This window comes from Flavobacterium chilense (genome assembly GCF_001602525.1).
In the GTDB taxonomy this organism is placed as follows: domain Bacteria; phylum Bacteroidota; class Bacteroidia; order Flavobacteriales; family Flavobacteriaceae; genus Flavobacterium; species Flavobacterium chilense.
Genome location: NZ_LSYT01000010.1, coordinates 230,685 through 273,328 on the forward strand (window position 1 = coordinate 230,685; position 42,644 = coordinate 273,328).

Annotated in this window: 55 protein-coding genes (1 of these 55 only partly in view); 13 read left to right on the plus strand and 42 right to left on the minus strand. The window is 32.3% G+C overall.

The features are described from left to right. Window positions 1-17: the 3' portion of a tRNA1(Val) (adenine(37)-N6)-methyltransferase gene (locus tag A4F88_RS21585; RefSeq protein ID WP_068844836.1), read on the plus strand. It extends 691 nt beyond the left edge of the window; 17 of the gene's 708 nt are visible here — the last part of the coding sequence; its start codon lies off the left edge, out of view; its stop codon occupies window positions 15-17. A 137-nt stretch (window positions 18-154) separates the two neighbouring features. Here the strand turns inward: A4F88_RS21585 and A4F88_RS21590 are convergent, their stop codons facing one another. From A4F88_RS21590 to A4F88_RS21600, 3 genes are read right to left on the minus strand one after another with little or no spacing between them, the layout of a single operon-like run. Continuing rightward, window positions 155-985 (minus strand): DUF6625 family protein, encoded by an 831-nt coding sequence (locus A4F88_RS21590; protein ID WP_068844837.1) that lies wholly within the window; start codon window positions 983-985, stop codon window positions 155-157. Between the two features lie 23 nt (window positions 986-1,008). Further along, entirely contained in the window at window positions 1,009-2,301 is a 1,293-nt protein-coding gene (locus A4F88_RS21595; RefSeq protein ID WP_068844838.1) for an HlyD family secretion protein, read from the minus strand. 3 nt (window positions 2,302-2,304) lie between these two features. After that, window positions 2,305-4,497 carry a peptidase domain-containing ABC transporter gene (locus tag A4F88_RS21600; protein WP_068844893.1) on the minus strand — a complete coding sequence of 731 codons (2,193 nt, stop codon included), beginning with the start codon at window positions 4,495-4,497 and terminating at the stop codon, window positions 2,305-2,307. A gap of 569 nt (window positions 4,498-5,066) precedes the next feature. On the opposite strand from A4F88_RS21600, the gene A4F88_RS21605 reads away from it, so the two are divergent. From A4F88_RS21605 to A4F88_RS21635, 5 genes are all read left to right on the plus strand, one after another. Further along, window positions 5,067-6,239 carry a tyrosine-type recombinase/integrase gene (locus A4F88_RS21605; RefSeq protein ID WP_068844839.1) on the plus strand — a complete coding sequence of 391 codons (1,173 nt, stop codon included), beginning with the start codon at window positions 5,067-5,069 and terminating at the stop codon, window positions 6,237-6,239. Between the two features lie 185 nt (window positions 6,240-6,424). Continuing rightward, complete coding sequence (locus tag A4F88_RS21610) at window positions 6,425-6,604, plus strand: hypothetical protein (protein ID WP_068844840.1); 180 nt, start codon at window positions 6,425-6,427, stop codon at window positions 6,602-6,604. 470 nt (window positions 6,605-7,074) lie between these two features. After that, window positions 7,075-8,109 (plus strand): hypothetical protein, encoded by a 1,035-nt coding sequence (locus A4F88_RS21615; protein ID WP_143155075.1) that lies wholly within the window; start codon window positions 7,075-7,077, stop codon window positions 8,107-8,109. A gap of 82 nt (window positions 8,110-8,191) precedes the next feature. Next, entirely contained in the window at window positions 8,192-8,749 is a 558-nt protein-coding gene (locus tag A4F88_RS21620) for a DUF5683 domain-containing protein (protein WP_068844842.1), read from the plus strand. 677 nt (window positions 8,750-9,426) lie between these two features. Beyond that, entirely contained in the window at window positions 9,427-9,789 is a 363-nt protein-coding gene (locus A4F88_RS21635; RefSeq protein ID WP_068844845.1) for a hypothetical protein, read from the plus strand. Between the two features lie 85 nt (window positions 9,790-9,874). On the opposite strand, the gene A4F88_RS21640 is transcribed toward A4F88_RS21635, so the two are convergent. The 28 genes from A4F88_RS21640 to A4F88_RS21775 form a co-directional block, all read right to left on the minus strand. Further along, on the minus strand, window positions 9,875-10,969 hold the full coding sequence (locus tag A4F88_RS21640) for a hypothetical protein (RefSeq protein ID WP_143155076.1): 1,095 nt from the start codon (window positions 10,967-10,969) through the stop codon (window positions 9,875-9,877). Between the two features lie 3 nt (window positions 10,970-10,972). Continuing rightward, window positions 10,973-11,164 carry a hypothetical protein gene (locus A4F88_RS21645; RefSeq protein ID WP_068844847.1) on the minus strand — a complete coding sequence of 64 codons (192 nt, stop codon included), beginning with the start codon at window positions 11,162-11,164 and terminating at the stop codon, window positions 10,973-10,975. Window positions 11,165-11,271: 107 nt separating this feature from the next. After that, the gene (locus A4F88_RS21650; RefSeq protein ID WP_068844848.1) at window positions 11,272-12,399 is read right to left on the minus strand and encodes a P-loop NTPase family protein; all 1,128 of its coding nucleotides are present in this window, start codon (window positions 12,397-12,399) and stop codon (window positions 11,272-11,274) included. Window position 12,400: 1 nt separating this feature from the next. Next, a complete protein-coding gene (locus tag A4F88_RS21655; protein WP_068844849.1) occupies window positions 12,401-12,883 on the minus strand; it encodes a hypothetical protein in 483 nt (160 codons plus the stop codon). Between the two features lie 12 nt (window positions 12,884-12,895). Further along, on the minus strand, window positions 12,896-13,450 hold the full coding sequence (locus A4F88_RS21660) for a hypothetical protein (protein ID WP_068844850.1): 555 nt from the start codon (window positions 13,448-13,450) through the stop codon (window positions 12,896-12,898). Between the two features lie 3 nt (window positions 13,451-13,453). Continuing rightward, the gene (locus A4F88_RS21665) at window positions 13,454-13,792 is read right to left on the minus strand and encodes a hypothetical protein (protein ID WP_068844851.1); all 339 of its coding nucleotides are present in this window, start codon (window positions 13,790-13,792) and stop codon (window positions 13,454-13,456) included. Next, the gene (locus tag A4F88_RS21670; RefSeq protein WP_068844852.1) at window positions 13,789-14,484 is read right to left on the minus strand and encodes a glycoside hydrolase family 19 protein; all 696 of its coding nucleotides are present in this window, start codon (window positions 14,482-14,484) and stop codon (window positions 13,789-13,791) included. The genes A4F88_RS21665 and A4F88_RS21670 overlap by 4 nt, the downstream gene beginning before the upstream one ends. A 102-nt stretch (window positions 14,485-14,586) precedes the next feature. Continuing rightward, on the minus strand, window positions 14,587-15,219 hold the full coding sequence (locus A4F88_RS21675; protein ID WP_068844853.1) for a peptidoglycan-binding domain-containing protein: 633 nt from the start codon (window positions 15,217-15,219) through the stop codon (window positions 14,587-14,589). Window positions 15,220-15,330: 111 nt separating this feature from the next. Next, entirely contained in the window at window positions 15,331-15,759 is a 429-nt protein-coding gene (locus A4F88_RS21680) for a hypothetical protein (protein ID WP_143155077.1), read from the minus strand. Continuing rightward, on the minus strand, window positions 15,759-16,238 hold the full coding sequence (locus A4F88_RS21685) for a hypothetical protein (RefSeq protein ID WP_068844855.1): 480 nt from the start codon (window positions 16,236-16,238) through the stop codon (window positions 15,759-15,761). Before A4F88_RS21685 ends, A4F88_RS21680 begins: the two co-directional genes overlap by 1 nt. 12 nt (window positions 16,239-16,250) lie before the next feature. Continuing rightward, entirely contained in the window at window positions 16,251-16,454 is a 204-nt protein-coding gene (locus A4F88_RS21690) for a hypothetical protein (protein WP_068844856.1), read from the minus strand. Next, window positions 16,442-17,212: a hypothetical protein gene (locus tag A4F88_RS21695; protein WP_068844857.1), complete on the minus strand. Its 771-nt coding sequence runs from the start codon at window positions 17,210-17,212 to the stop codon at window positions 16,442-16,444. The genes A4F88_RS21690 and A4F88_RS21695 overlap by 13 nt, the downstream gene beginning before the upstream one ends. Further along, window positions 17,200-17,517, minus strand: a complete 318-nt coding sequence (locus A4F88_RS21700) for a hypothetical protein (RefSeq protein ID WP_068844858.1) — start codon at window positions 17,515-17,517, stop codon at window positions 17,200-17,202. The genes A4F88_RS21695 and A4F88_RS21700 overlap by 13 nt, the downstream gene beginning before the upstream one ends. Before the next feature lie 11 nt (window positions 17,518-17,528). Next, window positions 17,529-17,894 carry a hypothetical protein gene (locus A4F88_RS21705; RefSeq protein WP_068844859.1) on the minus strand — a complete coding sequence of 122 codons (366 nt, stop codon included), beginning with the start codon at window positions 17,892-17,894 and terminating at the stop codon, window positions 17,529-17,531. A gap of 72 nt (window positions 17,895-17,966) precedes the next feature. After that, complete coding sequence (locus A4F88_RS21710) at window positions 17,967-18,530, minus strand: hypothetical protein (protein ID WP_068844860.1); 564 nt, start codon at window positions 18,528-18,530, stop codon at window positions 17,967-17,969. A 76-nt stretch (window positions 18,531-18,606) separates the two neighbouring features. Beyond that, window positions 18,607-19,176, minus strand: a complete 570-nt coding sequence (locus tag A4F88_RS21715) for a hypothetical protein (RefSeq protein ID WP_068844861.1) — start codon at window positions 19,174-19,176, stop codon at window positions 18,607-18,609. A 19-nt stretch (window positions 19,177-19,195) separates the two neighbouring features. Continuing rightward, window positions 19,196-19,840, minus strand: a complete 645-nt coding sequence (locus A4F88_RS21720; protein ID WP_068844862.1) for a hypothetical protein — start codon at window positions 19,838-19,840, stop codon at window positions 19,196-19,198. A gap of 10 nt (window positions 19,841-19,850) precedes the next feature. After that, window positions 19,851-20,576, minus strand: a complete 726-nt coding sequence (locus A4F88_RS21725) for a transglutaminase-like domain-containing protein (RefSeq protein WP_068844863.1) — start codon at window positions 20,574-20,576, stop codon at window positions 19,851-19,853. 333 nt (window positions 20,577-20,909) lie between these two features. Then, window positions 20,910-21,191: a hypothetical protein gene (locus tag A4F88_RS21730; RefSeq protein ID WP_068844864.1), complete on the minus strand. Its 282-nt coding sequence runs from the start codon at window positions 21,189-21,191 to the stop codon at window positions 20,910-20,912. 5 nt (window positions 21,192-21,196) lie between these two features. Then, a complete protein-coding gene (locus A4F88_RS21735; protein ID WP_068844865.1) occupies window positions 21,197-21,484 on the minus strand; it encodes a hypothetical protein in 288 nt (95 codons plus the stop codon). A gap of 45 nt (window positions 21,485-21,529) precedes the next feature. Further along, window positions 21,530-21,775: a hypothetical protein gene (locus A4F88_RS21740; protein ID WP_068844866.1), complete on the minus strand. Its 246-nt coding sequence runs from the start codon at window positions 21,773-21,775 to the stop codon at window positions 21,530-21,532. 4 nt (window positions 21,776-21,779) lie between these two features. Further along, window positions 21,780-22,079, minus strand: coding sequence for a hypothetical protein (locus tag A4F88_RS21745; RefSeq protein WP_068844867.1), 300 nt, complete (start codon window positions 22,077-22,079; stop codon window positions 21,780-21,782). Window positions 22,080-22,145: 66 nt separating this feature from the next. Continuing rightward, entirely contained in the window at window positions 22,146-22,424 is a 279-nt protein-coding gene (locus A4F88_RS21750; protein WP_068844868.1) for a hypothetical protein, read from the minus strand. Between the two features lie 97 nt (window positions 22,425-22,521). Next, window positions 22,522-22,761: a hypothetical protein gene (locus tag A4F88_RS21755; RefSeq protein ID WP_068844869.1), complete on the minus strand. Its 240-nt coding sequence runs from the start codon at window positions 22,759-22,761 to the stop codon at window positions 22,522-22,524. A 14-nt stretch (window positions 22,762-22,775) separates the two neighbouring features. Then, window positions 22,776-23,030, minus strand: coding sequence for a hypothetical protein (locus A4F88_RS21760; protein ID WP_068844870.1), 255 nt, complete (start codon window positions 23,028-23,030; stop codon window positions 22,776-22,778). Window positions 23,031-23,041: 11 nt separating this feature from the next. Beyond that, the gene (locus A4F88_RS21765; protein WP_068844871.1) at window positions 23,042-25,885 is read right to left on the minus strand and encodes a primase-helicase family protein; all 2,844 of its coding nucleotides are present in this window, start codon (window positions 25,883-25,885) and stop codon (window positions 23,042-23,044) included. 12 nt (window positions 25,886-25,897) lie between these two features. Next, window positions 25,898-26,092: a hypothetical protein gene (locus tag A4F88_RS21770; RefSeq protein WP_068844872.1), complete on the minus strand. Its 195-nt coding sequence runs from the start codon at window positions 26,090-26,092 to the stop codon at window positions 25,898-25,900. After that, window positions 26,092-26,346, minus strand: coding sequence for a hypothetical protein (locus A4F88_RS21775; protein ID WP_068844873.1), 255 nt, complete (start codon window positions 26,344-26,346; stop codon window positions 26,092-26,094). Before A4F88_RS21775 ends, A4F88_RS21770 begins: the two co-directional genes overlap by 1 nt. A gap of 312 nt (window positions 26,347-26,658) precedes the next feature. On the opposite strand from A4F88_RS21775, the gene A4F88_RS25515 reads away from it, so the two are divergent. From A4F88_RS25515 to A4F88_RS25690, 3 genes are all read left to right on the plus strand, one after another. Then, on the plus strand, window positions 26,659-26,832 hold the full coding sequence (locus A4F88_RS25515) for a hypothetical protein (RefSeq protein ID WP_162268807.1): 174 nt from the start codon (window positions 26,659-26,661) through the stop codon (window positions 26,830-26,832). A gap of 116 nt (window positions 26,833-26,948) precedes the next feature. Next, complete coding sequence (locus A4F88_RS25520) at window positions 26,949-27,092, plus strand: hypothetical protein (protein ID WP_156062674.1); 144 nt, start codon at window positions 26,949-26,951, stop codon at window positions 27,090-27,092. A 265-nt stretch (window positions 27,093-27,357) separates the two neighbouring features. Continuing rightward, window positions 27,358-27,744: a hypothetical protein gene (locus tag A4F88_RS25690; RefSeq protein WP_068844874.1), complete on the plus strand. Its 387-nt coding sequence runs from the start codon at window positions 27,358-27,360 to the stop codon at window positions 27,742-27,744. A 930-nt stretch (window positions 27,745-28,674) separates the two neighbouring features. Here A4F88_RS25690 and A4F88_RS21785 read toward each other — a convergent pair. Then, window positions 28,675-29,835, minus strand: coding sequence for a sensor histidine kinase (locus tag A4F88_RS21785; RefSeq protein WP_082815828.1), 1,161 nt, complete (start codon window positions 29,833-29,835; stop codon window positions 28,675-28,677). A gap of 325 nt (window positions 29,836-30,160) precedes the next feature. On the opposite strand from A4F88_RS21785, the gene A4F88_RS21790 reads away from it, so the two are divergent. Then, the gene (locus A4F88_RS21790) at window positions 30,161-31,654 is read left to right on the plus strand and encodes a serine hydrolase (RefSeq protein ID WP_082815829.1); all 1,494 of its coding nucleotides are present in this window, start codon (window positions 30,161-30,163) and stop codon (window positions 31,652-31,654) included. Window positions 31,655-31,723: 69 nt separating this feature from the next. Here A4F88_RS21790 and A4F88_RS21795 read toward each other — a convergent pair whose 3' ends face one another. From A4F88_RS21795 to A4F88_RS21820, 6 genes are all read right to left on the minus strand, one after another. Beyond that, entirely contained in the window at window positions 31,724-32,230 is a 507-nt protein-coding gene (locus A4F88_RS21795; RefSeq protein ID WP_068844875.1) for a GNAT family N-acetyltransferase, read from the minus strand. A gap of 78 nt (window positions 32,231-32,308) precedes the next feature. Next, window positions 32,309-33,268 (minus strand): nitrilase family protein, encoded by a 960-nt coding sequence (locus tag A4F88_RS21800; protein ID WP_068844876.1) that lies wholly within the window; start codon window positions 33,266-33,268, stop codon window positions 32,309-32,311. A gap of 69 nt (window positions 33,269-33,337) precedes the next feature. Then, the gene (locus A4F88_RS21805) at window positions 33,338-34,159 is read right to left on the minus strand and encodes an AraC family transcriptional regulator (RefSeq protein WP_068844877.1); all 822 of its coding nucleotides are present in this window, start codon (window positions 34,157-34,159) and stop codon (window positions 33,338-33,340) included. Window positions 34,160-34,325: 166 nt separating this feature from the next. Next, window positions 34,326-35,075, minus strand: coding sequence for an SGNH/GDSL hydrolase family protein (locus tag A4F88_RS21810; RefSeq protein WP_068844878.1), 750 nt, complete (start codon window positions 35,073-35,075; stop codon window positions 34,326-34,328). A gap of 66 nt (window positions 35,076-35,141) precedes the next feature. Beyond that, entirely contained in the window at window positions 35,142-35,924 is a 783-nt protein-coding gene (locus tag A4F88_RS21815; RefSeq protein ID WP_068844879.1) for a DUF3050 domain-containing protein, read from the minus strand. Between the two features lie 84 nt (window positions 35,925-36,008). Next, window positions 36,009-37,190: an acyl-CoA dehydrogenase family protein gene (locus A4F88_RS21820; protein WP_068844880.1), complete on the minus strand. Its 1,182-nt coding sequence runs from the start codon at window positions 37,188-37,190 to the stop codon at window positions 36,009-36,011. 167 nt (window positions 37,191-37,357) lie between these two features. Here A4F88_RS21820 and A4F88_RS21825 point away from each other — a divergent pair, with 167 nt between their 5' ends. Next, the gene (locus A4F88_RS21825) at window positions 37,358-39,103 is read left to right on the plus strand and encodes a helix-turn-helix domain-containing protein (protein ID WP_068844881.1); all 1,746 of its coding nucleotides are present in this window, start codon (window positions 37,358-37,360) and stop codon (window positions 39,101-39,103) included. A gap of 32 nt (window positions 39,104-39,135) precedes the next feature. Here the strand turns inward: A4F88_RS21825 and A4F88_RS25525 are convergent, their stop codons facing one another. The 3 genes from A4F88_RS25525 to A4F88_RS25535 form a co-directional block, all read right to left on the minus strand. Further along, a complete protein-coding gene (locus A4F88_RS25525; RefSeq protein WP_143155096.1) occupies window positions 39,136-39,261 on the minus strand; it encodes an rSAM-modified peptide in 126 nt (41 codons plus the stop codon). A 19-nt stretch (window positions 39,262-39,280) separates the two neighbouring features. Beyond that, entirely contained in the window at window positions 39,281-39,448 is a 168-nt protein-coding gene (locus tag A4F88_RS25530; protein WP_156062675.1) for a hypothetical protein, read from the minus strand. 160 nt (window positions 39,449-39,608) lie between these two features. Next, the gene (locus tag A4F88_RS25535; protein WP_143155097.1) at window positions 39,609-39,740 is read right to left on the minus strand and encodes an rSAM-modified peptide; all 132 of its coding nucleotides are present in this window, start codon (window positions 39,738-39,740) and stop codon (window positions 39,609-39,611) included. 414 nt (window positions 39,741-40,154) lie between these two features. On the opposite strand from A4F88_RS25535, the gene A4F88_RS21830 reads away from it, so the two are divergent. Together A4F88_RS21830 and A4F88_RS25855 are read left to right on the plus strand one after the other, a co-directional pair. Next, window positions 40,155-41,714: a vitamin K epoxide reductase family protein gene (locus A4F88_RS21830; protein ID WP_068844882.1), complete on the plus strand. Its 1,560-nt coding sequence runs from the start codon at window positions 40,155-40,157 to the stop codon at window positions 41,712-41,714. Window positions 41,715-41,790: 76 nt separating this feature from the next. After that, complete coding sequence (locus A4F88_RS25855) at window positions 41,791-41,919, plus strand: hypothetical protein (protein ID WP_262494460.1); 129 nt, start codon at window positions 41,791-41,793, stop codon at window positions 41,917-41,919. A 245-nt stretch (window positions 41,920-42,164) separates the two neighbouring features. Here A4F88_RS25855 and A4F88_RS21835 read toward each other — a convergent pair. Continuing rightward, on the minus strand, window positions 42,165-42,644 hold a 480-nt coding region (locus A4F88_RS21835; protein WP_245179192.1), incomplete at its 5' end, for a DUF7507 domain-containing protein.

The following is a 42,644-nucleotide window of genomic DNA, read 5'->3' on the forward strand; positions in this document are numbered from 1 at the left end:
TTTACTTAAAAATGTAAAACTATATCCATCAAAGTTTATTTTACCATAAAACACTGATTTTAAATCGCTTTAAAATCATGAAACAACTTGATATGTTTCCCCCCTTTGATCTTTACTTTTTTCCATTTTCCAATTAGTTTTTAAATAAGATCGTTTACTTTATCCCCTTTATATTAAAATAAAAAACATCCGGAATTGGATAAGTCACTTTTTTATTTTCGCATTTTACTTTATACTCAATCATATCATAAAACATGCACTCAAATTGATTCTTGAATATGATTAATCCATTATCCCATTTTATTTTATTAGATACACCTTGTGCTATTATATGATCAAAGAACACTCTAAAATCACCATCTCTCTGTCCTTTTACTGCCAAATACGTCATACTTTGAATATTATCGGGATAATCCAGGATGGAACTACCTAAAGCTATTTCGTTAAAAAGAAAATTACACTCATCAAAAGAAAGATACTCTTCATTTGTAAAAACATATTTATAATCTCTGCTCAGCATAAAAAGCGTATTCATTTTCTCTATATTTCTATACAAACAAAATGTCCCTGTTATAAAATCTACCCGACTACTTAAGATATCAAAATTTTCTAATAATTCATTAGTCATAAATCCCCTGATATCTCCGTAAACCATATCAATATCCCCATGTCCCCAAAAATCATAAGAACTAATAATATCCGAAAATAAAAACCCATAAGCAGGTTTAAGATCACATAATTTATAGGGCTTATTTATAACAACTTCAAAACCTAATTTTTCAGACGCCTCAATTTTAAAATCTTCAAGTGTTTTATACAGCACTTTAATATTATCCGGTTTTTCGGGTATTACATTTGTATTATCTGTAACAATAATAAAATCAATTGAAGGGTTGTATTTACAAGATTTTACAAAATAAGGAAAATACCATGGATAATCTCCATACCAACAAGTTATTATTGCAATAGAAGGTGAATTTTTCATTTATAAAATATTTATTTGATATTTTAAACCTGTTCGAAAATACTTTTAAACTGATACAAAATACGTTCGATTAATCGTAAATCTTCGGTCACAATTTCTGCACTTCCTTTCATTTCCTGCTGAAATAAAATTTTCTTTTTATATGAAGTCATTAAACCGTTTGGCAGTTCAACATCCAGGAGCAGATTTCCATCTTTATCAGGAACAAGTGATATGTTCTTTATCTTCCCTTTTAGCACACCAAATTCTCTATCCGGAAAATTAGCCAATCTAATGTTTACAGTTTGTCCAACCTTTATTTTTCCTGAATTTAAAGCCGGTGCTTTTACTTTACCCACGAAACCATTTTTGGTATTGGGAATAATCGAAAAAACATTATCACCAACATTTATAGTCTGATTCTCTGTCCAGACCTGCAAAAATGTAACAACACCGCTTACAGATGATTTTAAAGTATAAGCCAGCTCCCAATCCTTAATCACTTTTTTCAACTGATAGAATGATTGCGCCATATTTCGCCCTAAAGTAACCTCTTCCTTGGTTCCGCTTATTTGAGAATTCTGACTTAATTTTGAATTGTCTATTAAAGAGGATTTCAGTTGAGAAATTGACGACAAAAGACCTCTGTAACTTTTTTGTGCCTGCAGGTAACTCAGTTTTTTAGCCTCCATTTCCTGTGCCGATATAATTCCTTTATTGAATAAAGTTTCAAAACGGGCAATTTCATTCTTTTGAAGCTGTAATTCACTTTCGTTAATTACTTTTTGCTGTTGCAGAATATCTAATCGCTCTTTAATCTGGACTTTTTCAGAAATTTGCGCCTTAGTTTCCACCTCAAAAGGCTGTAGCTTTTGATTTAATTGTTCTGCCTGATAGTCTTTTTGAAAAACTGCAAAGGCACTTTCTATTTCGCCCAATTGTGTGTTTTTGAGCAAAGCAAAAGGAAATGCTTTTTTAGGATCATTGATATTATATTGATCTACTATTTTTTTCAGTAAAAACACATCTTTATAACTGGCTGTATTTTCAATAATAGCCAGTGTACTATTTTTTGAGACAATTGATTTGTCTTTGACCAGAATCGCTTCAATACGTCCAGAAGATTTTGAAACTACTTTCTCAGGAGGAATATTAGTTGTAATGATAATTTGGGTATTTACAACATCCGGATATTTGATAAACCAGGAAACAAAAAAGAGCATAAAAATAATAGCAAATATCAAAACTGTCCCCCAACGTATCATCCAATGCGGTACTTTAGTGAGAATGTCCTGAACTTCTTCACTTCTTAATTCAAATGTAGTATCTTCAGCCATGATTTAATTTCCTAATTGCAATTGATTTTTAACCAGTTCAAAATAATTCCCTTTCAGCGCTACTAAAGCAGCATGATTTCCTATTTCGATAATTCTTCCCTTATCCAAAACGACAATCTGATCTGCATTCATCACTGTGCTTAATCTATGCGCAATAACCACAACTGTTTTATCTTTAAAGAAGATATCCAGTTTTTGCATAATTTCTTTTTCATTATTGGCATCTAAAGCCGATGTTGCTTCATCAAAAAATAAAATCTCAGGATTTTTATATACTGCCCTTGCGATTAATAAACGTTGTTTTTGCCCGGTACTCATTCCAACTCCTTCAGATCCAATTTTTGTATTGTAACCAAGCGGAAGTTCACTAACATATTCTTTAATATTGGCAACATCAGCCGCATAAACCAAACGTTCTTTATCTACCTTATCTACACCAATAGCGATATTATTCGCAATGGTATCACTAAAAATAAATCCTTCCTGCATTACAGCACCAATGTTGGATCGCCAGGCTTTTTGAGATATATTCTTCAATTGAGAATTGCCTATAGTAATTTCACCTTTTTCGGGTTCATAAAACTTAAGCAGCAATTTCATTAAGGTTGTTTTTCCGCTTCCGCTGACTCCTACTATTGCTGTTATTTTATTGGCCGGGATTTTTAGCGTTAAATTATCTAAAACCGGAAGATCAGAACCAAGATAACGATACGTCAGATCTTTTATATCAATGTCCGAATCATAAGGAACATCATTACTTTGATTGTTTTCCTGCTGAATTTCATCTTCTTTTTCGTGAATTTCAGACAATCTTGCCAAAGAGATTTTAGCATCCTGAAGTTCACGAACAAACTGAATAAGCTGTACGATTGGTCCGTTTAAGCTTCCTACAATTGAGTTAATCGCCAACATCATCCCTAATGTAATGGAACCATCAATTACTAACTTAGCAGAAAGAAATGTAATAAAAATATTTTTTAATTCATTGATTACAGAAGACCCTGTCGATTGTGTCTGCTCCAAAATCAATCCTTTTATCGAAACCCTGAATAATCTTGCCTGAACATACTCCCAACTCCAGCGCTTTTGTTTTTCGGCATTGTGAAGCTTTATTTCCTGCATTCCGTTAATAAGCTCCATTACTTTACTTTGTTCCTGAGAAACCTCTGCAAAACGCTTGTAATCGAGCACTTCTCTTCGTTTTAAAAACAAAGTAATCCATCCAAAATAAAGAATACTTCCGGCAAAAAAAACAAAAAATATCTGCAGGTTAAAGTAAGCCAAAACGCCTCCCAAAACAAACATATTGATCACAGAGAACAAAACATTTAGCGATGATGTGGTCAGTATTTTTTCGATCCTGTGATGGTCATTAATACGCTGCATAATATCGCCGGTCATGCGGACATCAAAAAACGAAATAGGCAGGTTCATTAATTTAATGAAGAAATCTGAGATAAGCGAAATATTAATTCGGGTCGAAAGATGAAGCAATATCCAGCTTCTGATGAGTTCCAGTCCTGTTCTTCCTGCAAAAAGAAATAGTTGAGCAAAAAGTATTAAATAAATAAAATGAATGTTCTGGTTTTGTATCCCAACATCTACAATACTTTGGGTTAGGAACGGAAAAATAAGCTGCAATAAACTCCCTGCTAATAAGCCAATGCTAAGTTGTATCAAAAACGACTTGTATCGTATTACATATTGTGACAGCAAACTAAACCCTAATCCTTTATTGTCTTCTTTATCAAATTCAGATTGAAAAAATTTGGGTGTGGCTTCAATCAATAATGCAATTCCTTCCTGAGTAGAGTCATCTGCATTGTTACCAATCCAGAATTTTAGAAAATCCTGCTTGTTGTATTCTATTAAACCAAAAGCGGGATCTGAGATATAATAAGTATCTTTTTTTATTTTATAAAGTACTACATAATGATTTTTGTTCCAATGTAAAATACAAGGTAATGGCGCTTCTTCTAATCGTTCTAAACTTAATTTTACACCAAGAGTTCTAAATCCAATTTTTTCTGCCGCATCACTTAAAAAAAGCAAATTACTTCCTTCACGAGTGGTTTCACTTGCGTCGCGTAACTCCTGGATGTTAATTGTTTTACCGTAATGTTTTGCAATAATCTTTAAACATGTAGGTCCGCAGTCTTTATGATCTGCCTGTTTATAATTGGTGAACTTTTTCAATTTATTATGTTTAATCCTGTGCAATTTAATATTATAAATCTGATATCGCTACAAAAAAAATAGAGAGGAAATAATTTTCCTCTCTATTAAGTATTTAAAAACTTTATTATTAGAAATACAATTTCTGTAGGACATGGCACTGGTTAACCCTAACCAAATAAAATTAACTCAGTGACCAATTTTCCTAAGAATCCCAACACCAATCATCAATGTGGGGAAATTGCTCAATGTTCCACGATCGAGCGCCTACAAATTAAAAAAAACATGACTAAATTCTAAAAAAGGCTGTATTGTATTACTTATAATAAGATTAAAAATTAGCAGCAAAGACGGCTTGTTTCACATATTCCGGACATTGTATTTACCGGACAAGTACCACCTACAGGGATTAAAATACAACCAGCTTCGATTGCATAGACCCAACATTCAGGAATCCCTCCCTCTCTGCAAAAACAACGTTAACCCTTTTCAATAAAGGGTTAACAAGGTTTTTAAGAAAATGCTGTGTCAAATTTGTGTCAAATTATTTATAGTTTAAAAAATGTGAGTTTTTTAAACTATAAAAAAAAATGCAAAATTCTGAAAAATCTACTCTCTCACGTAATAAGAGCATCGCTTTTATAGATTACAAACCCGCTGAACTTAAAAAAAATAAAGAATGGATGATTGTGTATTATGCAAAGCATCCTGCCACAGGAATTCTGGAACGTCAAAGGTTGCGTGTACCTTGTTTGAATAGTGTTACCGACAGGACAGTTCATGCTAAAAGAATTGTTTTAGAAATTAATAATAAGTTAGCTAGCGGATGGTCTCCTTATCTGGAACAAACAGGAAAGAATTATAAAACGTTTAAAGAAGTAGTCATTGGTTTTTTGAATAGTTTAGAAAAACAATTCAAGGACAATGTTCTTCGTCAAGATACACTTAGAACTTATAATTCTAATTTGAATTTATTTCAACAGTTTTTAATCGAGAAAAATATAAAAATTACGTTTGCCGTCGAAATCAATCAAAATCTTTGTACAAAATATTTAGATTGGGTATATATTGATCGAAATAATTCCCCACGAACGAGAAACAACCACTTAATTTTTATAAAATTATTTTGCTCTTTTTTAGTAAGTAGGGGAGTTTTAAAGGAGAATCCGACATTAGGAATTAAACCAATGAAAACATCGTCTAAAACTAGGCAGGTTTTTCCACAAAACATTAAAAATAAAATAAATGAGAAACTGCTTTCTTATGATAATGGTTTTTTTTGTCTATGTATGACAACTTATTTTTGCTTTATAAGAAATACAGAATTGGGAAAGCTTAAAGTTGGTATGGTTAATCTCAAAGAGAGTTCTATTTTTTTACCCAAAGAGATTTCGAAAAATAAAAAAGATGAGTTTGTTACAATACCTTCTCAATTTTTAGAAATATTAAAAAAACACATCGGAAACGGACTATTACAAGATTATCTATTTTCAAGCAATGATTTTAAAGTTGGAGCAACTCAAATGCCAGTTCGTAAAATTGCTACAGCTTGGGAGAAAGTTAGAGAAGAATTGAAATTGGAAAGCAAATATCAATTCTATTCTTTTAAAGATACTGGAATCACAGACTTATTAAATAGCGGTGTACCGGCAATAAAAGTGAGAGATCAGGCTCGTCATTATGATATTAAAATTACAGAGTTGTACACACCTAGAAATAAGGGCTGTGATATAACAATTCAAGGAGCAAATGTTACTTTTTAAATGTTTTAATCATTGACCTAAAAAAACAGCGTTTTTTTAGGAAACTTTGGAAACTTGGAAATGTTTGTGTTTAAGTTGTTGTAATTCAGTTATTTGTTCTGTTTTGTTTTGGAAACCTGATCTTTATTAAGTTTCCAATCTTTGGAAACTTGGAAACTTAATATAAAACAAAAAGTAGACTTTTTTTGAATAGATCCGCAGCTGCAGTTTGTCCAGTTGAGATTTTTTACACCGAACCGAATACACCTGAAGACGATGAACTAGGTTTACTGATCGTCCTAATTAAAGATTTTGAGGATAAACACTATCCAATACTTAAACTTAATGCTTTACACGTAATGAAAGCAAAAGCCTTAAAAATATGAGGAAAATTGATTACATGGATAAAAAAATAACGTGAAAACAAAAAAGTGCTTGCAACTGGCCAATCAAAAATTATGAAAATTTTAAAGTTCGCACAGTTCTATAGAAGTTAAAAAATGAGATGTTTTAGATATTTTATAATTTATTAAACGAATCTACTTTTGTCAAATGATACAAATAATAGGCTTTTTAATGCCTTAAACTGTAGAATTCTTAAAAACTAGCTCTCAGATTTGCAGTATTTTACGTATTTATTATAAATAAAATTCTAAATAATAAAGAAAATGTTTACAAAAATCTAAATTTAGTTGTTTATTTGCATCCGATTTTAAAGTTTGGCGCCAACCTTAAACTTCATTCATTTTATTAATCTGCTGTATTCTGTTTAATTGTAAAATTAAAATTTACAGCTATGTCGAAAATTCTATCTCGACGTGAAAAAAGATAGATTAAATTAATTAAAATTTTGAAAATGAAAAGAATTTATTTTATAGCTATGTTATGCATGGCTTTAGTTTCTTGCAATAACGAAGAACAATTAAGCGCTGAATCAAATTCACTAGCTGAAAAAGAACTAAATGTGATGGGTTTTTCTTCTGAAGAAAAGATGGAAGAAAAAATAAACGAAATTGTTGCAATTAAGTCTGAATACCAAAGAAAAGTATTGGCCGATTTCAATAGACAAGAAGCTTTAAAAGGATATAATGTAAGAAATAAGAGTACTAGCGATTCAGATATTAAAGAACGAAACGAAGCGATTTATAACAGTTTAAAAGTTTATCATAATTTAGTTCTTTCAAGCATTTATGAGTTAAGAAAACAATTAAAATTTACTAGTATTCAAAGTATTGCTGATGAGATAAACTCTTTAAATGCAGTTGACCCTGAGAAAGCTGTTTATTTAACTAAGACTTATAGAGATTTACTTATAAAGGATCTTAAAATTGGTGTAGTTAGTACTATTTTTGATGGTAGAACATCAAATGTGTTAAATGCAGATGGTATTGTCTTAATTAATGGTAAGAAAATGGATTATGATGAGTATTTTTCCGTTCCCGGTGAAAAAAATAACACTAGGAGATATGTTCGTGATGAAGCTGTAGCTGGATCAGTAGCTGCAATAAGTAGAGATTATAAGGCTTTCTACTCTGCTGGAAGAGAAATTCATAGAAACGACTTTGGAGTTAAGTTTTTTAGATATTTTACCGAATTAAAGACGTTTTCTGGATTTTCTCCTATGCCTGAAAGTTTTGTTGAATGTCCGAGTACTTTTACTGTTGACCCAAGTTCTGTTGCTGGTTTTGCATTAAGTAATACTGTTGCTATTGGAGATTATTCTTTTACTTATCCATATATATCAGGTTCAGGTGTTTCTGTTAGATACACAGGAGGAAAAATAAATAATGCTTATGTGCCAGTTGGAGGTAAATTGAAAGCAACTTTCACTACGACTATTGGTGGTATAAATAGAGAAATGAGCTGTGATTTGGAATATAAAGAACAATAATTAAAAAATCTGCTTCGTAAATTATTTTGCGAAGCAGATTTTTTTAACGCATTTTAGTAAACTTATTACAAAGAATTAAAAAATGGTAAAAAGAATATTTTTTTTTATTTTTCTATTTTGCATCGGGTTGTTCGATACTTATGGACAAGCTGATGTAATGAGATCAAAAGACACTATAAAAACTACTGAAATTGATCCGCTTAGACCTGCTAAAGCTGCTTTTTATTCCGCTATTTTACCTGGATTAGGTCAAGCTTATAATAAAAAATATTGGAAAATTCCTTTAGTTTATGGAGCAATTGGTACAAGTGTTTATTTCTACATTGATAATCAAAAGAAGTACAACACTTATAGAGATGAATATAAAAATAGATTAGAAGGAAAGATAAACAAGGATGATTATTTAAGAAATTTAAATGACAATCAGTTAATTGCAGCTCAAAAGCAATTTCAAAGAAATAGGGATTTATCTGCACTCTTTATTGTTGGATTTTATGTTTTAAATATTGTCGATGCTAATATTGACGCGGCGATTTCACAGTTTAATGTGAGTGAGTCGTTGTCATTCAAACCTATTATAGAAAATCAATCAAGTATTTCCAATCAAAAATTTTCTATAGCTTGTATTTATGTTTTTTAAAATACCAATAAGTTACGTGTTTATAGGCTCTGATTTAACAAACAAAATTGTTTTATTTGATTTGGTAAAACTTTCATTTTTTTTACTTTTTTGATGACTTTCTCCTGTTTGAAAAAAGTTATCAGTATATGAAAAACGGCAACTAAAAAATAAAAATCCTGTAAACATTGAGTTTGCAGGCTTTTTTTTGGAGTCGCTGGGAATCGAACCCGGGTCCAAACAAGCAACTAAAGAGTTTTCTACACGTTTATTCCCTGATTGGATTTTCGATGTTAAGCCAGGTTAGGAACAACCACTCAACACTTATCTTCTTAATTTCGATATCCACCCGAAGCTCATGGAAATCTAGGTTTATTTTTACGGTTCCCCTGTACTGACCGCCACAAACCAAGGCTTTCAAGGAAAATCCAGATCGTTAGGTAAGAAAACTATATGCATGGAAGCTGTAAAAACAAAAATACTATTTTCAGGAAAATTAAAAGCAAATATTTACGAGTTCTTATAGTACCCGGAGCCGAAATAAATCTACTTTTTATAAAAATAAATTGTAGATTTTTTTTACTTGCGCTTCTTTCTGCAGATCTTTCCTGGATTGAAATTAATCTACTTTTAAATTATACCAGTCGTAGTCATAAAACTTTTCATACATTTGTTTACAACCAACTAAAGAACTTTTTATGAGTAGAAAATACCATTTATCTTATGATGCAATTGACGTTAAAAAGGATTTTGGAGATAGCTATGATGAAGCCAAAAGATACCTATTATGTGTACTAGGAAATACTGGATATCTTAAAATATCTTCTTATTGCGAATCGACACTAGTACTTGAATACGATCAGATGCAATCAAAATTGTTTCATTATTTAAAAACAAATCTTGCAAAATATTTTCATTACTCAGTCTCTCTTGTGGCTATAAGTGAATCAGGAACCGGGTTCATAAATCACAGTCAAAATGTGCATCTTAATTTACGTTTGAAACTAGAACTTAAAAATATTTCCTGTGATAATTTAAAAAAAGAAATTACAAATTACTAAGTAAATAATCCTTAGAATAGATCACAAAAAAAAATCCCGTTGCAAAACTTGCAACGGGATTTCTTAACTAAAAATAAAAAACTAACTAAAAAAACTTATTTCTGATCTCCACTTTTAAACTGAATGCCTGACAAAAAATAGAAAACCCTCCATCTACAGCCTTAACAGTATTAAAATCGAACGGTACATAAGTACCTGTATCATCACTGCTATTTACCATCAAATATACCTCATTAGTCCTTACATCCTGATAAATTCTAAGTAAATGATATTTCCCTCGAAAATAATTAAAACTCGAAGTAACTTTAACATACATTCCATTTAACTGGAAAGTTTCAGACATTGGAAATAACCTGTTTTCTTCAAAATCTTGTGGCATGTTATTTTTCCCTCCCTGATTGTCGAAATGATTAATATTCCATACCGATATAGAAGAAGTACTCCCGATATTGAATACACTCTGAACAATATAAGGAATTCTGACCGCAGAAGTAAAACCATACACATTCCCTCTATACTGTGGGCTATCATAAACCTTAAAAAACTTGGTTTTCTCTTCGGGAAAATTATTTACAGATACTTCCTGCACCGCAGACAAATCTTTATCAAAGAAAAAATACTGTGAAAGCGCATTTAGTAAACTATCCATAGTACTATTATCAATTGCAGGCTGGCAAAGTTCTCCCCAAACCTCCTGATAATTAAACACCAAAGGATTTAAATTATATGCCGTTTCTGAAAGGATCATAAACATATCAGGACGGTTTAAATCCTTTACAATACTCTGATTAGATGCAAAAGAAGCAATCAAAGTATTATCCATCTTCATCAACAATACATTTCCGTTACTTGTTTTTACAAATTTTATAATCCTTTTCTCGGCTGGCGGTGGAAATGAAATTGAAAAAAACTTCTGGGATAATTGAGCAAAAAACTCATTGGCACTCTCCGCCAGTATTGGAGGATTACAGTATTCAAGATTAAAATCACTGTAATTTAAGTGCTGTGTACTCCATTCTCTGGACTGATCGGATTTTAATTCAAAAAAATCGTCTGATCTTTTTACACTTTGTTTTGCAGCAAAGCAGCATACCTCATAAGCTATTCCTTCATCTTGGTTCATTAATGCAACGATATTGCCGTCTCGCTTTTCAAAGTATTTTGTCTTGTTGACTATCATTACTTATTTTTTAACGGTTCTTTTCGCTGTTTTCTTTTTAACGATTGGCTTTTTAACTGTCGTTTTTACGATTTTCCCGCCTTTAATGTACTTGAATCCTTTTTTTAAAGTTCCGTCGGTTTTTAATCCTGTAGCTTTTAAAACACCACTACATACTTTTTTTAATCCTTTTACTGTTTTTTTCTTAACTGCCATGATTGATTGTTTTTGATTGATTGAATAATTAATTTTTTAAATTGTAGATTTTTGAAGGGAAATTCCCTGGATAAATGAGCTGCCGGCTTTGAAAAAAATCTACTTTATTAGCTTACCGTAAACGATAATTTTTTAATTTGGGTTGTTACTGGTTCTGGCGGTGCTTCGGGTGTCGCCCGCACCAGTTTTTTACTAAAAATATTGAATTTCAATTCGTCGAGCGGTCTATCCTGATAACGATTCTTATCTGCCCAAATGTAATTTTCCTTGTAATTGGACATCTTTTCAGTGAACAAAATTACATCGCCATCAAACTGGCTTTTACTCCCGCCACGCATTTTGCCGTCTGAAGTTTGTTGAAAAATGACAATAAATAATTTACCATCATATTTCTTTCTCAAATCTTTATCTACTTCAAAACCCTTGTGCATTTCCTGCATTTTTGAGAAACTGTCAATTATAATAACATCGTTGTTTTTTATAAGCTTCTCTAAATCCGAAACACTTTTGATTTCAGGGGCTTCAATGTTTTGCAAAGCCTTTGCATTTAAATATTCAGCGGCTTTACTGTAATACAAACTACTCTCTGGGTGTTCTTCTATACTGGCATGACCCGTTTTATAGTTTTGAGCCAGTGCATTCATAAACTGAAAACACATTCTTGTTTTCATTGAACCCTGACCACCAGTAAGAGTAATCACAACACTTTCTTTTTCTTTTTGCTCAATATTTCCTAAAAACTCCGAGATATCCGTATTCTCAATTTTAAATAAATCTACCTTGGAAGGTTTATTTGCCATTTTATAAGCCAGTGAATTTTTATTAACATTGACCATTGCAACGGGTTTTGTTTTCTTTGCAACTATTTCTTTTTTCTTTGCAGCTGGCTTTAAAAAGATCTTCTTTTCTTCTATTGGCTTTGCAATTGTTTTTTTGATCGCAATTGGTCTTTGTTTTTTTTTTCGTTTTGTAACTGTTTTTTTCCATACCCTTTTTGGATTTAAATTGGTATGAAATTCAAATGCAGTTTTATCAGGAGCATTTAAACCATAAGGCTCAACAAGGTTGTTTATCTCAATCAAAAACGTATCGTCCTGAAAGGCTTGTAGCACTTTTATGACCCGTTTTGAAATAACCGTATGTTTCTCTTTTTCGGCTTTTAAAAGCAAATTTTCAAGTGTTTTCCTCGAAACAATCAGTCCGTTAAGGCTGTTAAATTCTTGTGCTAATGTCATTTTAAGAAATTTTATGTTCTGTTCCCAAAATGCTTACAATAGCCTCCATTCGAATATCATTGCTATTAAAATTACTGGTATTGACAAATGAAAGAATGTTTGTTATGGTAGTTTGTAAATCCAATTGGATTGGCACATTGGCAATAATAGTACTGGAATTTGCTTTAATGGTTACAGCGCTGACATTTATATTTGCTGATCCTAGAAGCATATTTTTTTTATCATAAAATAAAATTCGCTTTAAGGTCACTGCCAAAATTTGTGCACTGAAATTCTCCGAAGTGGGATTTACTAGCTTAAAATCCAAATTGAATGTTACAAATGGCTTTCCGTCATTCCATTTGGCATCTAATTTTTTAAAAGCTACCGGATAAATCTTGACAAACTCGAACTGCTCCATTATCTTTTTTACCTTATATTCCAAAAAGTAATAACCCACAACGGCAACTATTCCTGCTCCAACAACTATTTTTTTAAGACTCATTTTTTTGATTTTTTAAATAAAAATTCTCGCTATTCTCCAACATAAAAACAAGACAAACAAAACTCCTAAACAAGCCAGTATTTTAACCCAAAAAGGGATATATTTCACTGGAATATATTTTATTAATTTATCTCCCTTGATATAGACCGTTTTTTTATTTGTGGCTGTACTTTCATTCTTAGTCTGCGCAATTTTCTGCCATGCAATAATTTGATTTATCAAACTGTCGTAATAAATCCCCGATTCATTGTCCCCTGACTTTTTACTACTATTAAGCAATTTAAGTATTCGTTCAAGTTCGGCTTTAGTAACGCTGTCACATTCGGGTTTTGCTGTTTTAATATCAGGAACCTGAATTTTTAAAGTATCATTAATAGCCCTGTTTAAAACAATGACTTTTAGACTGTCCTTTTTTTGATCTAAAACCGTTTCAATTGTATGATTACTTTCAATTGGTTTGGCTTTACAACTATGCAATGCCGTAAAAAGTGCACAACAAAGCAGGATGCAGAAAAGCACTTTTAAAAATAATTTCATCGGGTTTTGTTGATTTGTATTTGTTTGCATGATCTATTTCATTTTTAATTTTAACATTGCTTTTAAACCATCAAAAATGCTGCTTATAAGTTCCTCTACTTCACTATGAATAAGAGTGGAGAGAGAACCGCCCCAAGCGCAGATCACATAAGTAAACATCTTATTGATGTTCAGATATTGATCGCAAACGGCATAAACAGAGAATGCAACAAAAAAGCTTATGATTGCTTCGGCTAAAAACCAGCTGAACCGTGGTTTCTTACCTTTTTGAATAGCCAAGTAGATTTTTGTAAATACTCCCGCAAGTACAACAATCAGGAATAAAAAATAATCCTGGTAATATTTAAGTTCGTTTATGATTGTGTTTTTCATGTTGGGTTTTGTTTATAAGGTGTAAGCCAATTCCAAGCGTAAGCGCTGATGCTAGTAAAATTAGGTAGTGGTTTCGATTTTTTTTTTAATAACTCAATACTGATGTTTTGAGTTTTATAGAATTTAAATTTGGAAATTCGATCTGCCAGCCCGTTGGTTTTTCCATTTACTTTCCTTGTAATGTCCGTGATTAAATTAGCATCCGCCAAAGGATTTAATTTCTTGTAAACAGAGAAGAACCAGGCCGAGCAATCCACTGCAATAGCGGTCTGTAAAAGCAAATCGGGATTATTTACCACGTCATAACCCGAATACTTTTTATAGGCTTCGTAATTGGCTCTGCCTGTTAGCTGTATAAAACCTCTGCCTCGGTATTTCCATCCGTCACCACTTGCCATATTGCCGTTACCGTTACTATTGGCATAACCAATATTAGCAATCATTTGTTGGTTGGCTTTGTGATCGGCTGTTCTTCCATATTTTTTGACTTCGGCTAAAGTCATTCGGGAATTAAAAGGACTGGTTGCCAAAAGCCCCTCGGGGCTGTAATTCAGGTTTTCAACCATACGGGTGAAATTGCCCGATTCATGGGATAACTGGGCTAAGAAATGGGCTATCCTAAGGGGTGTATTCAAACTGTATTTTACAAAGGCATTTAAAAAAATACCGCTGTTATCTAAAATAAAACTCATTATAATATCACTTTTTTAGGGGTTGTTTTTGTTTTTGTCAGCAAATAAATTAGTCCTGTTAGGACTACTGTACCTATGATAATTTTTTCAGTATTTGCCATTTTAATATCCTTTTACGGCGCTGGCATTTACAAAATAGTAAACCCCGTCACGATTGATTAAATATTGTTCTCCGACTTTAGAGCCAACAAAAACACCGATATGCTCCCCATAATCAAAACTGCCACCGATAAAGGGTTTTGCACCGGAATTGAAATACGATCCGCTTGCTGTTTTCTTAGCATTGAAGACACTAACATTGTTTTGGTTTGCCATTACTTTCTGACCTACTCTTGGCATTACAAGTGCTGTAGGCTTTTCTTTTACCGCTGATTTGGAAACTGTTTTTAAGTACGCATTAATACTGATTTTTGAAACTCCTTTACGACTTTGCAAAGCGCTGAGTGTATTGGTTCCAAAATCTCCATCAATTCCAACCCCTAAAAGCCTTTGCAATTCTCTGACTTCAATACCCTTGCTTCCTCTGCCAAGCATTTTGTTTTTGTTTAAAACTGCTCCTGTGCTTGGAATAGAAACCGCTTCGCTTTTTGGCGGGTCAGGTGTAAATTCCGGAACAGCGTTTAAAAGATCATCGTTTTTCTCTTGTTGCTTTTTTTTCCAATACAAATAACCTATACCGCCAACCGCTACAAGTCCAACACCAATTAATACCTTATCTTCATTTTTCACTTTCATGCTTTCTCTTTTTTTTTAATTGTAGATTTTTTTTCAATAGATCCGCAGCTGCAGCTTTTCCTGGCGCGCTAAAAAATCTACTTTTAGGGTTGTTGATCTCTGTATTCTCTTTTATAAATAACTAGGGAATTTCTTCCTGAGCAAAGAATAATCGGCATCGTTAAGCTCTTCTTTGAGCCATGTTTTAAGGGGCAACTTACTCCCGCCAATTGTATTGTAACCTAAAACTCGATTGTAATTCTTAAGTCCAAAAGTTTTACTTATAAGCCCAAACTGAGCCTGAGAAACACCTGTGAGAGTTTCAAAAATCAAAGTTTCATCTGTACCACTATATCGGTTCATAGCCTCATAGAGTAAGGCTACTTTTTGACTGGCAGAGAAAACAGGAACTAAATTCACGTCACCTTCATCGATGTACTTTTTATTGCTGCCTAAAAGAGATTTACCGTTTTTATTGGTTTTAGTCAAGAAATAGGCGCCTAAACCTAAAATTACTACTGATGCAGTTACTATAATTACTTTTTTCTGTGTTGTCATCATTAGAAAAATCCTTTTATTAAAAATCTCAATTTAGTAATATCATCTTCCTTAAACTGATCCTGTAGCCATTCCACTAAGTTCATTTTGACAAGGGTGGCGCTTCTGCGCTCCCCAAATTCATTATAAACCCGGATAAAACCGTTGTGATTGAGTCCTGTTAAATTATTCTCAACTGTTTTGTAATTTGCCCCAAAACCAAGCAGTGCTGTATAAATTGCTTCGGCTCTTGCTTTAGCCTGCGTAACATTGATATTACTGGGTTTGAATCTTACATCTTCCTGAAGCCTCGAGAAACCTTTGAAGACTTTGTAATATAAAACAGTGACCAAACCCCCAACGAGCAAAACTTTAAGTAATGTGATTCCTGCGCTGATTCCCTTTTTTGCATTTTCCTGCGAATTGGCAATTGCCTTTTGCCCTTGTGGACTAGCCAGAACAGTTGCAACTACAGCAGGATTAGACAATCCTCTTTTTCTCATTTGATGTGGTTTTTAGTTAGACAAAAAACCTTTTATCATTGGGAAATTAGCTTTTAACTGACTGATCGCTTTAGGGCTTTTAGATAATTCCGCAAGCTTTACAAGCACATCGTTATCCAATTGCGCTAATTCATTAAGCGCTTTGGTTTTTGCTTTAATCTCGAAAGGATTAACAGCCTGTAGGTCTATTTCAATAGTGTTTTTTATGCTTCCCATAATTGGTGTTTTTTTAGTAATTGTGCCAGTTCGGTTGAAAATTCAACATTTGTATTAAGTCCTTTATTGATGCTCTCCAGTACGCTTACAACGGTATCATCAATGCTTTGCAAAGCCGTTGCAAAGTGCTGTTTGGCTTCACTCGAATAGGTTTCCATTGCCGAGCCAAGTCCTGCAACTGGCGCAGCACCTTTAAAGGCTGCTAATAATGCAGGGGCATTTTGTACTGCTCCCTGAACCGCTCCCCACAAACCGCTTTCTTTGTCTGCATTGTACTTAGACAACAATTGCTCTTCTCTGATGTCCTCATACTTTTTTTTGTATTCTTTATTTTCTGCCTTTAAAGTTTCGTTTTCTGTAAAGAGCCTTGAAGCGTCATTCTTAGCAACCATAAGGTTCATGATGTCCAATGTTCCCAATCCAAAAGAATTAGAAAAAACATCTGTCTGCGCTTGCGGGACTTTGGCGTATTGTACCGGAATTGGTGCAACTTCATTCTCTTTGGAGAAATTTACTTCAAATGATTTTCCGTCCACTTTATAAGAACTTCCGTTTTTACGTTTCAAAGTCAGGCTTAAACGCCGATAGCCTTTTGCAAATAATGCTTCGAAAAATTCTTCCGCATTCTGATACTGTTCTATAATTTCAACATGAGTTTTGTTGCGAAAAAGAAAGGAATTGGTTTGCAAATCCAAAACTGAGACTGCCGAATAGGAATCGGTATTTAATTTTTCGATTAAGTTGTCTAATTCTTGCATTTGATAAACTTTTTGTAAATAATATCGATCTCTTTCTCATTCCAGCTAAACGCTGACAACTCCTCTAAACCGCCTTTGTTTGGCGTATCAAAACGAATCTCTAAATCAATTTTTGATATCGTACCATCGGCAGGAACTAAAACAAAGCTTTCTTTGCTTGCAACTTCAAAATCATTGATAAAGACACTAAGAATACCGTTATTTCTAACTTGCAGAGTAGTTACATTCTCAATGGTGATTTCTTTGTCTTGCGTTAGTTTTAAAAAAACAACTCCTGTATTAATTTTTATAATGTCTTGTACCATTTGATTTTATTTTAAAGACAACTGTCAGGATTAATTTTATACATCAAAATCAAATGAAAATAGGTATCTTTTATAACTGCCTGAGTAGTTTTTGCTTTGAACGTAAAGGTTTTAGATTCCGTCTCGAAAAACAAAGGCTTGTAACTGTCTTCAAATCCTGCGCCCTCTCGACGTTTCCAATGATCTACGTGAGTGGGTTTTGAAAATGCTACACCGCTATCATCAAAAATGCCATATTGCGCAAAATTGTCTATATCGGTATGATTGGTATGTAATTCCGCTCCAAGAACAAAACCAGTTTCTAATGCTGTGGTGAGTAAAACTTCCGTTTCTCCAGCTGCGAGTTTTAAATTGATAACCTTTTCTCTTACTGCCATGTGTTGTATGATTAAAAAAAGCCGTAACTACTTACGTTTACGGCTTTTATTATGATTAATAAACCTTTATTGTTATCGTTTTGCTTGGTGTACTCTGAATTCGAAACGAACATTGGTATCTGAAGCCGCGGTTACAGAAACTCCTTTCGGGTATTCAATTTCGATTTCAAACTCCAAATTGGAACGAATTAAAGGTGAAGTAGAAATACTTCTGAAAAAATTCGTTGTATCGCCCAATAAATCCGTCATTGGCATATCAAGCAAAACGTTTCCATCTTGTTTGATTCTCAGCTCCGCATTTAAAAAAGCAGAATCAAAAAATTTATTTGAATTGATGTTTGTGCTATCCCACGTCTCACTTTTAAGAGTAGCATTTCCTGAACCTCTTAGCACTCTGACGCTGTCAATGATGTAATCACGCCCGGCGTTTAATTTGTTCCCGTCAATATTGGTAATACCTACTTCACGTTTGGTATTCACATCGACAATTCCAACAGTACCCGCTTGCCCTTTGATAGCAACATTCAAATACAAGGTTTTGTCTGTTAATTCTACCTGACCCACTCTTGGAACTGCTCCGTTTCTTTTAGCCTTAATTGTCGCAACCGCTGACGCTAATTCTGATTTTCTGCTCATTGTAATTGTTTTTTGATTGATGATTGATGATTTACACAAACCTTTTACGGCTCTGTGTTATTGTTTTTTTTTCTTTTTATTGGTAAAGTTCATGGTACAAAGCCTCTTCTTCTGCGCCATTTAAACCGCGTTCGTCTTCTGCGTAAATGTCCGCTTCTGCTCCGTGAAGACCATCTTCGTCCAAGTATTCATAACCCACACCGTTTAAACCTTCTTCGGTATGAAAAACGTTTCCTGCTTCATCCATGAAAGTACCGTTTAAACCTTGTTCGTCAATTTCATAAACATGACCATCACCACCCATAAACTGACCGTTTAAACCCTCCTCACATGGACAGGCTAAACCAACCGCTCCTTTTGCAAATAACGTTGCCTTGCCAGTTCCGGTAAGTTTTGAACTCAGGTGCTTGTCTGATACTTTTTTCACTGCAAGTAAGGCTTGAATAACCGTACTACCCATTAATGCTCCTCTGAGCAAATTGTCTTTTGTACTTGTGCCACTTACTTTTGTTGCTCCAAAGGCCGATGCAGCGGCAAAAACAATGTTCATAATTGGGCTTTCAGATTGAGGTAATAATGTACTCGCTCCATTTGATAGCATACCGCCAACAATTCCCCCTCCAATGACTACTACTTCTTTATTCATTTGTTGTTAATTTTAATTATTAATTTTTCTTTGTGGCATAATAAATTCCGCCACCCAAAACCACTGCTCCGACAACATACAAAAGCATATTGTTTTTCTTTGGGGCGCTCACTGCTGTTTGTGCCAAAGGCTGTTCTAAATCTGCCATCTTTTGAGCGTTTACCGCTGTTGGTTGTAAATCCCCACCCGAATTAGCCGTCTTTGAATACGAAACTGCTTTTACCGCAGTAAGTTCTCCCACTGGTTTTGCCACTGGTTGATTATCGGTTAGAATATTTTCAAATGTTTCGGTGTAAGAACTGTTCTGGCTTTGTTCACTTGGAACATCAGCTGCAAAAGATGCAGGAGTAAGACTACTTACCGATTCAATTTGCGGTCTTGGTCGGTTCTCTACGGCACTTACAACCTTTCTACCGAGTGTTGTCTTAGAGAGGGCAACACCTTTTCTAACTGCTTTAGATTTTGCAACCCTGCTGACCAGTTTACCGCCTTTAGAACTTAAAAGTTTAGAAGCAACACCGCCACCAACAGGGATAAAACCCGCTGCAATGGGAGCCGCGAATTTGGTCACCTTAACTGCGTTTTTCAAACTGACATCTTTAAGCCTGATCTTTTTCAAAAAGGACTTTCCTAATCCTGTTTCCTGTTCATTAATAATTATCATACTTCATTGTTTAATTAGATTTCTTTAAAAATAAAACTCCTAATAATGCCCCAATTCCTAAATAAACCGGAAGATTCGAATTTTTCTTTGCAATGGTTTTTGATTTCTTTGCAACGATTGATGATTTCTTTGCAATGCCTTTGCGGTTTGTTTTGGGAGCATTCAGCCCAAAATGGGGTAAATTTACCTCTGTGTCATGTGCCATAATGTGAATGGGTTCTCGATTAGTACTGGTTGTTCCGTCTATAATGAAATAGCCTTGCTTGATATCACCTGATTCCTGATTCAGCGGTACAATAACATATACATGAGTATAGAGATCAGGTCGAAAACTCGGTTGCTTGATTTGCCTTATATAATGCCGAATACCCATATTAACAAGCAGTGAACTTGCAAAAATAGAATAGGTCTTACAGTCAACACCCTGTGCGCGCATTTTGAACGTACAGGCAGGACTTCTAAGCATTTGCTCCACTGCGTCAGCTTTATACTGAATATGATTGTACAGAAACCAATAAATCCGATCACACGTTTCTTTCAATGAACTTTGTTGCAACAGCTTTGCAACTTCCTTTGTCTGATGGTTATATTTTATAACCATTTGTTTTATCATTCTGACAGTATCAAAAGTATTACCGTTGCCGAGGTTAGTCTTATCACAGCTAACCTCTGGAAACAACGGCTCATACTCCTGACCGCCTAAGATGTTCCTTTGTAACAAGTTATCAATATCCATTTATCTCATTTTCGTTCTTGTGTTAGGTTGTTAGGCTTTTCGATTACAAATATTAGAATTTTATTATGAGGTGATGATAGATTGAGAAGGTAAAGCCTGATAATCAATAATTAGGCATCTTCACAAAGGTTTTGCAACGAAATTGCAATTTCATTGCAAAGCTTTTTTCAAAACAATAATTTTGTTACAAAAAAATACCCACTTCTTTGGAGAAGTGGGTAAGTGGTCATGTTTTTTAATCTAAACAGATTGATGATTGGAAATGTGTTATTTTTTACAATGCTAATATAAATATAATCTAAATTTAGCCAAGGTTTTTTTATTTACAATAAATTACACGATCTCACGAATCACTCTAGTTTCTATTTTTATAATTTCGTCATTTATTGAATCGTAATCTAAATCATCATATTCAATGTGGCTAATTATAAAACTAGGAATGTTTATGAATTTGAGTTCTTTTTTATAATTCAAATCAAGCAATTTCCCAAGCGATTCAATCCCATCAATTTCTAATTCAGCATCCCAATCAATTTCGATAAAAAATGGTTCGTCTGTATCGTTCCATCTTTTGCGTTTTATTTTAGCATTTACCCTGATGTGAAATGTTCTCATAATAGTTAGTTTAAAACCGGAATTATTAAAAAATCATAATCAAAAAAAGCATCATCTACTAATATTTTTCTATCGCCATATTTATCCGGAGCAGAAATTATCGAATTACGTTCTAAGCAATCTAACACTTTAAATGCCCAATGATAACCTTTCTTAAATTCAACTTGAAGTCTAGAACCTCTGATGGAATCTTTACCTTTTAGTGAAAGAATTAAATTTATTAAGTCTTCATTATTTACCGTTCCTATAGTTGTTTCTAATGTAGCGTTTACCACTATCTCTTTTATTTTCATAATAAAATAATGTTGTGCTTAAATTATTATTTTAAGCCTTAAAAGTTATTTTGACTGAAAATCGATTTTAAGCCTACTTCTTATAAGGAAAGTATATTTGTCTTTACCGCCATCTATTATCTTCTTAAATAGCTTTATTTTCATTTGTTCGTCGTTTAAGTACTTTGAAAGCTTGTTTGCAGAGGTCAATTTTGTATTTTTAACATCATTTTCCTTTGGATTCTCTAAAACCCGAATAATGAAGTTTCGATTTATATGCGCATTTGTCGGATTATCTGATTTCTTTGCCATGATACTAAAGTTGATTTTGCAATTGTTTTGTTTTTAATTGTTCTTCTCTATACTCTTGAAGAAGGCTTTTTAATTCATCTGAGAGAATATGTCCGTCAGGTTTCCCATTTCTATAGATAAAAATAATTAACTCTTGAGTTGAAATCATTTTTGCAAAAAGCCTTGATCCCGGAGTTGAATTTTTACGAGTCTCATTTAATATTTTATTAATCTCTTTTCGTATATAACCTTCTGAATATTGACTTCTAAATAAGTCTTGTAACTCTGCTTTTTTTCTTATATAATGTAAAGTTTTTAAATTCATAAATTTTGGTTTTACCGGTTATTCAATTTGCTTTACTACTCGTTTTTTGATTGATGATTGATGTTTTTATTTTTTTTCCTTTTTCAGAAAATCACTTAATTCATGTATTCTTTTTGAAGCCGATTTAAAAAAATCTATTTTTAAATTCAGTTGAAAAATTTCTTCTTTCTTAACACTTATGATTCCGTTTAATTTTTCTATTTCTTTTTTTTGCTCAAAATATTTATCAAGTGCAAAAAATAATATTTCAGGTGTAGTTTTAAAATTCTGCTCTTTTCCAACCTTTTCAAGTTGCTTTTGTTGGTTTGTTGTAAAACTTCGGATGTAAGTACTTTTCTTTATCATGTTTTTGAATTTGTAGACTTTTTTTGAATAGATCCGCAGCTGCAGCTTTTCCTGGTTCGTAAAAAAGTCTACTTTTTTTTAAAGGTTAGTTTATGTTTTAATATCCAATTATTAGACCGGCTCCGATATACATAACCGGAATGCCGTCTTGTTTTTCTTGTGGTGATCTTGTGACCGACACGCTAAAATCATGATCGTTTGTATGTTCGCCTTCATAATCCCAAGTGGTTAAACTCGTATATTTTTTACCATTTCCTGCAATTGTGATTTTTTCAGGCGGTATGTTTTCTAAATCGGTTATGCAAATAGATAACCTGCGTAATCTTGATGTTTTCATAGTTGCAACTTTTATTATGTTAGGTTTTCTTTTTCTTCTATTACTTCGATTTCATCAAAAATTCCCATCGGTACAAAAATTTGATTTGCGGTATATAATTCTTTAAATGATTCAAGATTTGTGTCTTCTGTAAAATAAAACGGTTGAGTACAGACAGCGCCAGTAATTGACTGTTGAAAATAAATTACACCAATTCTTTTGCGTCCCCATTGGTCTGCAAAATCTTCTTTTTTTGCTTCTCTTAATTTCATAAATACATACTTTGCCATAATCTTGGTTTTTAAAATGGTAAATCGTCTGGGCGTACTGTTGTTTTTTCTGTTTTAGAATTTTGAGTATTATTGAAATTGATTTCAGATTGTTTTTCGATAGGTTTTATTTCTTGCTCTACTTCCTCAATTTTAATCTCGTTCGTAGTGCTTATAAAAAAGTGTGGAACTGAATTGCCCGCAAAGTTTTTCTTCTTCTTTAATTCGATTCTCCATTGTTTAGCTTTGCAATACAAAACAAGATTTTCACTAAACTTTTGTGAACTACTGGATTTGTTTCCGAGTTCATCTTTGTGGTATGAGAACATTGGGGCTTTTTCTATCCAGTCATTTAAGTTTGATGTATCTGAGAAAAATTCATTGAAAAACTTAACAGTATTATCGCCAATTTGCATCATTGCATTTTTATTGATTAGGGTATCCATTGGAGCCTCGATTTTTTCCTTTTGTTGCAAATAGAACTGTATACATTGAAGCATAAAATTGTAATCCAAATTCCATTCTTTAGAAGAATATTCTTTTGTTAAAATGTTTTTGTCATTAAAATCGTCAGATATTTTTCGAGAGAAAGGGTATTTATTTTCTTCCGTTTTTTCGTGATAATAATCGCTATTATAATATACTAATAACCTGCGTTTTGTTGATGATAACATTTCGGGTGCAAAGTTTGTGGTTGCGCCTACTTTTGCAGAATCATCAAAAGGGATGTTGTATTTTACACCCCCTTTTTGATTGGCAATAAAGTTATCTGTAATCATATTATAGAAATATTCCATAGGCTGATATGGTAATAAATCATCAAACAGCACAAACTTCTTTTTTGGTGTTACACCATCCATCGGGAAATTATCATCTTTCAAAGTTTTACCACCAATTGCAATTGATTCTAACATTGTAAAAAGAGATTTTTGCAGGAATGATTTTCCAGTACCTCCATAACTTCCTTTTACGGAAGAACCACCTGCATAATCCACACCTAAAACCATATAAGCTTTACTTGCACTTTTGTATTGGTGCAATAAATAGCCGACACAATACATTTTGTTAAGCAAATGAAGTTCTTGTAAATAGTTTTCGTTATCGTCCAGTTTTTCACTGTTTATTTTGAAAATATTGGTATCAATTCCGGTTAAGTCTGCATCTTTTTCCCAAAAGATGCGGGAGGTATTAATTAGTACTTTTAAGTAATTACTTGAATTGTCTAAAATCTTAATTCTTTTACGTTCCATTTCATCGAAATAGGTTTCAAAGAATGGATTCGAGACTTCTAAAAAATGATTGATTTTTTCTTCTTCCCAAATATTAACCTCTAAATTTTTAGAATAGTCAACTAAATCAATTTTGTCTTTAGTTATTTTTACAGCTTTATTATTGAAAAAATAGTACTGAAAATCGATACCACAATTGTTTTTTTGATACTCAAAATAAGGTAATGATTTAAGCGAATTTTGATTAAAAAAAGGACTTCTTAAGATCATATTATAGATATTAATATGATGATAATTATCATCAAGCCATTGAGTAACGCAACGCTTTACATCACTTGGGAAAGTTTTTGAAATTAAATTGTTTTGAATTTGAATAAAATAACCGTCCTCTTCTTTTCCAGTATCAGCATTTGCAAAGGGTTGTTTGTATAATCTAAAATTTTTGTGTTTTAAAAAGTGAAGTAATTTTTTAGGATTTAGCTTTACGGTTTTGTTCCCGTAATCCCAAAATTGAAAATTTAAGGCTTGCGATAAAAGTTGTTTAAACTTGTTTTCGACTTTGGTCAATGAATCAGTTTTATGTTTGCAAACCCAGTCTCTCAAATCTTTTTTGTTTTCCTTTTTCAAATATTCAGGTAACCAAAGGATTTTAATGTTTATAAACTGCATTCCCATTGCAACCGCCTGTTTTATTCCTGTTTCGTCTAAATCAGGAACATAGTAGATTGTTTTTACAATTTTGGAAAGTTTAAAATATTCATCCGAATTTATTATTTCCGCTTCTGAGTTGAACCAAATCACATTGTAACCTAATGAGGCTAAATTTAAACCGTCACTTCCACCAGTTGCAATAATTACACTTTCAAGTTTTAACTCCTCAATTTGTTCTTTAATTTTGTTCTTATCGTATTCATTTTTTGCATATTTTTTTGATTCTGCAAGTCTTTCAATTTCATCAAAATCAACCATATTAAAAAGCCGGTCCCATCCGTAAACAACACGAGCAGGTTTGTTACCTAAAAAATGATGCTTGTATAAAAACTCATCACCTTTTGGGGCTTTGGGCTCATACATTTTGCAAAAATCCTTTTGTTTGTACGCGAAAATTGGGTAATTCTCGTTTGCAATAACTGTTTTTAGTTTACCTGTTTTAGTAACTTTACAATAGCTATTCACACCATAGAAATCATATTCTTTGCAGATTTCAGGTGTTAGAAACGGTGCGAAAAACTGATAATTTTCATTTTTTTTTGAATAATCAACTTTATAGAAATCTAGGGGCTTTTTTGTAGGTTCGAATTTAGTTTCTGGTTTGAAAAATTGAGTCTTAGCTTTCGATAAACCATATTTTTGAAACAAATATTCGCAAGCCTCTAAAAATGTGTAATTAAATTCTTTTTTTACATGATCTATTGCGTTAAGTGTTTCTTTTGTAGAGTGATTATATACAACGTATATACCTGTGTTTTCAGTACCCTTTCCTTTTTTATTGGATAGAGTAGTGCTAGCAGTCTCTTCGTTATGAGTTTTAAAATGCTTGCTTTTATTTTCTTTACCAACACTGTCAGGGTAAACCTCGTGAAAGTAAGTAAGTCCATAATTGGAAGCATCCCAGAGTAATTGTAGGTTGTACGGTTGGTTAGTCATTTATAATGGAAATTATAAGTAAGTAGGTTCTAAAACTTCTATGTAGGTCGAATTTGCGTCGTTATAAATCAATAGTAATTGATCATAAATTGCATCAATTTCTTCCTTCTGTTTTTCATTAAAAACAGTCGCAAGTGGTAAATTGTATTTTTGCAATTCAATTCTTTTGATGTAGGTTTTCAGTTGAATTTGAGTAAATATTGACATTATTTCAAAAGTTTGTTTTTAGTTTCTTGTGCCTTCTGTTTTTGCTTTTTAACCTTTGCAACAAGTTTTGCAATTTCCATTTCGACAATATCGTTTGGTTGTTTTCCTGATACAATTTTTTGAATCGAACTCGTAGAATATATATGCCCATCCGAGTTATATATACCCTTATTAGATAAATGAGGAATTATTTTGGGAGAATATTGTTTTCCAAGGATTTCAATTATTATCTCTTTTTGATTACAGCTTATCATTTTATGATGGTATTTCAAATTGGATTGAATAGTTGTGATTTTCGTATAATTCGCGTAAATCTTTATTTGTAAGATCATCCGTGGATGGAACATAAATTATTTTAGAACTGGATTGATAGCGGTACAATTCTTTGATTTTCCGGTGCAGTCGGTATCTTCTATTTTGCTTTTTTTTCTCAGTTACCATAATTGAATGTTTTTAAAAATAAATTGTAGATTTTTTTTGCATGCGCTTCTTTCTGCAGAAACGACCGGTTACAGAAAAAATCTACTTTTTGAAAAAGAAACCCTTAATATTCGCTAAACGCTGCAATGAAGCTTGCGTACTTAATCATTTATTATATGAAAAACGAACCAATCCAAATGACCGTTTGGAAAGGCAATGCTGTTGTGAATTTCAAGTTTAACGAACCTAACTCTTTATTATTAAGTATTGCAATTGGGGTACTCGCTTATGCTTGTTTAAGTACAAAACGCATTGCTTAGCGAAATTTGAGGGAGGTTAAACTCCCTCTTTTTAAGGGTTTCAGTATTTCTATGAACAATAAAAAGAAACCACAATACATTTACATTAAGAACACATCCTTTAATGTGCTATGAAAATGAAACCTTTAGAAATTTCAATTTCCAAAGGCGATGCGGTATTAAAACTTGTAGTAAATCAGAAAAATGCAGAACAACTTTTTGTTGCTTTTGCTCTCGGAATTTTGGTTTACACTTGTTTAAGCACAAAACGCATTGCTTAGCGAAATTTAAGGGAGGTTAAATTCCCTTTTTTTAAGGGTTTCAATATTTCTAAGAACAAAGCCAATATTCTTAAAGTTTGGCACTCGTTTTGAATTACATATTAATGGAATATTGTATTCCAATAATTTGTAACTTGCAGGTTGTTTTTTGATCTGTTTTTAAGCGGGTTTCTATCCGCTTTCAAGAACAAATATATAAACTTAGTTTCGATTATTCGTGATTAAATATGAACTTTTTTTATATTATTTATAATATCGCTTTTAAATGACTAAAATACAGAGGGTTAAGAAAATTTGTAAATGGTTGATCTTTATGGATTATGCTGATAATGATGCTGATTTAGCAAAAAAATTAGGATATACTAAGTCTTCATTTTCCCAAATAATGAATGAAAAAGTTCCATTATCAGATAAGTTCTTAAATACAATAGTTAATACTAATGAAAATATAAACAAAGTTTGGATTAATGAAGGGGTTGGCGAGATGCTAATAGATCGGAATATTGACCCAATATCTCTCGATGGAAATGCTATTGATAAGATAAAAGAGTTGGAAGATCGGATAAAGTTTTATAAAGAAAAGATAGAATTTGTCGAACGAAAATTACAGGATTGTGAAGACGAAAAAAAACGTATTAAAACTATTAGCTAAATGGCTATGTAGTAATTAAGTATAGCGAAATTTAAAAAACTGGGTTAATAATTTGACCAAGAACGAAATTAAGGGAGATTTCAAGTAAGCCAAAATTTAGGTTTTGGCTTATTTTTTTATCTTTTTTATATCAAGTTTCCAAATATTAGGAAACCAATAAATAAAAGGAAACTAAAAGGAAACAAATAAAAATAAGATGAAGTCAGTAAAAACGGGCTTTTTCGCTTAAGTTTCCAAAGTTTCCAAATTTTTAGATAAAATAAACAGGGGGTGTAAGGGGGAATATAAATCTAGGGACTTATGAGAAAAGAAATTGAATAAGGTGTTTTGAATAAACTAGCTACCCGCTTATTCCTTATTTGCTGTCGCAAATACATCATAAACGGGTAGCTAGTTTATTCAAAACGAGTTTTTATACAATCGCTTCGCTATTGTGATTTTGGTGCTTAAATCCACTCATTTGTCTTTTGATGGGATCGGGGTGTAAGGGGTAAAATTACATTAGCGATTTACTCCGAGGAGAGTTGAATAATTACCGTCCGAGAGAGTTGAATAAGGTGTTTTAAATAAACTGGCTATCCGCTTATTCCTTATTTGCTGTCGCAAATACATCATAATCGAGTAGCCAGTTTATTTAAAACGAGTTTTTATACCAACCGCTTCGCTATTGTATTTGGAGCGAAAAAGTGGCTGTTTTTGTATGTTTTTTTGATTTGCAGAGAGTAAAAAAAACGTGCGAAGCCTTGATTTTATTGAAGTGCCTCTCTGCAATCCTGTGTCAAATTTGTGTCAAAAACAATACAAAATGGGCGTTTTTTAGAATATAAGTATTTGATATTTAATTTGTTGTGATTTTAAGATTGAGGAATTAAAATCCCTTCCTCTCTGCAAAAGCCTTTTGTGATTTCACAAAAGGCTTTTTTTATTGTACTATATCGGAATGTAAATATCAAATTTGGCTCCGTGATGTAGTTTTCCTGTTGCTGTAATCATACCATTGTGGTTTTCAACAATTTTTTTGGCAATAGCTAATCCAATTCCTGTTCCTTTATAATCAGATTTATTGTTGAGTTGCTGAAACATTTCAAAAACCCGTGTTTCAAACTGAGAGTCAAACCCAATACCGTTATCGCGAATTATAATATGACAGTAATTAGCTGGTGATGTTATTGTAGTTTTTGAGTTAGTATACGCGCTTTCAATAGTGATGTGAGGAGCTTTTTCAGGTATTGAGAATTTAAGAGAATTGCTTATTAGATTGCATATTAATTGGTCAAACTGTGACGGTATTACATGTGCTTTACAGTTTCCGAATATTTCAATAATTGCTTTTTTTGCCGTTATTTCTTCGTTTAAATTTTTGAGTACTTTATTTATAATGTCATTAAGATTGATGTTTTCAAACTTCTTTTCGGTTCCATTTGTACGGGAATAAGTCAATAAATCGTTGATAAGTGCCTGCATGTGTGAAGCAGAAACTTCGATACGATCAAAATAAAATTTTCCTTTTTCAGTTAAATTTTGATATTCATCAGTGACGATTCTGTTTGCAAAAACCTGTATTTTTCGTAAAGGTTCCTGAAGATGATGACTTGATATGTAGGTAAAGGCCTCAAGCTCTTTGTTGGCGAGAATTAATTCGGCTCCACGTTTTTCTTTTTCCTGATTCTGAAAAGTAAGCTCTATATTGGCAATAACAAGTTCTGCTGCTCGTTTTTCTTTTTCTTTATTTTGAAAGATGAGTTCTTTGTTTGCAATATCAAGTTCTGCTGCGCGGTTTTCTTTTTCTTTGTTTTGGTAGGCAAGCTCCGTATTTGCTATGACAAGTTCAGCAGCGCGCTTTTCTTTTTCTTGGTTCTGATAGGCTAATTCTGCATTTGCAATAACGAGTTCAGCCGCCCGTTTTTCTTTTTCCTGATTTTGAAAAGCCAGTTCAGCATTGACAATAATTAATTCGGCAGCACGTTTTTTACGCTCTTCTATCTGTTGAGCCAGTCTTTTATTAACAAGAAGTAGCTCATCGTTGTGATTTGCTTTATTTCGTTCTGAAGAAATACTAGCATCAGGTGGGGTATCTTTTTTTTTATTCATGCTTTTCTCGCAGATTTATTCAAATATAGACGAACTGAACTGAATGGCTTTGTTTTAAATATAATAACTTGATTTATAATAAAAAAAATAGCGGAATCGCACAAAATACACAATTTTAACTCATAGGTTTTTTCTTTCTATTTTGATTAAAGATTTTGATAAGAGTTGCCTTTTAGAAAAGAAATTTTCAAAACCATGTAGCATTTTAATGAAACGATCGTCTTGATCTTAAATACCTGAATTATCGGATTTACAAAAATGGCCACTAGTAGAAAAGATATAAGAGGGAATCAATCATCAATCAAATTTTAAATCAATCACCATCATGAAAATCAAATTTTCTAAATCCCTGTTAGTTTCCTTTTTAACGATTTTAATTACGCTTACTGCTAATTCTCAAAATCAACAACATACGGATAGTATTGATGTTTTTCTAAAAGATAAAATGAAAAAACTTCATATTCCAGGTCTTCAGCTTGCTGTTGTTCAGAACGGAAAGATTATAAAAAGAGAAAGTTACGGCATTGCCAATATCGAAAATGCAGTTAGCGTAACAGAGGAGAGTATGTTTTCTATTAATTCTTGTACAAAAGCATTTGTTGGTGTTGCTGTAATGCAACTTCAGGAAGAAGGAAAACTCAATATCAATGATCCTATTTCTAAATATTTAGATGATATACCGGTTACCTGGAAAAGCCTGAGAATTAAACAATTGTTTGCTAATATCTCCGGACTCCCGAACATTATCGATGAAAAAGAAAATTTACTGGCAGATACAGAAAATGGTTCATGGGAAATGGTTAAAACACAGCCAATGGAGTTGTTTAATACCGGAGATCGTTTTCGTTACAATCAAACAGGATATGTTATTATTGGAAGGATTATTAATAAACTAAGTGGAATGCATTTTACTAAATTTATTGAAGAACGCCAGTTTAAAGCAGTTGGGATGAAACAAACCCGTTTTGGAGACTCGAATGATATTATTCCGCATTCAGCGGGTGCTTATACTACTCAGGATATTGTTAACGGGAGATGGGTTACAACTAATGAAATAAGAAGCAGCTACGCCAAATTTCCGGAGTTTTTTAGAACCTGTACAGGAATAATCTCTACATCTGGCGAAATTGCGCAATGGATTATTGCCTTAGAAAACGGGAAATTATTAAAGCAAAAATCAAGTTTAGATGTACTTTGGCAACCAGCACTTCGAAACAACGGACGTGTAGGCGGATTTAATAAATTGGTAAACGGATATGCATTGGGCTGGCCAACAGTAACCAGAGAAGAACATCCTGCAGTTGGTCCAATTGGAGGCATGAGATCTGCATTTTTTGTGTACCCAAAAGATGATCTTTCTATCGTTGTTCTAACCAATCTTCAAGGTGCAAATCCGGAATGGTTTATAGATGAAATCGCAGGTTATTATATTCCAGATATGAAAGAAGCAAATGGTTTTGGATTATCACCTTCAGTAAAAAAATTAAGAAAAGAATTAATTGCTTCAAAGTACAGCAATCCATTAAAGGTTGCTGAAAATTTAAAAAAGAATGATTCTGGTTTTTATCTTGATGAAAATGAATTAAATGATTTCGGATATAAATTATTATCAGAAGGAAAATCAAACGAAGCATTAAAAATCTTCAAACTTAATGTAGATCTATATCCAAAAAGCGGAAACACATATGATAGTTATGCTGAAACATTGGCAGGTTTAGGAAACAAAAAAGAGGCAATTAAAAATTACAAACGGGCATTTGAATTAAATCCAAAGAATTTAAATGCACAGGAACAAGTAAAGAAACTGGCAAGTTTATAAAATGTTCTTCAAAAGAAACCCCTTGTAGAAATGTATCTGCAAGGGGTTTGTTTTTGTTTAAGATTAAATCTAAAGCTTAATCTCAAACAAACTAAAAGAACCTTCTTTATAATGTTCCGGTAATTCGTTTGTCCATTCGATAGTGCTGATTCCTTTGTAATCGAAACCACAACTTGTGTAGTATTTATTTATTCTTTCGTTTCCGCTATGTGTGTCAAGTCGAATGTATTCTTTGTTGTTTTCTTTGGCATATTTTTTAACCCATTCAATGATTTTTTTCACGTATGATTGTCCTCTGAATTTTGGATTGGTTGCAATACGATGCAAATAAACGGCAGGATCTGCGCTAGCTTCTTTCCAGATAATTAAATCATTAAATGTGAGTACAAATGTACAGGCAATTTCATTTTCTTCTTTGATGATAAAATGACGATTTTCGGCAATTTCTTTTTCTATTAACGCTCTTTCAAATCCTCTCCAGCTTTTATTATTGACTGTTTTTTGATAAGATGTAGCATCATTATAGATATCGAAAACAGCATCGATATCCTGAGTTGTAGTATTAAAAAATTCCATTATTTAGGGTATTCTGTAGATTAATGAATCCTTCAAAGGTAATTTTTCATCTGTTTAAAAAGGATGAAAAATTTAGTTTTAACTTTTATCATCAGAGTTAAGCCATACTACATTTTGTTCTGATTTGTGATTTTGACCAATAATATCTTTATACAATTCTGGTCTTCTTGCTTTTATATAACGGTTTCCTCCTGCCTGAATACACTTTTCAGGAGTAATTACAGCGGTTGTGTAAGCATCATCAAAAGAACGGCATTCGGCAATTATATCTCCAAACGGATCCACAATCATCGAACAGCCATTTTTTAACTGATCATCATCCATACCAATTGGATTTGAAAAAACGGCATAAATAGCGTTATCATAAGCTCTGGCCGGCAACCATTTCATTAACCAGTCACGACCTTTCATTCCGTCAAATTCTAATCGTAAAGAGGTTGGATCTGTTTCGCGGTTCCTCCAAAGTTCAGGAGCCACAAAACCGGCACCAGGTCGGGTAGAAGGAGTACACATCGTGACGTGTGGCATAAAAATAATATCGGCACCCAGAAGTTTTGTAGCACGAACATTTTCGATAATATTGTTGTCGTAGCAAATTAAAATTCCGCATTTCCAGCCTTTAATATCAAAAATACAATAGCGATCTCCAGCGGTTAAATACGGATTTATAAACGGATGCAGTTTTCGGTATTTTGCGATTAAACCATTTTTGTCGACACAAACATAGGCTTTGAATAAATTATCGTTTTCATCTTTTTCAAAAAGACCTGCCAATATTATAATATCATTGTTTTTGGCAATTTCTGTAAGTTTTAGAATGCTTTCTCCATCCGGAATAATTTCTGCTAAATCTAACATTTGTTCTTTCGATAAATGTCTGGCAAAAGTATATCCAGTTACAGAACATTCATGAAATGAAATTACATCGCAGCCTTCACTGGATGCTTTTTGCGAAAGTTTTTCAATTACAGATAGATTGTAATTTTTATCACCGCTTTTATTTTCGAACTGAGCGGTGGCTATTTTTAGATTTTTCATTTTGTACGCTTTTAATTGGAGTCAAAATTAGCGTTCACAAAAATCTATAAATTGTATAAAACCGACATTTTAAAATGTGCCGGGAAGTGTTTTGATAAGATTGTTGGTTAATTTTCCAGTACTATATAAGTATTCTCTTGGTGATATTCCGGTATGTTTCCTAAATTCTTTGATCAGATGTGACTGGTCTGAAAATCCTGCATCATAACAAATTGTAGTTAGATTGGTATCATCAGATTTGTCTTTTAGTAATTTTAAGAAATGATGGAGTCTTATAACGTTTCCAAATTTCTTCGGATTTAATCCGATGCATTCTTTAAATTTTCGTTCTAAATGTCTTTCGGTATAACCCGTATAGTCGGTTAGTTGTTTTAGAGAAAAATGACCTTTACTGGCTACAATAAATTCTAAAGAATGATTTATTAATAATTGATTTGAAGCAGGTTTTGTAACGATTAGATTTTTAAAAAAATGGTTTAAAAGTTCTGTTCTTGCCCTATTATCTTGTTCTGATAATTTTTCCTGAAGAACAGCAGCTTTTTGTCCCAATATATCTTCAATCGGGATAATGGAATCGCGAAATTCATGAGCAGGAATTCCTAACAATTGATGTATTCCGTTGGGCTTAAAAACGACAATGATCAAGGTTATTTCATTATCAGAATAAAGGTTTTTAAAACCATTTAATTGCCCATATATAAAAGAAGCAGGCAGATATTTTTTTACTTCAAGATCATCAATATCAGATATCAGCTTGCTTTTTACAGAAAACACAACACCAGTATTACCATCAGAAAACAGGCGAAATTTTTGAATAGCAGTTTCTGTACTATCTAAGAATAAATAGTGTTTTATGTAGGGTGATAATTCTTTTGGTGGTGAAATTTGCATATTCTAACAGATGTTACATACATAACGTGTTACTTGATCAGATTTTTATTGTTGAATCTTGAAGAATCAAGTTTAGCAAAATTAAGCATATTTTTTCTGAAAGAACGAAAATATCATAGCAGTACTAAAGATGTTTTGAAAACGGATTTCTGTTTCTTAAAAACAATTAATCCTGCAAAATCATTTTTACTTTAGATAGAATACGATCAACAAACATTTTGTAAGCGAGTTGCGATGGATGTAAACCATCTGAAGCCACTAAACTGGGATTGTTAAGGCCTTGACGTGTAATATCTGTAATCGAAATAAAAGATACACCGTTGCTTATGCAAATACTTTCAGCAAAATTGTTGTACTTGTTTATTTCATTTGAAGTGTTTGTTCGATAGTTATCACCGTAATTTGATGCAAATGGGGTATAAGCATAATCAGGAATAGAAAGTACCAATACATTTTTTGCGTCACCTTTTGCCAATGCTATTGCCTTTTTTAATACTTGTGGAAACTCTTTTTCATAGACTGAAAAATCCATATGCTGGTATTGATTGTTTACGCCAATTAAAAGTGTAACCAAATCGTAATTAGAATCCGGATTTTGAGTGTTTATTGCCGAAATTAAGTTTGAAGTTGTCCAGCCTGTTGTGGCAATTACTTTTAACGAAAAATTAGTTTCAGGATAAATCGCCTTTAAACCTGATTTTAATTGTTCAGGATAGCGACAGGTTTCACAAACACTTTGGCCTATTGTATAACTATCTCCTAACGCCAAATAATTTATTGTGGCCGGAATTGGTGTATTAGAAATTTGTGTTGTTGGAGGGGTAACAGGAGATTCTGAAGCGGTTTCTTCAGAACTACAGCTTAAAAGGAATATAGACAGGATAACGATAACTATTTGTTTGAAATGCGGTTTCATAATTTGTAAAAATTAAGTTTCGGTTCATTCTAAACAAATAGTTACGTTGTATAACTTGTTTTGGTTTTACACCATTTCGGTTTTCATTATAATCTCTTCTTCAATAGCATTCCAGAGTCCGATTCGTTTTTCTAATGCCAGAATCGAAATTTCTTCGACTTCTTTCCATTTCTGAGCATCATCTTCACATAAATCAGTGATCATTTGCATAGCCATTGGTCCGTGCTCATCTGCATCAAGTTCTATATGTCTCTCGAAATAATAAAGCAATTTGCTTAAATCAGTATCCGGCAGGTTTTTTTGAAAGTTTTTAAGGATTTCTGTAAACATACTCGGAATCAGATCTTCTCTTCCAAAAGTAAAAGCAGCAGCAATTTCGTGTGGTTTTCCTTGCTCGATAACTCTAAAAGTAAAATCCAGGAAAGCTTTTACATCAGGATGTAACGCGCTTTGTTTTATAGCAACAAAAATGTTATGAAGTGAATTTACCTGCGATAAAAAGGTATTAATTCCTGTAGTATCAGCACCACAATCTTCCATTGCTTCAAGATACATTTCGTAATGGCTTTGTCTTCTTCCGTCAAGAGTCAAATCAGTTTCTTCGGCAAGAACAATTTCATTGATTAAATATCTTGTTTCAGGATTTTTTGTAGCAAACCAAGGAGTTGTTGTACAGGTAAGTTTAGCTTGTAAAGCTTTTAATAATGACATAAAATCCCAAACGGCAAAAACATGACTTTCTAAAAAACTATGTAAATCGTTGATGTTTTGAATTTTACTGTATAAAGAATGTTGTAAAAGTTGATCTTTTTGAGGTTGAATGCTATTGTTTATAGTTTCAATATTCATTTTTGTAAATTTTGTGCAAAGATAAAAAGCTTCTCGGTTAGAAGAAGCTTTTTGTATTGATTTTGTATATATTTTAATAGTTGTTTATGATTTAAAAGCTGGAATCCCAGTTACATCCATTCCCGTAATCAATAAATGAATGTCATGAGTTCCTTCATAAGTAATAACACTTTCAAGATTCATCATATGTCGCATGATGGAGTATTCGCCGGTAATTCCCATTCCGCCCAACATTTGTCTTGCTTCGCGGGCTATATGAATTGCCATGTCTACATTATTACGTTTTGCCATCGAAATTTGTGCTGTAGTAGCTTTTCCTTCGTTTCTTAAAACACCTAAACGCCAGGTTAATAATTGAGCTTTTGTGATTTCGGTTATCATTTCGGCCAATTTTTTCTGTTGTAATTGTGTTCCTCCAATTGGTTTTCCAAACTGAATTCTTTCTTTCGCATAGCGTAAAGCGGTATCATAACAGTCCATGGCTGCTCCAATTGCTCCCCAGGCAATGCCGTATCTTGCAGAATCCAGACAACCAAGCGGAGCTCCTAAACCTGATTTATTTGGCAATAGGTTTTCTTTAGGAACTTTTACATTATCAAAAATCAGTTCTCCTGTTGATGATGCGCGAAGAGACCATTTATTATGAGTCTCAGGAGTTGTAAAACCTTCCATACCGCGTTCTACAATTAAACCGTGAATTCTGCCTTCTTCATTTTTTGCCCAAACAACAGCAATATCAGCAAAAGGCGCATTCGAAATCCACATTTTGGCACCGTTTAAAAGATAATGATCACCCATATCTTTAAAATTGGTAATCATACTTCCGGGATCAGAGCCATGATCAGGTTCTGTTAAACCAAAACAGCCCATGAATTCTCCTGTTGCCAGTTTTGGTAAATATTTCATACGTTGTTCTTCGTTTCCATATTTCCATATAGGATACATTACTAATGAAGACTGAACTGACGAAGTAGATCTTACACCAGAATCACCACGTTCAATTTCCTGCATAATTAATCCGTAAGATATTTGGTCTAAACCAGCACCTCCGTATTCAACAGGAATGTAAGGTCCGAAACCTCCAATTTCTCCTAAACCTTTTATAATTTGTTTTGGAAATTCTGCTTTTTGAGCAAATTCTTCAATAATTGGAGAAACTTCTCTTTTTACCCAAGCACGAGCCGACTCGCGAACTAATTTGTGTTCATCTGTCAGTAAATCGTCAAGGTTATAATAATCCGGGGCTTGAAATAAATCTGGTTTCATTTTCGATAGTTTTAGAAAAACAAATTTACATAATATAAATATAACAAAACAATGATAAATTGTTATATTTAAGCAGGTGCAAATAAAGAAAAATAGTATAAAAAAGAAATTAATTTTAGTTTATTGAAAATTTATAAGCTATTTTTGAGATTCAAAAAATAAATTAAATGAGGCTGATCATCTCTTTTTTACTCTTTTTTGTTCTGAATACTGCATTTTCTCAACAAAAAGGTGCTTTAACAGAACGGGAATATTTAGTACTACAAGATAAAATCCGATTAAATATTAATGTAAATGTTGATAGTGCTATTGTGTATGCCAATAAAATGGCAGAATCTAGTAATTATAAACATTTGGTTTTTTCAAACGGAGCATTATCATATTTATTTCAGCTGCAAGGAAATTCAGTCCTGTCTAAACAAAAATATAAACTGGCATTTCAGTATTTAGATAAAATGCCGGATTCACGGGATAAAATACAACTAAAATCGTATTTATATAATTATGGTGGATTGGCAGAATGGAAAAGAGGAAATTTTAGTGCAGCTTTAGAAAATTATCAACAGGGTATAAAACTTTCGGTAGAAATTGGAGATATCATTCAAATTGTAAAGTTTAAAAATAATATCGCTTCGATAAATAATGCAGTTGGTAATTATCGTTTATCGATCAAGAATTTAAGGCAACTCAATGATTTTGTTGATAAAAATGAAAGTGTTTATACTAAGGAACAATTTTTAAATAATAAAAGTAATATTAACCTGAGTTTAGCGGGTGCATATGAAAATTATTATGTAAAAAATTTGGATCAAAAAACATTGCTCGATTCATCTGAATATTTTTATAAAAGGACGATCAGTTATTCTCAAAATTTTACAGATAATAAAATTGTAGCCAAGTTAAGTTTAGGGAACATTTATAGTTGGAAAAAAGATTATAAAAATGCCGAAAAAACGTATTATGATATTATATATCTGGCGCATCAAAACAATATGCCGGATATGTTATGTTCTGCAAATTACAATTTAGGTGATATATACTTTACAACAAAAAAATACGATAAGGCATTGGTGTTTTTTAAAAAATCGGATTCAATTGGCGCTATAACAAAAACAAATGAAGTAGATTATTTAAAATCAAATTATTATCAGGCTAAAATTTACAATATTCTTAAAGAGCCTGATTTAGCTTATAAACATTCAAAAATTTATTTGGATAATTATGAAAAAACGGAGGCTAAATTAAATGATCAGGTTTTAGAAGTAAATTATAAGCTTGGAGTAGGAGATTTGACTGAGGAAATGGTTACCATTCAGGAAAAATACAAATATGATGTATTTTTAAACAGAGGACTGAAGATTTTCTATGTACTATTATTTATTACTGTTGTTTTTTTCCTGATTAAAAATGTAAGGGATAAAAATAAGGCACATAAAAAGATGAATGCTTTGATTGAAGAATTTAAAGCCAATCTAGAGAAGAAAAATCAGCCTGAAATTCCAGTAGCGGTCTTTTCAGAGCCAGAAGAGGCTCAGCTTAAAAAAGAAAATGTTAATTTAAGTATTGATGAGGCAAAAGAAAATAAAATAGTAGAAAAATTACTGGCCTTAGAAAGCAAACATGAATATCTGAATGCCGATTTTACTTTGTCTTATGCTGCTAAAAAAATAAAAACGAATACTACTTATCTCTCTTATGTAGTAAACAAACGATTTGGTAAATCTTTTGGAGAATACTCGAACGAACTTAAAATTAATTATGTTATTAACGAGATGATTACCAATCATATGTATCGAAAATACTCGACTCAGGCTATTGCGGAAAGTGTTGGTTTTAAAAATGCGGTTTCATTTGCTAAATCATTTCGCAAAAGAACCGGAGTATCTCCGGCTCAGTTTGCGAATAATATTTAAACCTTAAAGTCTTCTAATTTTTGTAGCAGAAATTAGTTTGCTCCCTTTCCTGTTTGTGATGTTGGGTCAGTGTCATCACCTCCACGAACAGTCTTTTGTTGATTTTTAGATAATTTTTCGGACTTAAAATCTTCAAATTTTAATTTAGAATCTTTCATGTTTTTAAATTTTAATAACTTAATTACTTCCTTTTCCTACTCCAATAGTTGGGTCTATTGATGTTTGCACAGTCCCTAACGGCAGTGTTACATCTATTGTTACATCCCCTCCATAAACTGCTTTCTGTTGATCTTTAGATAACTTTTCAGTTTCAAAATCTATGAAATTTATTTTTTTATTTCCCATTTCTTCTATAATAATTATAATTATGTCTAAGCCTTTTCTTTAAAATTTCCAGATTTTTTTATTGTTGAAGATTATATTGTTGGATTTTTTTCTGGAAATTTTAGATTATTTTCATGAAAATCTTCAAAATTTGGTTTCAGGTTTTACTACTTATCAGTCACTAGCCAGATCCTTTTCCAGTTTTAATTGTTGGATCAGTAGAATCGTCTCCACCTCCACGAACCGTTGTTTGTTCTTTTTTTGATAGTTTTTCTACCCTAAAATCTTCGAATCTTAATTTTTTATTTTCCATTTCTATAGTATTTAATGCTTATTATATTCTTTTATATCTATTCGATTTCTATCATTTTGATTGAAAAAGTTGCCTTCTCAGAGAACAGATTTTGTTCTTTTTTTTAATGATTTTTCATTTGAAAATCTTCCGGTTTTAATATTTGATTTGCCATGTTTTTTTGCATTAGTGTTATTGACTTATCAAAACTAGACAAAAACCAAAACCCTTAATCGAGATTAGGGTTTTGAAGCTTTTGTGTGAAAAATAATTAATATAATTTATTGATTTACAATTGATTAATTGTTGTATTCAGACTGATATAATTTATAAATTGTATGTAGTATAATTAATAAAATGTGTACCATGAGCACTTTTTTTCCAATAAAAACTACAATATTTGCAGTGTAATTATGATTTTAAAGATCCAAAAACATGTTAAAACTTGTCCAAAAATTTCTACAAATAAATAGATACTCGGAGATTAAAAATGAGTTTAAGGATTTGTTTCTTTCTCATCCAAATTATCCAAGTTTATTTGCAATAACAGATTCTCTTGATTTATTGTCTGTCGAGAATGCTGCGGTAAGAGTTTCGAAAGAACAGATAGTTGATTTACCATCAAATTTTTTAGCCTACTTTAAAGAGGAACTCATATTAGTAGAGAAAGCAAAAAATTTTGTTCGTATCAATACTATAAAAAAAGGAAGTTTAAAAATGTCATATGAAAAGTTCCTTTTAGACTGGAATGGAGTAGTGGTTGCCATAGAACCAAATAATGTAGTTGCCAGAGAAAATTTGAAAATAGAATTCAGCTGGTTAAAATATGGTTTGCCTCTTTTATTATTAGTTGGATTATCATTTTTTTATAATACATATAACTTATTTAGTCTTGTTTTTTTAATGACTACAATTTTAGGACTTGTAGTAAGCATTTTTATAGTGCAGGAAAAATTGGGTTTTAAAAATAGTATCATTTCAAGGATTTGTAACCTTAGTTCAAATTCTTCATGTAGTTCTGTTATCAATGATAGTCAGATTGTTGAAAACAAATGGATTAGTGTACCTGATTTACCACTGATTTTTTTTAGTGCAAGTTTGGTTGCTATTTTGGTTCAGCCTTTAAATTCGGCAATATTTGTTGGTTTTTTAAGCTTATTAGCTATTCCTATTATTGTATCCTCAATTTGGATTCAAAAATTTGAGATTCAAAAATGGTGTGTAATGTGTTTAATAGTTTCAGCTTTGATTTTTGTCCAAAGTGCGATATGGTTTGCTTCAGATCTTTTTACGCTGACTTTTAGCTTCGAAACTGTTTTTCCATTTTTATTAGCTGTTGCTCTTTTAACTCCAATTTGGTATGTGTTAAAAGGAATTATAAAAAACATTCTGGCTACAGAAAGTGCTCTTAAAGAAACAATAAAATTTAAACGTAATTATTCGTTATTAAATTTTTTATCTAAAAAAGTACCTAGTACAAAAGGACTTGAAGATTTAAGAGGTTTGAATTTTGGAAACAGAAATGCAGTTGTTAAACTTTCAGTAATAATAAGTCCAAGTTGTGAGCATTGCCATAAAACATTTCAGGAATCATTTGATCTTGTATTGAGATATCCGGATAAGATTTATTTAAATGTTTTGTTCAATATTAATCCTGAAAATGTAGATAATCCATATAAAACAGTAGTCGAAAGACTTTTAACCATAAACAGATCGACTCCGGGGAAAACTGTAGAAGCGATTTCAGACTGGCATATTAAAAAAATGAGCCTGAAAAAATGGTTGAAAAAATGGCATGTAGAGAATGTTAGTATGATGATTAAACAGGAAATAAATAAACAATATGAATGGTGTTCTAAAAATGATTTCAATTATACACCAGTAAAAATTGTAAATGAAAAAATATTTCCAAATGAATATGAATTAAGTGAACTGAAATATTTTCTAAACGATTTTATTGAGGAAAAAGAAACAGTTCTTGAAAAAATAGCATAAAAGTTAATAATAGACATAAGCTTCAAGTGTCTTAAAATGATTGAAGTATTTACCAAAAAACAAAACCAAAAAAACCATGTTAGAAAAATTTTTAAAAGCAGAGGGAACTCAAAAACTAACAGAAAAAGAACAAAAAAACATTCAGGGAGGAAATTATCCACCAGGTATATGTTATGATTATCACATAGGATACTACAAATGCTAAAGATGTAATGTTCTAAAGAAACAGAGAAGAGATTAAACTTCTCTGTTGATTAAAAAATACAGATTTAAGGAATTAGTAGTTCTTCAAAATGAAAAGGATATAAAAAAATGATATTATGTTAAAGAAAATTTTGAATCTGGAAAACGCTCAGCATATAAGTAAAAGTGAGCAAAAAACAATAAAAGAAGGGATTTTAATTCCTCAATCTTAAAATCACAACAAATTAAATATCAAATACTTATATTCTAAAAAACGCCCATTTTGTATTGTTTTTGACACAAATTTGACACAGGATTGCAGAGAGGCACTTCAATAAAATCAAGGCTTCGCACGTTTTTTTTACTCTCTGCAAATGCTCCGTGTTTGGTAATTGAAATACCTGAGTTTGGTGTAAGTGGTGTAATGGTACAATCCGGACATGTAGGATCTACCGGACAGCTGGTGCATGGCAGCGGGTCTGTCGAGGTATTGGTCACATCATCTCCTTTTGGATCTTTTCCTGTAGCAGTGGCTAAATTATATACCATACCGGCATCGATATCTGCCTGGGTTACGGTGTGGATTGCTGTAAATGTTGTGCTGTCTGAAGCTCCAACAGCTAAACTTGCCAATGGCCCTCCGCTTACTACTGCATTGTTATCGGTTACAGTGATGTTGGTCAAGGTTGTATTACCTGTGTTTTTAACGACAAAGGTGTATTTTACCTGATCTCCTACATTGGTTTT

What these genes read in the sequence shown, in the direction of transcription:
- A4F88_RS21590 (WP_068844837.1), bottom strand. Translation starts at nt 985, where the DNA reads ATGAAAAATTCACCTTCTATTGCAATAATAACTTGTTGGTATGGAGAT.
- A4F88_RS21595 (WP_068844838.1), bottom strand. Translation starts at nt 2,301, where the DNA reads ATGGCTGAAGATACTACATTTGAATTAAGAAGTGAAGAAGTTCAGGAC.
- A4F88_RS21605 (WP_068844839.1), top strand. Translation starts at nt 5,067, where the DNA reads ATGCAAAATTCTGAAAAATCTACTCTCTCACGTAATAAGAGCATCGCT.
- A4F88_RS21615 (WP_143155075.1), top strand. Translation starts at nt 7,075, where the DNA reads ATGAAAAGAATTTATTTTATAGCTATGTTATGCATGGCTTTAGTTTCT.
- A4F88_RS21620 (WP_068844842.1), top strand. Translation starts at nt 8,192, where the DNA reads ATGGTAAAAAGAATATTTTTTTTTATTTTTCTATTTTGCATCGGGTTG.
- A4F88_RS21635 (WP_068844845.1), top strand. Translation starts at nt 9,427, where the DNA reads ATGAGTAGAAAATACCATTTATCTTATGATGCAATTGACGTTAAAAAG.
- A4F88_RS21640 (WP_143155076.1), bottom strand. Translation starts at nt 10,969, where the DNA reads ATGATAGTCAACAAGACAAAATACTTTGAAAAGCGAGACGGCAATATC.
- A4F88_RS21645 (WP_068844847.1), bottom strand. Translation starts at nt 11,164, where the DNA reads ATGGCAGTTAAGAAAAAAACAGTAAAAGGATTAAAAAAAGTATGTAGT.
- A4F88_RS21650 (WP_068844848.1), bottom strand. Translation starts at nt 12,399, where the DNA reads ATGACATTAGCACAAGAATTTAACAGCCTTAACGGACTGATTGTTTCG.
- A4F88_RS21655 (WP_068844849.1), bottom strand. Translation starts at nt 12,883, where the DNA reads ATGAGTCTTAAAAAAATAGTTGTTGGAGCAGGAATAGTTGCCGTTGTG.
- A4F88_RS21660 (WP_068844850.1), bottom strand. Translation starts at nt 13,450, where the DNA reads ATGCAAACAAATACAAATCAACAAAACCCGATGAAATTATTTTTAAAA.
- A4F88_RS21665 (WP_068844851.1), bottom strand. Translation starts at nt 13,792, where the DNA reads ATGAAAAACACAATCATAAACGAACTTAAATATTACCAGGATTATTTT.
- A4F88_RS21670 (WP_068844852.1), bottom strand. Translation starts at nt 14,484, where the DNA reads ATGAGTTTTATTTTAGATAACAGCGGTATTTTTTTAAATGCCTTTGTA.
- A4F88_RS21675 (WP_068844853.1), bottom strand. Translation starts at nt 15,219, where the DNA reads ATGAAAGTGAAAAATGAAGATAAGGTATTAATTGGTGTTGGACTTGTA.
- A4F88_RS21680 (WP_143155077.1), bottom strand. Translation starts at nt 15,759, where the DNA reads ATGATGACAACACAGAAAAAAGTAATTATAGTAACTGCATCAGTAGTA.
- A4F88_RS21685 (WP_068844855.1), bottom strand. Translation starts at nt 16,238, where the DNA reads ATGAGAAAAAGAGGATTGTCTAATCCTGCTGTAGTTGCAACTGTTCTG.
- A4F88_RS21690 (WP_068844856.1), bottom strand. Translation starts at nt 16,454, where the DNA reads ATGGGAAGCATAAAAAACACTATTGAAATAGACCTACAGGCTGTTAAT.
- A4F88_RS21695 (WP_068844857.1), bottom strand. Translation starts at nt 17,212, where the DNA reads ATGCAAGAATTAGACAACTTAATCGAAAAATTAAATACCGATTCCTAT.
- A4F88_RS21700 (WP_068844858.1), bottom strand. Translation starts at nt 17,517, where the DNA reads ATGGTACAAGACATTATAAAAATTAATACAGGAGTTGTTTTTTTAAAA.
- A4F88_RS21705 (WP_068844859.1), bottom strand. Translation starts at nt 17,894, where the DNA reads ATGGCAGTAAGAGAAAAGGTTATCAATTTAAAACTCGCAGCTGGAGAA.
- A4F88_RS21710 (WP_068844860.1), bottom strand. Translation starts at nt 18,530, where the DNA reads ATGAGCAGAAAATCAGAATTAGCGTCAGCGGTTGCGACAATTAAGGCT.
- A4F88_RS21715 (WP_068844861.1), bottom strand. Translation starts at nt 19,176, where the DNA reads ATGAATAAAGAAGTAGTAGTCATTGGAGGGGGAATTGTTGGCGGTATG.
- A4F88_RS21720 (WP_068844862.1), bottom strand. Translation starts at nt 19,840, where the DNA reads ATGATAATTATTAATGAACAGGAAACAGGATTAGGAAAGTCCTTTTTG.
- A4F88_RS21725 (WP_068844863.1), bottom strand. Translation starts at nt 20,576, where the DNA reads ATGGATATTGATAACTTGTTACAAAGGAACATCTTAGGCGGTCAGGAG.
- A4F88_RS21730 (WP_068844864.1), bottom strand. Translation starts at nt 21,191, where the DNA reads ATGAGAACATTTCACATCAGGGTAAATGCTAAAATAAAACGCAAAAGA.
- A4F88_RS21735 (WP_068844865.1), bottom strand. Translation starts at nt 21,484, where the DNA reads ATGAAAATAAAAGAGATAGTGGTAAACGCTACATTAGAAACAACTATA.
- A4F88_RS21740 (WP_068844866.1), bottom strand. Translation starts at nt 21,775, where the DNA reads ATGGCAAAGAAATCAGATAATCCGACAAATGCGCATATAAATCGAAAC.
- A4F88_RS21745 (WP_068844867.1), bottom strand. Translation starts at nt 22,079, where the DNA reads ATGAATTTAAAAACTTTACATTATATAAGAAAAAAAGCAGAGTTACAA.
- A4F88_RS21750 (WP_068844868.1), bottom strand. Translation starts at nt 22,424, where the DNA reads ATGATAAAGAAAAGTACTTACATCCGAAGTTTTACAACAAACCAACAA.
- A4F88_RS21755 (WP_068844869.1), bottom strand. Translation starts at nt 22,761, where the DNA reads ATGAAAACATCAAGATTACGCAGGTTATCTATTTGCATAACCGATTTA.
- A4F88_RS21760 (WP_068844870.1), bottom strand. Translation starts at nt 23,030, where the DNA reads ATGGCAAAGTATGTATTTATGAAATTAAGAGAAGCAAAAAAAGAAGAT.
- A4F88_RS21765 (WP_068844871.1), bottom strand. Translation starts at nt 25,885, where the DNA reads ATGACTAACCAACCGTACAACCTACAATTACTCTGGGATGCTTCCAAT.
- A4F88_RS21770 (WP_068844872.1), bottom strand. Translation starts at nt 26,092, where the DNA reads ATGTCAATATTTACTCAAATTCAACTGAAAACCTACATCAAAAGAATT.
- A4F88_RS21775 (WP_068844873.1), bottom strand. Translation starts at nt 26,346, where the DNA reads ATGATAAGCTGTAATCAAAAAGAGATAATAATTGAAATCCTTGGAAAA.
- A4F88_RS25515 (WP_162268807.1), top strand. Translation starts at nt 26,659, where the DNA reads ATGAAGCTTGCGTACTTAATCATTTATTATATGAAAAACGAACCAATC.
- A4F88_RS25520 (WP_156062674.1), top strand. Translation starts at nt 26,949, where the DNA reads ATGAAACCTTTAGAAATTTCAATTTCCAAAGGCGATGCGGTATTAAAA.
- A4F88_RS25690 (WP_068844874.1), top strand. Translation starts at nt 27,358, where the DNA reads ATGACTAAAATACAGAGGGTTAAGAAAATTTGTAAATGGTTGATCTTT.
- A4F88_RS21785 (WP_082815828.1), bottom strand. Translation starts at nt 29,835, where the DNA reads ATGAATAAAAAAAAAGATACCCCACCTGATGCTAGTATTTCTTCAGAA.
- A4F88_RS21790 (WP_082815829.1), top strand. Translation starts at nt 30,161, where the DNA reads ATGAAAATCAAATTTTCTAAATCCCTGTTAGTTTCCTTTTTAACGATT.
- A4F88_RS21795 (WP_068844875.1), bottom strand. Translation starts at nt 32,230, where the DNA reads ATGGAATTTTTTAATACTACAACTCAGGATATCGATGCTGTTTTCGAT.
- A4F88_RS21800 (WP_068844876.1), bottom strand. Translation starts at nt 33,268, where the DNA reads ATGAAAAATCTAAAAATAGCCACCGCTCAGTTCGAAAATAAAAGCGGT.
- A4F88_RS21805 (WP_068844877.1), bottom strand. Translation starts at nt 34,159, where the DNA reads ATGCAAATTTCACCACCAAAAGAATTATCACCCTACATAAAACACTAT.
- A4F88_RS21810 (WP_068844878.1), bottom strand. Translation starts at nt 35,075, where the DNA reads ATGAAACCGCATTTCAAACAAATAGTTATCGTTATCCTGTCTATATTC.
- A4F88_RS21815 (WP_068844879.1), bottom strand. Translation starts at nt 35,924, where the DNA reads ATGAATATTGAAACTATAAACAATAGCATTCAACCTCAAAAAGATCAA.
- A4F88_RS21820 (WP_068844880.1), bottom strand. Translation starts at nt 37,190, where the DNA reads ATGAAACCAGATTTATTTCAAGCCCCGGATTATTATAACCTTGACGAT.
- A4F88_RS21825 (WP_068844881.1), top strand. Translation starts at nt 37,358, where the DNA reads ATGAGGCTGATCATCTCTTTTTTACTCTTTTTTGTTCTGAATACTGCA.
- A4F88_RS25525 (WP_143155096.1), bottom strand. Translation starts at nt 39,261, where the DNA reads ATGAAAGATTCTAAATTAAAATTTGAAGATTTTAAGTCCGAAAAATTA.
- A4F88_RS25530 (WP_156062675.1), bottom strand. Translation starts at nt 39,448, where the DNA reads ATGGGAAATAAAAAAATAAATTTCATAGATTTTGAAACTGAAAAGTTA.
- A4F88_RS25535 (WP_143155097.1), bottom strand. Translation starts at nt 39,740, where the DNA reads ATGGAAAATAAAAAATTAAGATTCGAAGATTTTAGGGTAGAAAAACTA.
- A4F88_RS21830 (WP_068844882.1), top strand. Translation starts at nt 40,155, where the DNA reads ATGTTAAAACTTGTCCAAAAATTTCTACAAATAAATAGATACTCGGAG.
- A4F88_RS25855 (WP_262494460.1), top strand. Translation starts at nt 41,791, where the DNA reads ATGTTAGAAAAATTTTTAAAAGCAGAGGGAACTCAAAAACTAACAGAA.